42 protein-coding genes are annotated in these 52,097 nt (G+C 46.4%); 21 read left to right on the top strand and 21 right to left on the bottom strand.

All coding sequences use genetic code 11. From position 1 onward, the window contains the following. Positions 1 to 190 precede the first annotated feature (190 nt). On the bottom strand, positions 191 to 1,525 hold the full coding sequence (locus QUA88_RS19095; protein ID WP_333273183.1) for a hemolysin family protein: 1,335 nt from the start codon (positions 1,523 to 1,525) through the stop codon (positions 191 to 193). Positions 1,526 to 2,042: 517 nt separating this feature from the next. On the opposite strand from QUA88_RS19095, the gene mfd reads away from it, so the two are divergent. Together mfd and QUA88_RS19085 are read left to right on the top strand one after the other, a co-directional pair. Next, positions 2,043 to 5,600, top strand: coding sequence for a transcription-repair coupling factor (gene mfd / locus QUA88_RS19090; RefSeq protein WP_333273181.1), 3,558 nt, complete (start codon positions 2,043 to 2,045; stop codon positions 5,598 to 5,600). Positions 5,601 to 5,720: 120 nt separating this feature from the next. Next, the gene (locus tag QUA88_RS19085; protein WP_333273178.1) at positions 5,721 to 6,386 is read left to right on the top strand and encodes an S-layer homology domain-containing protein; all 666 of its coding nucleotides are present in this window, start codon (positions 5,721 to 5,723) and stop codon (positions 6,384 to 6,386) included. A 261-nt stretch (positions 6,387 to 6,647) separates the two neighbouring features. On the opposite strand, the gene QUA88_RS19080 is transcribed toward QUA88_RS19085, so the two are convergent. Both QUA88_RS19080 and gyrB read right to left on the bottom strand, forming a co-directional pair. Next, positions 6,648 to 7,364, bottom strand: coding sequence for a heme oxygenase (biliverdin-producing) (locus tag QUA88_RS19080; protein WP_333108776.1), 717 nt, complete (start codon positions 7,362 to 7,364; stop codon positions 6,648 to 6,650). 709 nt (positions 7,365 to 8,073) lie between these two features. Further along, a complete protein-coding gene (gene gyrB, locus QUA88_RS19075) occupies positions 8,074 to 11,319 on the bottom strand; it encodes a DNA topoisomerase (ATP-hydrolyzing) subunit B (protein WP_333273175.1) in 3,246 nt (1,081 codons plus the stop codon). Positions 11,320 to 11,576: 257 nt separating this feature from the next. Here gyrB and miaA point away from each other — a divergent pair, with 257 nt between their 5' ends. Beyond that, on the top strand, positions 11,577 to 12,482 hold the full coding sequence (gene miaA, locus QUA88_RS19070) for a tRNA (adenosine(37)-N6)-dimethylallyltransferase MiaA (RefSeq protein WP_333273172.1): 906 nt from the start codon (positions 11,577 to 11,579) through the stop codon (positions 12,480 to 12,482). 68 nt (positions 12,483 to 12,550) lie between these two features. Here the strand turns inward: miaA and QUA88_RS19065 are convergent, their stop codons facing one another. After that, positions 12,551 to 12,688 carry a hypothetical protein gene (locus QUA88_RS19065; protein WP_333053602.1) on the bottom strand — a complete coding sequence of 46 codons (138 nt, stop codon included), beginning with the start codon at positions 12,686 to 12,688 and terminating at the stop codon, positions 12,551 to 12,553. A 138-nt stretch (positions 12,689 to 12,826) separates the two neighbouring features. Further along, a complete protein-coding gene (msrP, locus tag QUA88_RS19060) occupies positions 12,827 to 13,810 on the bottom strand; it encodes a protein-methionine-sulfoxide reductase catalytic subunit MsrP (RefSeq protein ID WP_333053603.1) in 984 nt (327 codons plus the stop codon). A 497-nt stretch (positions 13,811 to 14,307) separates the two neighbouring features. Between msrP and QUA88_RS19055 the strand changes: the two genes are divergently transcribed. From QUA88_RS19055 to QUA88_RS19040, 4 genes are all read left to right on the top strand, one after another. Next, positions 14,308 to 16,362, top strand: coding sequence for a serine/threonine-protein kinase (locus QUA88_RS19055; RefSeq protein WP_333273169.1), 2,055 nt, complete (start codon positions 14,308 to 14,310; stop codon positions 16,360 to 16,362). Positions 16,363 to 16,750: 388 nt separating this feature from the next. Beyond that, positions 16,751 to 17,320 (top strand): tetratricopeptide repeat protein, encoded by a 570-nt coding sequence (locus QUA88_RS19050; RefSeq protein WP_333053605.1) that lies wholly within the window; start codon positions 16,751 to 16,753, stop codon positions 17,318 to 17,320. Positions 17,321 to 17,375: 55 nt separating this feature from the next. Beyond that, positions 17,376 to 18,338 carry a hypothetical protein gene (locus tag QUA88_RS19045; RefSeq protein WP_333053606.1) on the top strand — a complete coding sequence of 321 codons (963 nt, stop codon included), beginning with the start codon at positions 17,376 to 17,378 and terminating at the stop codon, positions 18,336 to 18,338. A 157-nt stretch (positions 18,339 to 18,495) separates the two neighbouring features. After that, the gene (locus QUA88_RS19040; RefSeq protein ID WP_333053608.1) at positions 18,496 to 18,789 is read left to right on the top strand and encodes a DUF3288 family protein; all 294 of its coding nucleotides are present in this window, start codon (positions 18,496 to 18,498) and stop codon (positions 18,787 to 18,789) included. A 184-nt stretch (positions 18,790 to 18,973) separates the two neighbouring features. On the opposite strand, the gene QUA88_RS19035 is transcribed toward QUA88_RS19040, so the two are convergent. The 4 genes from QUA88_RS19035 to QUA88_RS19020 form a co-directional block, all read right to left on the bottom strand. Continuing rightward, positions 18,974 to 19,096: a hypothetical protein gene (locus tag QUA88_RS19035; RefSeq protein WP_333273164.1), complete on the bottom strand. Its 123-nt coding sequence runs from the start codon at positions 19,094 to 19,096 to the stop codon at positions 18,974 to 18,976. A 48-nt stretch (positions 19,097 to 19,144) separates the two neighbouring features. Then, positions 19,145 to 20,086 carry a hypothetical protein gene (locus QUA88_RS19030; protein ID WP_333273161.1) on the bottom strand — a complete coding sequence of 314 codons (942 nt, stop codon included), beginning with the start codon at positions 20,084 to 20,086 and terminating at the stop codon, positions 19,145 to 19,147. Between the two features lie 862 nt (positions 20,087 to 20,948). Continuing rightward, the gene (secA, locus tag QUA88_RS19025; RefSeq protein WP_333273158.1) at positions 20,949 to 23,765 is read right to left on the bottom strand and encodes a preprotein translocase subunit SecA; all 2,817 of its coding nucleotides are present in this window, start codon (positions 23,763 to 23,765) and stop codon (positions 20,949 to 20,951) included. A gap of 404 nt (positions 23,766 to 24,169) precedes the next feature. Continuing rightward, entirely contained in the window at positions 24,170 to 25,108 is a 939-nt protein-coding gene (locus QUA88_RS19020) for a ribonuclease Z (protein WP_333053612.1), read from the bottom strand. Between the two features lie 264 nt (positions 25,109 to 25,372). On the opposite strand from QUA88_RS19020, the gene QUA88_RS19015 reads away from it, so the two are divergent. Further along, positions 25,373 to 26,548, top strand: a complete 1,176-nt coding sequence (locus tag QUA88_RS19015) for a SpoIID/LytB domain-containing protein (RefSeq protein ID WP_333053613.1) — start codon at positions 25,373 to 25,375, stop codon at positions 26,546 to 26,548. Positions 26,549 to 26,860: 312 nt separating this feature from the next. Next, a complete protein-coding gene (locus QUA88_RS19010; RefSeq protein ID WP_015174403.1) occupies positions 26,861 to 27,085 on the top strand; it encodes a hypothetical protein in 225 nt (74 codons plus the stop codon). Between the two features lie 191 nt (positions 27,086 to 27,276). Here the strand turns inward: QUA88_RS19010 and QUA88_RS19005 are convergent, their stop codons facing one another. Further along, positions 27,277 to 28,602, bottom strand: a complete 1,326-nt coding sequence (locus QUA88_RS19005) for a hypothetical protein (RefSeq protein WP_333053614.1) — start codon at positions 28,600 to 28,602, stop codon at positions 27,277 to 27,279. Positions 28,603 to 28,995: 393 nt separating this feature from the next. Here QUA88_RS19005 and QUA88_RS19000 point away from each other — a divergent pair, with 393 nt between their 5' ends. The 4 genes from QUA88_RS19000 (at position 28,996) to QUA88_RS18985 (ending at position 31,362) form a co-directional block, all read left to right on the top strand. Then, positions 28,996 to 29,127: a hypothetical protein gene (locus QUA88_RS19000; RefSeq protein ID WP_333273155.1), complete on the top strand. Its 132-nt coding sequence runs from the start codon at positions 28,996 to 28,998 to the stop codon at positions 29,125 to 29,127. Positions 29,128 to 29,376: 249 nt separating this feature from the next. After that, positions 29,377 to 29,898, top strand: a complete 522-nt coding sequence (locus tag QUA88_RS18995) for a photosystem I assembly protein Ycf3 (protein ID WP_333039118.1) — start codon at positions 29,377 to 29,379, stop codon at positions 29,896 to 29,898. Between the two features lie 260 nt (positions 29,899 to 30,158). Further along, entirely contained in the window at positions 30,159 to 30,440 is a 282-nt protein-coding gene (gene gatC, locus QUA88_RS18990; protein ID WP_006635952.1) for an Asp-tRNA(Asn)/Glu-tRNA(Gln) amidotransferase subunit GatC, read from the top strand. A gap of 205 nt (positions 30,441 to 30,645) precedes the next feature. Beyond that, complete coding sequence (locus QUA88_RS18985) at positions 30,646 to 31,362, top strand: TrkA family potassium uptake protein (protein WP_333273152.1); 717 nt, start codon at positions 30,646 to 30,648, stop codon at positions 31,360 to 31,362. On the opposite strand, the gene QUA88_RS18980 is transcribed toward QUA88_RS18985, so the two are convergent. The 4 genes from QUA88_RS18980 to QUA88_RS18965 form a co-directional block, all read right to left on the bottom strand. Next, positions 31,319 to 32,950, bottom strand: a complete 1,632-nt coding sequence (locus QUA88_RS18980; RefSeq protein ID WP_333273150.1) for a sodium:proton antiporter — start codon at positions 32,948 to 32,950, stop codon at positions 31,319 to 31,321. The genes QUA88_RS18985 and QUA88_RS18980 overlap by 44 nt on opposite strands. A 209-nt stretch (positions 32,951 to 33,159) precedes the next feature. Next, positions 33,160 to 33,411: a hypothetical protein gene (locus QUA88_RS18975; protein ID WP_333208880.1), complete on the bottom strand. Its 252-nt coding sequence runs from the start codon at positions 33,409 to 33,411 to the stop codon at positions 33,160 to 33,162. Continuing rightward, positions 33,401 to 33,928 carry a hypothetical protein gene (locus QUA88_RS18970; RefSeq protein ID WP_333053617.1) on the bottom strand — a complete coding sequence of 176 codons (528 nt, stop codon included), beginning with the start codon at positions 33,926 to 33,928 and terminating at the stop codon, positions 33,401 to 33,403. Before QUA88_RS18970 ends, QUA88_RS18975 begins: the two co-directional genes overlap by 11 nt. Positions 33,929 to 34,225: 297 nt before the next feature. Then, the gene (locus QUA88_RS18965) at positions 34,226 to 36,940 is read right to left on the bottom strand and encodes a cation-transporting P-type ATPase (protein ID WP_333053618.1); all 2,715 of its coding nucleotides are present in this window, start codon (positions 36,938 to 36,940) and stop codon (positions 34,226 to 34,228) included. Between the two features lie 435 nt (positions 36,941 to 37,375). Between QUA88_RS18965 and QUA88_RS18960 the strand changes: the two genes are divergently transcribed. Next, a complete protein-coding gene (locus QUA88_RS18960) occupies positions 37,376 to 37,780 on the top strand; it encodes a BON domain-containing protein (protein WP_333053619.1) in 405 nt (134 codons plus the stop codon). A 258-nt stretch (positions 37,781 to 38,038) separates the two neighbouring features. On the opposite strand, the gene QUA88_RS18955 is transcribed toward QUA88_RS18960, so the two are convergent. Continuing rightward, positions 38,039 to 38,425, bottom strand: a complete 387-nt coding sequence (locus QUA88_RS18955; RefSeq protein ID WP_333053620.1) for a hypothetical protein — start codon at positions 38,423 to 38,425, stop codon at positions 38,039 to 38,041. 172 nt (positions 38,426 to 38,597) lie between these two features. On the opposite strand from QUA88_RS18955, the gene rppA reads away from it, so the two are divergent. From rppA to QUA88_RS18925, 6 genes are all read left to right on the top strand, one after another. Further along, entirely contained in the window at positions 38,598 to 39,284 is a 687-nt protein-coding gene (gene rppA / locus QUA88_RS18950; RefSeq protein WP_333273145.1) for a two-component system response regulator RppA, read from the top strand. A gap of 9 nt (positions 39,285 to 39,293) precedes the next feature. Continuing rightward, positions 39,294 to 40,574, top strand: a complete 1,281-nt coding sequence (locus QUA88_RS18945) for a HAMP domain-containing sensor histidine kinase (protein WP_333273142.1) — start codon at positions 39,294 to 39,296, stop codon at positions 40,572 to 40,574. Positions 40,575 to 40,734: 160 nt separating this feature from the next. Continuing rightward, positions 40,735 to 42,003 (top strand): transposase, encoded by a 1,269-nt coding sequence (locus tag QUA88_RS18940; protein ID WP_333208877.1) that lies wholly within the window; start codon positions 40,735 to 40,737, stop codon positions 42,001 to 42,003. 36 nt (positions 42,004 to 42,039) lie between these two features. Further along, positions 42,040 to 42,597, top strand: a complete 558-nt coding sequence (locus QUA88_RS18935) for a DUF3124 domain-containing protein (RefSeq protein ID WP_333234244.1) — start codon at positions 42,040 to 42,042, stop codon at positions 42,595 to 42,597. 383 nt (positions 42,598 to 42,980) lie between these two features. Continuing rightward, positions 42,981 to 43,940, top strand: coding sequence for an aldo/keto reductase (locus QUA88_RS18930; RefSeq protein ID WP_333208873.1), 960 nt, complete (start codon positions 42,981 to 42,983; stop codon positions 43,938 to 43,940). Positions 43,941 to 44,165: 225 nt separating this feature from the next. Next, complete coding sequence (locus QUA88_RS18925; protein ID WP_333273139.1) at positions 44,166 to 46,037, top strand: serine/threonine-protein kinase; 1,872 nt, start codon at positions 44,166 to 44,168, stop codon at positions 46,035 to 46,037. A gap of 131 nt (positions 46,038 to 46,168) precedes the next feature. Here the strand turns inward: QUA88_RS18925 and QUA88_RS18920 are convergent, their stop codons facing one another. Together QUA88_RS18920 and QUA88_RS18915 are read right to left on the bottom strand one after the other, a co-directional pair. Further along, entirely contained in the window at positions 46,169 to 46,810 is a 642-nt protein-coding gene (locus QUA88_RS18920) for a Uma2 family endonuclease (RefSeq protein ID WP_333053626.1), read from the bottom strand. 54 nt (positions 46,811 to 46,864) lie between these two features. Next, entirely contained in the window at positions 46,865 to 47,374 is a 510-nt protein-coding gene (locus tag QUA88_RS18915; RefSeq protein WP_333053627.1) for a hypothetical protein, read from the bottom strand. 191 nt (positions 47,375 to 47,565) lie between these two features. On the opposite strand from QUA88_RS18915, the gene QUA88_RS18910 reads away from it, so the two are divergent. Beyond that, positions 47,566 to 47,916, top strand: a complete 351-nt coding sequence (locus tag QUA88_RS18910) for a hypothetical protein (protein ID WP_333053628.1) — start codon at positions 47,566 to 47,568, stop codon at positions 47,914 to 47,916. 1 nt (position 47,917) lies between these two features. Here the strand turns inward: QUA88_RS18910 and QUA88_RS18905 are convergent, their stop codons facing one another. The 4 genes from QUA88_RS18905 to QUA88_RS18890 form a co-directional block, all read right to left on the bottom strand. Next, the gene (locus QUA88_RS18905) at positions 47,918 to 48,046 is read right to left on the bottom strand and encodes a hypothetical protein (RefSeq protein ID WP_333053629.1); all 129 of its coding nucleotides are present in this window, start codon (positions 48,044 to 48,046) and stop codon (positions 47,918 to 47,920) included. A gap of 10 nt (positions 48,047 to 48,056) precedes the next feature. Next, entirely contained in the window at positions 48,057 to 48,992 is a 936-nt protein-coding gene (locus QUA88_RS18900; protein ID WP_333053630.1) for a branched-chain amino acid ABC transporter permease, read from the bottom strand. 223 nt (positions 48,993 to 49,215) lie between these two features. Further along, positions 49,216 to 50,166 (bottom strand): branched-chain amino acid ABC transporter permease, encoded by a 951-nt coding sequence (locus QUA88_RS18895; protein WP_333053637.1) that lies wholly within the window; start codon positions 50,164 to 50,166, stop codon positions 49,216 to 49,218. A 162-nt stretch (positions 50,167 to 50,328) separates the two neighbouring features. Next, a complete protein-coding gene (locus QUA88_RS18890; RefSeq protein ID WP_333273135.1) occupies positions 50,329 to 51,588 on the bottom strand; it encodes an ABC transporter substrate-binding protein in 1,260 nt (419 codons plus the stop codon). Positions 51,589 to 52,097 lie beyond the last annotated feature (509 nt).

Raw genomic sequence — 52,097 nt, 5'->3', positions numbered from 1 at the left:
TGTCGATGGATTAAAATTACATGGTTTTTAGTTTTGGGTTTTTGGCTGGCTGGGGGAGCGATCGCCCGTTGAGTCGAGATGATTTATCGTTGGGTGGGGGCGGGTTTTTGAGATTGTTTGTTTCCGGCGATGATGGTTGGTGAACCCGCCCCTACGGGTATGATGTCGATGGATTAAAATTACATGGTTTTTAGTTTTGGGTTTTTGGCTGGCTGGGGGAGCGATCGCCCGTTGAGTCGATCGGCATTACCAAGATTTTATCAACTCGGTTGCCGTCCATATCGACTACTTCCACGCGCAAACCGTTCCACTCAAAATGCTCGGCTGCTGTGGGAATTTTCCCCAAATTTGTAATCACAAAACCGCCCATTGTGTGGTAACTTCCTTTGTGTTCGGCTGACTCTTCGATTCCAAATAGCTCAAAAAAATCTTCGACTGCTAGCATTCCGTCTAACAGCCAAGAACCGTCTTCGCGCTGCACGGTTTGAGGTTCGTCAGCATCTTCAATCGAGGGAAAGTCGCCAACGAGTTCGACTAAAATGTCGTTGACTGTAACCAATCCTTGAATCACGCCGTATTCGTCTACTACCAAGGCAATTTGATTGCTCGATTGTTTGAAAAGTTCTAATACTTTTAAACCCCGCGTGCTTTCCGGTACAAATAACGGTCGTCGTAAAGAAGCGCTTAAATCTAGGGGTTGACCAGTTAAAGTCCGAGACAGCATATCAGTAACGTGTACTAAACCGACAACGTTGTCGAGTCCTCCTTGACACACAGGAAACCGAGAATGACCACTGCCGAGCATTTTTTGGCGGTTTTCTTCCACTGAATCATCCAGATCGAGCCAGGTAAGATCGGGACGCGGGGTCATTAAGGCGCTGACTCGCCGATCGCCCAAACGAAACACTCTTTCCACCATATCTTGTTCGGCTTCTTCAAAGGTTCCGGCTTCTGTTCCTTGCTCGATTAAAACTTTAATTTCTTCCTCTGTAACTTGCGGTTCTGTAGAAGGCACAATCCCCATGATCCGCATCACTAAGTCAGTGGAATAACTTAACAGATAAACCGCAGGAGCGCCGATTTTTGAGAGCATTCGCATGGGAATTGCTACGCTTGAGGCGATCGGCTCTGGGTTGTTGAGTGCCAGCCGCTTCGGCACGAGTTCCCCGATAATTAAGGTCAGATAAGTGATGGTTAAAACTGCTACTACTGAGGCGATCGTCTGAGAATAGGGTCCCAAGGCAGGAATCAACCGTAACAAAGGCTCTACCCTTTTAGCAACCGTCGTTTCCCCAAAAGCGCCCGACAGAATGGCTAGCATCGTAATCCCGATTTGAACTGTCGGCAAGAACTGATTGGGGGCATTCGCCAGATCCAAAGCTACGCGGGCATTGATCGAACCTTGGTTGGCCATCTGTTGCAGTCTCACCTTCCGTACAGAGATGATGGCCATCTCTGACATCACAAACAAGCCATTGAGGAAAATTAGCAGGAGAACAATCAGAATATCGGTACTTGGGGACATTTCTAAAATTTTCGGTAGTAACGGCGAAGCGCTGTGCCCGGTTAGTCGATTTTAGATTTTAGATTTTAGATTTTAGATTGACTCTGCAGCCAGTATCTGGGGGATTTCCCTAATGTCTAAAATTCTTCGATCTTCACAACTTGAGTACGTGGCAGGGTATCCGTCTTTGGGTGCAGTCACAGGAGAGGTCTGGAAGCTGCGAATCTCGATCGCAAAATCGAAATTTTTTCTAAACCTGTCACTAGATTAACGTCCCGCGCTCGATCGCGATCGCTGGATCGACATATTAAAGCAGAAATCTATCTCCAGTTAAGTTCCCAGGCGTCAATCGATTTTAGATTTTAGATTTTAGATTTTAGATTGAAGCCTTGACTTGCGCGAGATGAATCACGTGGCGGGTATCCTGGATGCTTTCGGTCCACAGCAGAGCGGCACAATCAGGGATGTTTGTCGTACAATCTCCTTAACAGGCAAAGGGAAAGAGCCTTCGCCGATCAGGGATTAAAATTAAAAGCGCATGACTTTCTCTTCAATAATTCGTACCCTGGGGCGATCGCCCCTAGCCACAGAAATCCTCAACAAGCTCAAGCGCCATCGCTGCTTGCAACTCAACGGCATCGCCCGGTTGCCCAAAGGTTTAGTAGCTTCCGCCCTCGCACAACAAGAAGGGCGGAGTTTACTGGTAGTGACGGCTACTTTAGAAGAAGCCGGCCGCTGGGTGGCAGGGCTGGAGGCTATGGGCTGGCAGACTGTGCATTTTTACCCAACTTCGGAGGCTTCGCCCTACGAGCTATCTTACTCCGACGAGAACGAAATGACTTGGGGACAAATGCAGGTGCTGGCGGATTTGGTCGAGAAACGAGAAACAAACGCTAATTCTAAGCCGATCGCGATTGTAGCTACCGAAAGAGCTCTCCAGTCTCACTTGCCGCCGCCTGCTGCTTTTGAACCCTACTGTCTGACGCTGAAGCGAGGTGCGGTTCAAGACTCGAAGATCCTTGACCGTCAACTTGCCTCGATGGGGTACGATCGAGTGACTCTGGTGGAAATGGAGGGCCAGTGGAGTCGCCGGGGGGATATTGTCGATGTATTTCCGGTGGCGGCTGAGTTGCCAGTGCGGCTGGAATGGTTCGGAGATGATTTGGAGCAAATTCGGGAGTTCGACCCGTCTTCGCAGCGATCGCTCGATAAGGTCGATCGATTAGTTTTAACTCCTACTAATTTTAACACAATTATTAAAGCAGTTTTAGCTGAAAAAAATATTGACGAAATTAACCAACTAGGCTCTGTAGACCCAGAAAATGAAGCCGAAAAATTTGTCCGCCGGCTGTTGGGTTTAGCGTTCGAGCAACCTGCATCTTTGTTGGATTATTTGAGTGAAAATACTTTAGTTGTTATTGACGAACCGCAAGGGTGCGAAGGTCACAGCGACCGCTGGTATGAGAATGCACAGGAACAGTGGAATAATTGCAATCGGGAATCGGCAGTTACTGGTGAGGAAACAGAAAAATTGCCAATTGCTAATTTGAAAGTTCCAAAAATTCACCGCACTTTTGCTGAATCTATGGCAGATGTCGCAGCTTTCGAGAGGCTAGAACTTTCAGAATTGGCAGAAGATTCTACGGCTAAAAAACTTCAAAGCTCTGCGGAGGGCGACCAGCTACCGTCTGCGATTAATTTGGCTTCTCGGCCTGTGCCGGTGATGCCTCACCAATTTGCGAAGCTGTCTCAAATGCTCAGGGAAGAGCGCGATCGGGGTTTTACCATTTTTCTGGTTTCGGCTCAACCCAGCCGATCGGTTTCTCTGCTGTCGGAACACGACTGTCCGGCTCAGTTTGTGGTGAATCCGCGCGATTATTTGGCGATCGACAAGTTGCAATTGCAGCACGTTCCGGTTGCTTTGAAGTACAGCGGGCTGGCAGAATTGGAAGGTTTTATTCTGCCGACTTTTCGGATTGTTTTAATTACCGATCGGGAATTTTACGGTCAGCATTCTCTCGCTACTTTTAGCTACGTCCGCAAGCGCCGTCGCGCTGCTTCTAAGCAAGTAGATCCGAATAAATTAAGCCCAGGTGATTATGTGGTTCACCGCCAGCACGGAGTGGGCAAATTTATCAAGTTGGAACGTTTGACGATCGATCGGGAAACTCGCGAATATTTATTGATTCAATACGCTGACGGTACTCTGAGGGTGGCGGCAGATCAATTAGGCGCTTTGTCCAGGTTTCGGACTGTAGGCGATAAAGTACCGGATCTAAACAAGCTGACAGGTCAAACTTGGGAAAAAACTAAAACTAAGGTTCGCAAAGCTGTTAAGAAATTGGCAGTGGATTTGCTGAATCTTTATGCTAAAAGAGCTAAACAAACAGGTTACGCTTTTCCTCCTGATATGCCTTGGCAACAAGAATTGGAGGATTCTTTTCCTTACCAGCCAACCCCGGATCAGTTGAAGGCAACTCAGGATGTCAAACGCGATATGGAGGGCGATCGACCGATGGATCGCTTGGTCTGCGGGGATGTCGGTTTTGGTAAGACAGAAGTGGCTCTGAGAGCGATTTTTAAGGCGGTTACGGCGGGCAAGCAGGTGGCTTTGCTCGCGCCGACGACGATTTTGACCCAACAGCACTATCACACGCTCTCGGAGCGTTTTTCCCCTTATCCGATCGAAGTTGGTTTGCTCAATCGCTTTCGCACTGAAACCGAGCGCCGAGAGATTCACAAGCGTTTGGCGACTGGGGAATTAGATGTGATTGTCGGTACTCAAGCTGTTTTGAGCAAAGCCATTAAATTTCGGGATTTGGGCCTGTTGGTGGTGGATGAAGAACAGCGGTTTGGAGTTAAGCAAAAGGAAGCAATTAAATCTCTCAAAACAGAGGTAGATGTTCTGACTCTGACAGCAACGCCGATTCCCCGGACTTTGTATATGTCGCTATCGGGGATTCGCGAGATGAGTTTGATTTCGACTCCGCCTCCTTCCAGACGCCCGATTCAGACGCATTTGGCTCCCTATAACCCGGAAGTGGTGCGATCGGCAATTCGTCAAGAATTGGATAGGGGCGGTCAGGTTTTTTACGTGGTGCCACGGATTGAGGGGATTGATGAGTTGGCCGTTCAGTTGCAGGAGATGGTTCCGTCTGCCAGAATTGCGATCGCCCACGGTCAAATGGAGGCTTCGGAACTAGAATCCATCATGCTGACTTTCAGCGCGGCGGAGTTTGATATTTTGGTGTGTACGACGATTATTGAGTCGGGTTTGGATATTCCTCGTGTCAATACCATTTTAATTGAAGACGCGCAGAAGTTTGGTTTGGGTCAGCTTTACCAGTTGCGGGGACGGGTGGGACGCGCGGGGATTCAAGCTCATGCTTGGCTGTTTTACCCCAAGCAGAACCAACTGTCTGATGCTGCAAGGCAGAGGCTGCGGGCCATTCAAGAGTTCGCCCAGTTGGGATCGGGCTATCAGTTGGCTGTCCGAGATATGGAAATTCGCGGTTCAGGTGATGTTTTGGGTACTGAACAATCTGGTCAAATGGAGGCGATCGGTTTTGATTTGTATGCTGAAATGTTAGAGGAGGCTATTCGCGAAATTAAGGGTCAGGAAATTCCGAAAGTGGAGGACGCGCAAATTGACCTAACTTTGACGGCGTTTATTCCTGCCGATTACATCGCAGATTTGGATCAAAAGATGAGCGCTTACCGGTCTGTGGCTTCTGCTAATACCCCTGAAGAATTACAGCAGATTCAGGTTGATTGGTGCGATCGTTATGGGCCAATTCCTCTGCCAGCCCAGCAACTTATCCGTGTGGTCGAACTCAAACAAATCGCTAAAAAAATCGGTTTTTCTCGGATTAAGCCGGAGAATAAGCAGAACATAGTTTTGGAAACTGCGATGGAAGAGCCTGCTTGGAATTTGCTCAAGGCTAATTTGCCGGAACATTTGCGCTCTCGTTTTGTCTACAGCAAGGGGAAGGTTACTATTCGAGGTATGGCGGTTTTGACGGCCCAAAAGCAATTAGATAATTTGATTGATTGGTTGGGTAAAATGCAGGGCGCTTTGCCAGAAGCAAATGTTTGATTTTTATATATAATCCCCAAATCTCGCGCACCTCCTAAACCACAGAATAATACCGATGGAACTAGAAAAAATATTACTGCTGTTTTCATGATTGTTTTAGCGACAGAAAGGATTAAAATCGTGAAAAGGTTAGTGAGTATTTTTTTGGCGATCGCCCTACTGCAAGGAGTGCCTATGGCGGTTCAATCTCAAGAAATAATTGACCCGATCGATCGGGTTGTGAGTGCAGGATTGATGCAGAAAGATGCCACTGGCAATTTTAATGCTGATGGCCTGGTCAGTCGCGCCGATTTGGCGGTGATTTTAGTGAAAACTTTTGGTTTGGAACGCCGGAAAACCGCTCAGAAACCGGATAGGGAATTGCCGGACGTACCGAAGAGTTACTGGGCTTACAGTGCGATTCAAACTGCTTTGAAAACGGGAACGATGAGTGGATATCGCGACGGAATGTTTTTCCCAAATCAAAGGGTGACTCGCGCTGAAGCTTTGGCGATTTTTGCTCAAGCTTACGGGGTTTTTCAGTTTCCCGAACCCAGCATTTCCGAAATTTTAGCTAAGTATCCAGATGCAGGCGAAATCCCTAATTGGGCTAGAAAGTCTCTGGCTACTGCACTTTATGAAGGGTTCGTTAATGTTGATGTCGCAACTAATAAAATTAATCCTTTGAAACCGATGACTCGTGGAGATATCGCTTACGCTTTGAGCAAGTATTTGGAGCGACAAGTAAGGCCCACTTCTTTGCCTGTCCCCGACGAGGAGCCTCCCGCTCGCGGCATGGGAAGGTGATAGTGTTTAGTTGTGATATCAAATCCGGTAGCATCGGAATTATTCCTCTCTGTATTCTCTCCCTCTGCGTTCTCTGCGCCCTCTGCGGTTAAATAATCCCGATACAACCGGAAACGATATGAGTTAAAAAGTCGATCGCCCGCCATTCAAACACCATGCAAAATCCCGGAGATTTGGTGACTGTAAAAGCAGCCATCAAACCCCCAGGATTTAAGTTTTCCCTCTTAAACGAGGCTCAAATTATCTGCTGTGAGCTTTAACTCAATCAGCAGTAGCCAATTCGGTACTAGCACCACCGCGCTTCCGTGTCAGGGTATTGAAAAGCATCTGACCGACAGCTTTAATCAAATTGCCTTCTAACTCCATAAACATCTTCATGTTCATGCCAAAAGCTGCATTAGCTTCGTCAACAATTCGCTCTGCTGTTGCTTCGTCAATCGGCAGTTCATTCATTGCCTGACGGTAGTTACCCTTGAATTCTTTTTCATCAGGAATATCCTGGAATTCATAGAAAGCAGTGCCTTCTCCGTCGGAAAGATTCATCCCGCGCTGGGCAATTCCCTTCAGGATTTGTCCGCCGGATAAATCGCCAAGGTAGCGAGTGTAAGAGTGAGCTACTAACAGTTCCGGTGCGGTCGCCGAAATCTCGCGAATTCGCTCCACATAAGCTTTAGCTGCGGCTGAGGGGGCTACTTGTTCGCGCCAATTCGCACCGTAGTAGTAAAATAAATCTTGCTCTAAGCTGTGTTTGCGATTCAACTCAGAAAAGTAAATTTTTGAAACAACCGGATGCTGCTTTTGGCGTTCCATTTCCTCTTCCATTGCCGAGTAGACAAAGTAGAGGTTTCCTACTAACTTCCGGTAAGAAGTTTTTTCTACAACGCCTTTTAAAAAACACTTGACAAAACCGACGTTTTCTGCCATTGTGTGGGACTTTTTGGTTCCCTCACGCAATTTGGTCGCTAAATTGATGCTCATAAAAAAATTCGGTAAGTGGGAAACTCAGCGTCTTTAGACCTGAGATGGAAACGGCTCGGCGGTCGAAACCGCCGTGAATCTTTGCATTACACGAGGATTGCTAGATGGGAGTGTAATGAATGTAATGTAATTTCGATGGGACACTTCAGCTAGGGGAGCGTGCATCGAAATTACCCTCTCAAATTTGGCAACCCGCGATCGCATAATGTTTGCTCTTTCGAGCCTCCCTTTCGGGGTGATGTTAGCTTCGACAAAGTTAACGGCCGGTACTATATCTAGGACACTGATTTAACCCAATAAGTCTGTTTAATCCTAAATTTCTAGAGCAAGGAACTAGCTTCGCATTCCCTGGTAGGTCTTTAACTCTTACCGTTAACGTAGTACCAAGGTACTGAGTCTGGTCAACTGCGGTTTAAGTCTTAGGCTAGAAGCCCAATCTCTTTAGACCTGGGTCGTTGACGCTATATTTGTCCAACCTTCTATTTTTGTGGTAGCTGATGGATGCGCCAAAAATCTAAAATTTACCTAAGTGTTTACCTTAGATCGATTTGATGAGAGATTGTATTAATTTTTATAACAAAACCTAGAAACATCAAAGGGCCCTGATGCCCGATCGCCCGAAAGGGCAGAAGGCATCAGGGCCGCAAAAGTTTAGTCATGAGTCCTGAGTCATTAGCTGCTAGCTAACGACTCAGGACTCATGATTAATTTAGATGTCCAAGTCGAGGAGGTTGAGTTTGGGGCCGTAGGTTTCGATGAATTCGCGGCGGGGGGCGACACGATCGCCCATTAAGATCGTAAAGATGCGATCGGCCTCAGCAGCGTCTTCAATCTCCACCCGTTTCAGCGTCCGAGTTTCTGGGTTCATCGTCGTATCCCACAACTGTGTCGGCATCATTTCACCCAAACCTTTGAACCGCTGAATGGTGTAGTTAGCATTCGCCGGAAATTCATTGCGGATGAGATTGTTCATTTCGCGATCGCTGTAACAGTAGTAATGATTGCGTCCCCGTTCCACTTTATAGAGAGGAGGACAAGCAATATAGATGTAACCTTGTTCTACAAGTGCCCGCTGATAGCGGTAGAAGAAAGTCAGCAACAGCGTGCGGATGTGGGCACCATCCACGTCAGCGTCAGTCATAATTACGATGTGGTGATACCGCAATTGACCCGGATCGAATTCTTCGCCTTTGATGCCCAAACCCAGGGCTGTAATTAACGATTGAATTTCGTTATTTTTGTAGATTTTGGCGTCGTCGGTTTTCTCAATGTTGAGAATTTTACCGCGCAAAGGCAGGATTGCTTGAAATTGGCGATCGCGCCCTTGTTTGGCACTGTTATGGACAAAAATTCCCGCAGCTAATGCAAAGTTGTGACTGTTGGGCACTTCGATGTCGTAAACATCGTAGCGTTCCTCCAAATGTTCGATCGACACAACGCGGTGGTTGTAATTCCGAACCGCTTGGCGAGCATATACTTCATCACCATTAAAGTAGCGATCGCAAAACGTCTCAAACTTCAACAAAGTCTTATCACCCTTCATGCGGCGATAAAGATTGTAAGCATCTACATTCATCCAACCTTCTTTCAGGTGGACTGTCTTCAAAGCTTCCAGCGTCTGGCGGTAATAAGTTTCCTTCAAAGTCGCTTTACGTTTCTGGCGAAACTCCGGCGTCCACTGTTCCTTAGTTTTTTCGCGCCGCCACTCCAACAAATTCTCATCTTGCCACTGTTCTTTAGCAAGTTGAGAATGAGTCTCCCGTGCTTCAGGATTGTTAGCAAAATGATTACTCACCCGTTCCGACTGAGCCAAACGGTTTTCTTCACTACTCCAATACTCTTGCTGCGCTTGGTTCAGCAGTTCATTATTTTGCTGGCGATAAGTTTCATCACTATCGTAAAACTCCCGCCACTTGCTCATCATGTAAGCTTTATACTCTTCATCTTCCCACTGAGCTTTCGCCTGTTCCGAAAGAATTTGTCGCGTTTCAGGCTGCCGCATCCGCTCTTTCATCATCGCCCGAAATTCATCAGTCATGTGAGCTTGACGGCTCTTTTCAATGACATCGGGCCTGTGCAAGGTTTTCTCAAGGTTCGCGCGGTGAAGAGCCAAGTGCTCCTCAGCAGGCAATCGCTGAATATTTGTCGGATTGTTGTTGAGTTTGTTAAAGTCAACGTGATGGCGGTGATTGCCGTCAGATGCGAGATAAACGCCATGTTTCAGGTTGTAGAAATCCGCTAAAAGATGGGTGTAAATCCACTTATCACTGTTGGGATTCCAAACCATTTCGTAACCGTTAAGTCCCTGACCCTGTTTGTTTTTTTCCGACAACTTGCTGTGGAACGGCATTAATGAATCTTCCGGTGTCAGCAGGGCTGCTGCTTTGTAAGTGCCATCCCGCAACATGAATGGATGGTCGGGAGTGCAAGTTATTGTCTCCCCATTGTCTAATGTCAGTTTGACAACTTCAGCATTTGCTTTAGTCATCCGAGCATTAGTTATTCGCTCAAACCCGATGTTTCCACTCTCGCGAATGGTGTAGCAAAAGTGTTCTTTACCTTCTGCTTGTTCGTCAACTATCTGTTTGATAGTTTTTGTCGTACCGTCAGCTAATTTTATTTCCTGAGATGAAAAAAAACAGCCCCCCGCGGAATCCCCCTCGACGAGGTATATCTCAGACAGGGCGGGGTCTCTGGAGCTACAGTCCGCTAATTTTCCAGGCAAAGGAGACGATTCTAAGACTGATTTTCGGCGCACTAAATCGCGGGCACGGCGGGCGGCTTCAGCGGCCTTAAATGCCTGAATTGCTTTTTCCAAAATAGCGTCGGCTACTTGGGGGCGAAACTCTAAATATTCTGTCAATACTTCGCCTACCAAGGAATCGACAATTCCCCGAACTTCTGTATTTCCTAGCTTAGTTTTAGTTTGACCTTCAAATTCAGGGTCTGGGACTTTGACAGAAATCACTGCTGTCAAACCTTCGCGCACGTTTTCGCCGGCGAGGTTGGGCTCGTTTTCTTTGATTTTGTTGCGCTTGCGGGCGATCGAATTCATCGTCCGCGTCAAAACAGCCTTCAAACCTTCTAAGTGCGTGCCACCGTCGATCGTCCGAATGTTGTTAGCAAAACCGAGAACGTTGTCGCTAAAAGCATCGACGCACCACTGCAAAGCCACTTCTATCTGCACGTTATTGCGTTCGCCTTGCACGTAGATCACTTCTTCGTGCAGAGGCTGCTTTTCGCGGTTCATGTAGGCGATATATTCCTTGATTCCGCCCTCATAACAGTATGTTTCGATGCGAGGTTCGCTACTTTTAAGCAGTTCCAAACGGTGGTCGCTAAACGTAATTCTCACGCCCGCATTCAAGTAACCCAATTCTCGCAAGCGCCCCGCGAGTGTAGTGTAATCAAATTCAATGCCAGTGCTAAATATTTGAGTATCTGGCAAGAAAGAAACTGAAGTGCCGGTGCGAGTGCCTTTGTTGGGCTTGGCAGTAAGTTCAGTAACTGGATTGCCTCTTTCGTAGCGCTGTAAATGTTCTTTTTGGTCGCGCCAAACTGTCACTTCTACCCACTCGGACAGCGCGTTAACAACAGAAATACCTACACCGTGCAATCCTCCAGAAACCTTGTAGCCACCACCGCCAAATTTACCGCCGGCGTGGAGTACAGTCATTACTGTTTCTATTCCCGATTTGCCAGTCTTGGCAACGATGCCGGTCGGAATACCCCGGCCGTCGTCTGTCACGGTAACGGAACCGTCGGCGTTGATGTCAATCTCGATGTGAGTGCAGTGGCCAGCCAGCGCCTCATCTATGGAATTGTCCACAACCTCGTAAACTAGATGGTGGAGTCCTCGCGGGCCGGTGGTACCGATGTACATCCCCGGTCGTTTACGGACTGCTTCGAGACCTTCGAGAACTTGAATCTGGTCGGCGCTGTAGCTGCTGGTCATACAAAAATAGCTCCAATAATGAGGCCTAAAGCCCCGAAAGCTTCTAAAATGGGAAAACTCCTAAAATTATAGCACAAAACCGTTAAAGGCGATGCTAGGGCTTTCTGAAGGGAAATTTATCGGGGGGAGGGATGGGAATAGTTTTGAGATTGGTGGAGGAATGCCCTGGCCGATCGCGGTGAATCAGTGTAGGAGAGAGGGGAAAGCATGGAGAGGAGAGGATTTGAGAGTTTTTATAGGGAAATGTGCGACAGGTTATGCCTAGATTAATTACGATTTGTGGGGCGACGGCGACGGGGAAGTCGGGAGTGGCATTGGCTTTGGCGGGGCGACTACAATCCTCGATCCTCAGTGCGGACTCCCGTCAAGTGTACCGCGAATTTGACATCGGAACGGCAAAACCGACGGCGGTCGATCGCACTTGTGTACCGCATCACTTAATTGACATCTGCGATCCGACAGAAACTCTGACACTAGCAGAGTACCAACAGCAAGCTCAAAAATTAATTGCTGATGTCGATTTTCCTGTTTCTCCCCCCCTGTTGTTGGTGGGAGGGACGGGCTTATATATTAAATCGATCGTGCGCGGTTTAAAAATTCCGAGGGTAGCGCCGATGCCCGAATTGCGATCGCAACTAGCAGAACTCGGACAATCTCAATGTTACGCGATGTTGCAGCAGGTCGATCGCTCTGCCGCCGAGAAAATTCACCTCAATGACCCAGTAAGAACTTTAAGAGCACTGGAAGTATTTTATGCGACCGGTCGCCCTATTTCCGAACAGCAGGGCGAAAATCCTCCCAATTATCCTATTTTACAAATTGGGTTGGATTGCGCGATCGATGTTTTGGTCGATCGGATCAAACAGCGCACCGAACAAATGCTAGAACGCGGTTGGATTGCTGAAGTAGAATATTTGTGTAAAAAATACGGCTGCGACTTGCCACTGTTGAACACGCTGGGATACCAGGAAATGAAACAATATTTGGCTGGCGAGATTAAGCTTGAAGAAGCGAAAGAATTAACAATTTTGCACACGCGGCAATTTGCGAAGCGTCAGCGGACATGGTTTCGAGCCTATCCTGAAATTGAATGGTTCGATGTTAGCATACCCGATTTGTGCGATCGAGTTTGGCGGAGGGTTGCAGAGTTTTGTGAACAATAAAGAGTTTTTTTACCGCAGAGGGCGCAGAGGGCACAGAGAAAGAGTAAGGAGAGATGTAAGTGTTATTTTTAATTTGGCAAAATTTCTCTAATTCTTTGCCGAAACAAACGCACAGCAGCACGCTGTCCGACTGTTCTGCTTTGTTCGATGAAACCGGGAATTTCAGCAACTGGTAAAAAGGGAAATGCTAAACTGCGATCGCACATTTCATATTTCCCTTTTCTCGTTCCCAGGATCTGCCTGGGAATGCCTGAATCCGAGGCTCTGCCTCGCACAAATAGGGAGGCAGAGCCTCCGGATCTGCGTTCCTAGGCTGAGCCTAGAAACGAGGGGAAATCCGTCAATTAACTGTACAAACTCGCCACATATTCGCCGTAACCGTTGTAGGGCAAAGTTGGGCGAGTTTCCCACGACCAACTGTTACCGGGGCCGACTATGCGTTCGCTGGCCTGCGACCATCTGGGGTGCGGTTTGTCGGGTTCGACATTTGCTTCAAAGGCGTATTCGTTGGGGCCGATTGTATTCCAAAAAGTGGCGGGCTGTTGTTCGACAAATTCAATTTTTACGATCGACTTTGCGCCCTTAAAACCGTATTTCCAAGGAATCACTTGCCGCAGCGGCGCACCATTTTGCTTTGGTAGCCTTCGGCCATACAAGCCTGTGGCAAAAAATGCTAAATCGTTTGCCATTTCTTCAATTCGCAGACCTTCGGTATAAGGCCAAGGATAAAATTGCGACATCAAACCGGGGCCGGGAGTTATTTTGGGATCGTAAAATGAGGTAAAGCGAACGAATTTAGCTTTCGATTGCGGTTCGACATCAGCCATCAGTAATTTCATGGGAAATCCTACCCAAGGAACTACCATCGCCCAGGCTTCTACACAGCGAAATCGATAAACTCGTTCTTCGATAGGAAATTTTTTGTTGAGGTCGTCAATATCATAAGTGCGGGGATTTTTTACTAAACCTCCTACTTCTACTTTCCAGTTTTCTGTTGGCAAAGCTTGAGCGGCTTGCCAAATAGATTTTGTGCCGCCGTATTCGTAAAAATTGTTGTATTTTGTAGCTAAGGCTTCGTCGGTAATCGCTCGATCGACTTTCGCAAAGTCGGGATTCCGGCTCAATCCCGCATATGCTTGGGTTGAGCTTTGATCCAGAGCAGTTTTTGAGCTAGCATTGCTTTGGCAGCCGATCAGCGGCAGCAGGGAAGCAGTCACGCCGGCGCCAATTAAATTGGTCATGAAGCGGCGGCGGTTGAGAAAGGCTGTTTCTGGGGTAATTTGGGGTTCGAGAATTTCCCAAGGTTTGGGTACGCGAATTAAGGGCATAAGTAATAGTTAAAAGTTAGTAGTTCGTTTGGCAAAAATTGCCTAAGTTTTAATCAGCTAGTCGATTTGACATTAGAAAGTTGAACTTTTAGATTCACTCCATAGAACAAAGAATCGCCGATGTTTGGCAAGACCTCGCCATTGCTTTGCTGCGATCGCAATGCAAGTATTGGCAATGACAGTATAGCGTAATTCGGTAATAACTGAGATATTGCACCATTCTAAACAACAGGCTTTCCGGCCTGTTCCACAAAGAATGATTTTCTTGTGGGGTAGGCATCCTGCCCGCCCATAGGATCGACCTATTAAACCTCGCTCGCAGGAAAGTCAGCAATTATTTACGTGCGATCGACCGCAGCAATTGTGGCGAAAATCTGGGAAACAATTATGATCAAGCAAAGATTCCAATTATTTAATTTGTCCACAGGAAGCGGCACGCACCGCCCCGCTTTCCTCCCCCACCGAATGTCGGACGGGGGTCTCCAGCGGAAAGACAAATGAGTTACTGCATCAATCCCCATTGCCAGAATCCCCAAAATCTCGATCGCGCGACAGTCTGCAAAAGTTGCGAGTCGAATTTGCTGCTAAAAGGTCGCTACCGAGTCTTTCACACCCTCGGTCAAAGTCTTACTTGCCGCACCTTCTTAGCAGTCGATGAAGACCAACCTTCGCAACCCCGCTGCGTCATTCAACAGTTCTGCGCGCCCGCAGGCACAGCGGACGGTCAAAACCCCCTAAACCGGACTTTTCGCGGCTCAGCCTCAGTTCTCGACGAGTTGGGCAAACATCCCCAAATACCGAAACTGCTGGCATCTTTTGAAGTCGAAGGCTGCCAGTATTTAGTGCAAGAATACATCGAAGGCCGTAATTTAGCCGATCGGCTTTCAGAAAAAGGTGTTGTTAAAGAAATTCAAATTTGGTATCTGCTGAGCGAATTGTTGCCAGTCCTGCAATTTGTTCATGAAAATCAACTGATTCACGGAGATATCAAACCGTCGAATATTATTCACCGCAAAAATCCCCAAGCATCCCCAGCTTGGGCAGGGAAAGAGGGTTTACATTCCGTGTCTCAGGAAAGTTCCTCTGGGCTAGTTTTAGTCGATTTCGGCGCGGCAATTCGGGCTAATAGTGGCCCGATCAAAACAGAAACGGTGACAGGTTCAGCAGAATACGCGGCCCCGGAACAAATTAAAGGCCAAGCGATTCAGAGCAGCGACATCTACAGTTTGGGCGTCACTTGCATTCACTTGTTAACGGGAATGTCGCCCTTTGATTTGTTTGACATCAAATCCGAAAGTTGGGCTTGGAGACATTATTTGAAAGTACCAGTTTCGGCGCGACTCGGCCGCATTCTGGATAAAATGGTGCAGCGAGAACCATCAAAACGCTATCGATCGACCGAGGCAATTCTCACAGACATGAATTACGGCCCGGCACCGGTAGACGTGATTCTCAGCAAACCCAAGTGGACTTTGGCAATGTGGGGAGGAACTGCGGTTGCCCTGCTGTCCGTAGTGCTGGGTTCTCGCTTGCCTTCTCCTGCACCGCAGGCTTTCACTTCTGGTGAGCCTGTTTCTAGCATTCCCGAAATTCGGTTCAATCCGCCCCCGATGCAGGATTTCAACGGTGATGCATCGCAGTCCCGGCCTGCTGTACGCACTCTGGCGGATCTAGACAAAAACCCGGTTTGGACGGTAGCAGTTGCTCCCCAGGGCCGCGCGATCGTCAGCGGGAATAACGACGGTACAATTCACTTGCGGCACAAGCGTCACGGCAAGCTGCTCAAGGTTTTAGCCGGACATTTGGGGCCTGTGTGGTCGGTGGCTGTCAGCCCCGACGGCAGGACGATCGCCAGCGGTGGCGTTGACGGTACGATTAAATTGTGGAATTTCTATTCTGGCAAGTTAATTCGGACTTTGGACGGACACCAAGACGGCGTGTTCTCGGTGGTTTTCAGTCCCGATAGCCGGACTGTGGCCAGTGTCGGTAAGGACAAAACTTTGAAGTTGTGGCAAGTCGAAGGCGGGGCCGAGTTGGAAACTCTCAACCGGGTTTTTGACGAGGTGCAGGCGGTGGCTTTCAGTCCCGATCGAGAAACTTTGGCGATCGGCAGCAGCGACGGTAAGATCAACCTGTGGAACTGGCAGACTGGGGAATTCAAAGAAACTCTTTGGGGTCATTCTGAGGCGGTTTGGTCTCTGGCCATCAGCCCGGATGGTCAAACTCTCGCCAGCGGCAGTTGGGACAAGACGGTGAAGCTGTGGGATATCAGCGCAAATAATCAGTTCGGGCAGCCCAACGGTTCTCTGCTACGGACTTTGAGCGGCCATTCCGACAAGGTTAAGTCCTTGGCTTTCACTCCCGACGGAGACAAACTCGCTAGCGCCGATTTGAGCGGCACTATCAAGCTGTGGCGCATGAGTTCCGGCGAAATGGCGGGCACGCTGAAGGGTCATTCTACCTGGGTGGATTTGGCTTTTAATCCTCAAGACAAAACTCTGATCAGTGGCAGTTTTGACGACACGATTAAGGTGTGGCGACTGTCTCCTTAATTTTTTCGATCGCCCGTTCGATCGATTTTTGAACAGCTAGGGCGATCGAACATTTAGCTAATTTATCTATCAACACTTCGGACAGTTTCAATGCCCACGCATGGGGTGGCGAGAAACCCGGTTTCTATGAGTTTTGCTAACAGGAACAAGAAATATAGTCAGCAACCGGGTTTCAGATCGTCAAAAGTGCGTCCAGAACTTTGCTGACTTTTATCTTGTTTTAATCGGGGTGCCCTAAAACCTCTATGCTACGGTTGGTAATCAAAAACTGTCCGAACTGTTGGTACAGAAACAAATTTAAAATTGACAATAGTCAGAATATCCCTAGAAATCGCGGTTGCTAACTAACAGTTGTGGTAAAGTAGTTTTGGCTGTTAAAGTAAAATCTATGACCGCAAATTCCGAGTTAGCAGAGCAGTATTTGTCAGCGGGCGATAGCCTTCAGAAATCAGGAAAGCTTGAGGAGGCGATCGCTCAATATCAAAAATTACTAGCCATTCAAGCCGATAGTCCGATCGCACTCAACAAGATAGCAGAAATTTATTATACGCAACAGAAATATGTAGAGGCGATCGCCTCCTGTTACCAAGCACTTCGTCAGCAACCCAATTTCGCCGCCGCCTACAAAACCCTAGGCAATATCCTGCAAGCCCAAGGCAAAATAGACGCGGCAATTCGTGCCTACTCCAAGGCGATCGAATTCGATCCTAATTTTGTCGAAGCCTATGTTAACTTGGGCAGTATGTTTTACAAACAAGGCCAGCTCGATGACGCCATAACTTACTATCAAAAATCTATCGTTATTCAACCAGATTTAGCCGTCGCTTATTGGAATTTAGGCAAAAGTTTGGAAGAGCAAGGTCGAATCAATGAAGGTTTATTTTATCAAAAAAAAGCTCTCAACTTACAGCCGGAGTTAGAAGCTAGAAGCAATTCAGTAAAAAATCACACTTACTGAAGAGGAATGTTATAGTCGGAATAATTCTATCATTAACGATGCAAGCTGGATCAACATGGAAATTAGCCAGAATCCGCTCGAATTCCTAACGGCTAAAGTACAAGAAACTGTTGCCGATACCCAAAACTTAGCCAACGAAATCGCTGCTAAAGTTGAGGAAAGTGCAACTGTATTAACAGGGTGGGTACAATCAGCGCCAAGTTCAATGGTTAGTGCTGGGGCGATCGCCACTCAAGAAGCTTTTAAAATAGCACATAACATCCGTTTTGAGAACCTGCCAAGAAATCTGCAATCGAAATTTGCTAGGGCTGGGATGCGTGACGGAATGCGAAATGTTCAAGAAGCAGCAAAAGTATTTGAATCCATACCCGCCCAAATTCGTGCCCAAGGCCCAGAAGCAATTCGCAACTTCTGTCAAGATAAAGATTGGAGTCACATCCAAGCGCACGTCAATGGAGGCGGAAGCGAAGCTGCTAACGGGATTTTTGAATATTTTTGGGTGAATCGTGCTCGCGGTGGTGTAGACATGACTGCTGCTGAATTAGCAGTCGCTAAGCAAGTTTTAGCGGATGCAGCGTTTAAAGCAGCAGTTGCGGAAATCGTTGGGGCTGCAATGAAAGGGGCGATCGCAGCAGCAGTAATTGAGTTAATATTTTCTATCTTAGAAAACTCGCTATTGTGCGTTGAAGGCAAAATTACCCAGTCAGAGTTAGTCGAACAAGTCGCCACTGCCACCGCCAAAGCTGGCATTGCTGGCGGTGTTATTACTGGCATTCTATTAACACTGTGCATGATATTTCCCCCCATTGCTGCGCTTTTAGGTGCCGCAGCGATGCCCTTGGCGGTTGCAGGTATTGGTTTTATGGGAATTCGCGCCTGGGAAATCTTTTGTCACGGCGATCGACTATTTGGTATTACTCAACAAACACAAAAATTTCTGGGGATGACTGAAGCGACAACACAAGCAAATAATCAGAATCTTGACTTTTTCAAGAAGTCGAAGTTTTTGGTATTCTGATGATTGGGAAATATAAATATGTAGTTAAACACCAAAAATAATCCTAGAACAACCTGAATTGTAGGGGCGGGTTTTACCAACCATAATAGCCTAAGACTAATAATCTTATAAACCCGCCCGCTCCCATGTAATGTTTATTTCTACCCACTTACTTAATATGGATTCATTAGAAAAAACTCAAGATCAGCAGCATCCGCAATACAAGCGCGATCGAGCCAGTGTCGATACTTTATTAGCAGGAGAAGCAACCGAATACAATTTATCGGAATTAGCAAGATTAATAATTCGCTACCGAGGCTTTCCCGGCGCTAGAGATATTCAATCCGACTTAAAAAAAGTCCTGCAAAAATGGAATTATACCGAAGAAACTCTTTACGAACAAACCCGTAAAATTCACGCTACAGGTGAGGTTTACAGGCGACAAAAAAGCGATCAAGAAGATTGGGTCTAACTTTAGAAACCGGGTTTTTGGCAGTTTCTGCGGGCTGTAACGCGTCTTCTCGTAAAAAAAGCCTGTTTGTGACCAGTCGTGCGTCTACGACTATTAAAGCAAAGTGCGATCGCCTCAAGTCAAACTCAAAGGCGATCGCACTTAATTCCACTCAACTAGGCCCGAAAAGCCCGCGCTACAGAAACTACCTTACAACAAAAACATTTGTTGTAATATCGCTTTGAGCAACCGCTTCAACCATACCCAAATAGTTAGTGCCGACGTTAATTGCCGCAGCACTGACAGCAACTCCTCCATTCAGATTCAAACTTACAGCTTCATTAGTTTCTAACCACTAAATCGCCCGTACTGCTATTTATTGACAAGCTACCCTCGTAAAATACATCCCACAACTCGCGCAGGGTGTCCAGCTTCCTGTGCTTGGATCGAATTGCAATGTACCCCTGTTGCTTCCACTTGCCAATTGGAAGTTCACAGCCTTTCCATATCCCCTCAACCGACAAAACGTATCTGCCCCCAATTGGCGTGCGTTAGGATCTAGCCCATTAGCACCTTTTAGCGCTACATCAATTGGGATACCATTTTCACCGACAGGATTTTCAAAAAGGCGGATGCCACTGTTACCGGCATTTGGCGTTGGAGTTGGTGGTTTAGGCTGTGGTGTACCTTGGCTAATCGGTTGTGGTAATTTGCACCAGCTAAACTCTAAATCATTCAAAGCAGTATCATCTCCCCTTCCTTGCTGACCTTCAACTTTCGCGCGAACACCACAAATTGCCGAATTCGGCGGACCTGTTACCCAATTTGGTGTCCAAGCTCCCCATTGAGCTCCACCAGATGCTTCAATTACAGTGCTATTACTATTACTACAGCCAAAAGTTACAGAATTTGCTCCTGTATCATCACCATTGCCTTGTGGTGGTTCTACTTTCAGTTTAAATGCTGTTGCATAACTTCCTTTCGGGCAATTAGCTCCTTCACCCCAATTCCCCCAAAATCCCGGATGTGGTACAATCCGCTCGACCATGTTTCCCGCACGATCGTAACAATATAAGGCAACAGCATTGAGTGCAGTATCGTCGCCCCCACCTTGATTCGGTTCAACCCTCATCGAATATCCACCCACGTAGCTACCACCAGGGCAATAAATTGCGGTAGACCATCCTCCCCAAGGTGTGGCATTAGGAGCATTTTTTACGCCAGTAATGTCATTGCGAAAAGAAGCAGCACTAGCAGTCAAAGTGCTAGTGATAAGAGAAAGCGCTAAACCGCTGGCAATCCACACATTATTTTTCATAACTAAACCTCTCAATTGTGATGATTCTGGTCAATCGTCAGGGGATATTTTTTACACTCCCCGATAGCAATAATCCGGACAGTTTTTAGGCGTTGCTGAATTTAGGTAGGAATTCACATTTCCCAATTGCTATAAGACCCGGGAGGGTGAGTTTTGTAACATCAAGCGAAAAGTTGATTCATACGCCAGAATCAGCAACACCAGTTTTTATATGGCCCAATGGCTTATTCTGTAGGACTTCGCAGCCCCTGTGGATAATTAAATCAATGTCAGCTCCACCCCGCTCGTTGCATTTAATGGGACTTTATTTATGATCCTTGCGCCGCGTAAGCTTGTAGTCTCGTTCCAAAAACTGTCCGGAGTATTGCGATAGCAAAGGCGGTTAAAAATTAGGCTAAAATGAAAGAGCGACAGTCAAAGTTCAAGAATTCACTAAATTGTAATACCCTTACTTTGCACCACTATTTGTGATGTATCCCCACCCAATAAAAATTATGGTTGGGGCTTCCGATATAGTGATGGGATGAGCCAGACGGAGCTATTTTCTGATGTATTCTAGCTTCTTTAATGGCTAATATCGTTTCCGGTTGGAACGGAATTATTTATATATTTGGATGGTCAGTGCGAGCGAGACGCTCGCACTACTCTATACTGCATGATTCCGATTTAACCGGATTTGATATAACTTCTTTCTGGCACGATCGCCCTTTTTCTTAACAGACTTCTTGGCAGAAACAGATGAGAGTTTTGACTCAGACGATTGTTGGTTCGCTTTTATTGGTTGCATATCGCTAACCCCACCCAAATCAAAGATTATGGGTGGAGACTGCGCGATCTCATTTTCCTTCAATTTTCAACTGCGTCAAACCATCTCTGGTGAAACTTGCATTGCCGGCTGCGGCTGGAACTGGAACAGCGAATAAACCACATTGCGGCGGATATCCGTCATCATGTCCAAAAACAGCTCGTAACCTTCAGTTTTGTACTCGATTAACGGGTCTTTCTGGCCGTAACCGCGCAGCCCTACCGACTCGCGCAAAGCATCCATTTGTTGCAAATGTTCCCGCCACAAAGTATCAATTTGCTGCAAAATAAAGAACCGTTCCGCATCGCGCATCAATTCAGCTCGGATTGCATTAACTTCCGCTTCTTTCATGTCGTAAGCGTTGCGGACTTGTTCGTGTAAGAAAGTTTTAATTTCCTCAACGGACAAATCTTCTAGCTGATCCGGTGTCATGTCAGCCAGCAAATAAACAAATTCCTTCACCTTGCTCACAAGTTTGTCGAGTTCCCATTCTTCCGAAGGTAAGTCGGGGTTGATGTATGCTCCCACGATGTCGTCCATCGTCTGTTCGGCATACCTAATTACCTGTTCCTTGGAGTCCAAACCTTCCAATACTCGGCGACGTTCCGCATAGATTGCTCGACGCTGATTGTTCATCACTTCGTCGTATTCAAAGACCTGCTTGCGGATATCGTAATAGTAGGTTTCGACTTTTTTCTGAGCGCCTTCGAGGGAACCAGTCAGCATTTTAGATTCGATCGGCATATCTTCCTCAACACCGAAAGCCTTCATCAAACCGGCAACCCGTTCGCCGCCGAAAATCCTGAGCAAATTGTCATCCAAACTCAAGAAAAACCGCGTAGAACCCGGGTCTCCTTGGCGTCCCGCCCGGCCGCGCAACTGATTGTCGATCCGGCGCGATTCGTGGCGTTCGGTACCGATGACGTGCAAGCCTCCCAACCGCACGACTTCATCGTGTTCGGTGCTGGTAAAAGCATCGTACTCCCTGCGAGTTAAATTGTAAGCTTCCCGCAATTTTTGAATTACGGGGTCTTTTGTCGGCGCTTTTTCCGAAGCTATAGCCACGATATCATCGGCTTGCAATTCCGTGAGCGATCGCTCCCCGTACTCCTTCACCGCCAATTCCACCGCCGCTTTGAGCATTTGCTCGGCATCTTTCGATAGCTGCGTCGGGAAAATCTGCGCCGAAGCTTTCCAAGACTTTACCTTTTTCGCAGTTTGACCAAAACCTTGAGGTGCGGGGCGGCCGCCAATACCGGGTACTTGCACCAGCGAAAACCCGTCCTCATCTTCGGGTTGCACAATCCGGGGCATAAAATACTCCCGCAACTTGAGGCGCGCCATGTACTCAGAATTACCGCCCAAAATAATATCAGTACCGCGTCCCGCCATGTTGGTCGCGATCGTCACAGCGCCTTTGCGTCCGGCTTGAGCAATAATTTCTGATTCCCGCTCCACATTTTCCGGTTTAGCATTAAGCAAATTGTGAGGAATTTTCCTCTCCTGCAGCAGCCGCGACAGCAACTCCGACTTTTCCACACTCGTAGTGCCCACCAGCACCGGCCGACCGATCTCGTGCATTTCCCCGCATTCTTGGGCGATCGCATTCCACTTCCCAGGCTCCCCTTTATAAACCATATCCGAAAGGTCAGTACGGCTGGTAATCCGGTTAGTGGGAATCAGCGTCACTTCCAGTTTGTAAATCTTCTCAAACTCGGTCTCTTCAGTCTTCGCCGTCCCAGTCATCCCCGACAGCTTCGGATAAAGCAAAAAGAAATTCTGATAAGTAATTGTCGCCAGCGTCTGAGTTTCCGGCTGAATTTCCGCCCGTTCCTTAGCTTCGATCGCCTGGTGCAAACCGTCACTCCAGCGCCGTCCCGGCATCACCCGCCCGGTAAACTCATCCACAATCACCACTTCGCGATCGGCATTGACGATGTAGTTAATATCCTTAATAAACAATTCCTTCGCCTTAATCGCATTAAAAATGTAATGCGCCCAAGGGTCAGCCGGGTCGTACAAATCCGTAACACCCAACAACCGCTCAGCTTCACCAAAGCCTTCATCGGTCAATAGCACATTCCGAGCTTTTTCGTCAACCTCGTAATGTTCTTCATTTTCCTTTCTCAGGGAAGCAGCTACCTCAGCCGCCCGGATGTACTTCTCACTGGGGCGTTCCACCTGGCCCGAAATAATCAGAGGCGTCCGCGCCTCATCAATCAGCACCGAGTCAACTTCGTCAATCACGCAAAAATTAAAAGGACGCTGCACTACATCTTCCATGACAGTAGCCATGTTGTCGCGCAAATAGTCAAAGCCGACTTCGCTGTTCGTGGCGTAGGTAATATCGCAGTTATAATTTTTCTTTCGTTCCACCTGATCCATGCCCTGCTGAATCAGTCCCACAGTCAATCCCAGGAAGCGGTGCACCTGTCCCATCCATTCCGCATCCCGCCTTGCGAGATAATCGTTCACGGTGATGATGTGTACGCCTTTACCGTTGAGGGCGTTGAGGTAAGCCGGTAGCGTCGCCACCAAAGTTTTGCCCTCACCGGTTTTCATTTCGGCAATTTGGCCTTTGTGCAGGATGATGCCGCCGAGGAGTTGGACATCAAAGTGGCGCAGTCCCAAAACCCGCTGTCCCGCTTCCCGCACCACTGCAAAAGCTTCCGGCAAGATTTCGTCTAGGATCTCTTTTTCTTCGTTGATAGATTTAGCTTTTGCCAGACGTTGTTGAAACTCGGCCGTTTTTCCTCTGAGGCCGTCGTCTGAGAGTGCGCGGAAGTCTTCTTCCAAAATATTGATATCAGCTACCCAAGGCTGAAATTTTCTCAGTTTGCGCGCGTTGGGATCGCCTAGCAGATTTTTAAACATGGCAGGAGAGGCAGATTTTTAATAATTTAGCTATTAGCTTTCAGGGTTACGGGCTGTAGTGTTAGCCACAACATATACCCTCCCCGATTGTAGCAACCATTGGGTCTCCTGGGCCGTCGCTGGGGGCGATCGACCGATTTTAGATTTTCGATTTTAGATTTTAGATTGAAGTTGGTGAAGGTGGGTCGCGATCGCAGCTCAGGTATATGTGCTTATTGACAATTGCAGGGCGTAACAGGTGCGAAAGCCTGTTCCACAATAGATTAATGTTTTTGTTGGATTAATTTCAGCAACAGGCTTTTCGGCCTGTTTTACAATAGATTAATGTTTTTGTTGGGTGGGCCCCAGAGCCCGCCCCGATCGCCCTTATGGAAAAAGCTGTAACATCTCAGGTCAGATTAACCCTAGTTTGAAACAGGCCTCGGCACTTCGTAAGTCAAAAAGTCATAGGCCATTTTCGTATTCGGAAAAATAGCCTGCGCTTCCTTTAGCAAATCATCCAGGACGATCGCATTCCCCGGAGCGTAACGCGGGCTAAAATGCGTCATAATTAGCTGTTTCGCCCCAGCGATCAAAGCCACTTGAGCCGCCATTGTGGAAGTCGAATGCAGGCGATCGAAGGCCATTTGAGCATCTTGATGAGCAAAAGTCGCTTCATGCACCAACAAATCAGCATCCTTTGCTAATTCCACGGCCCCGTCACAAAAAACCGTGTCGGTACAGTAAACAAACTTCCGCCCGACTTGATCCGGGCCACAAAAATCAGTACCTTTAAACTCTCGCCCGTCCTCTAACTTTACCGTCTTTCCTTGTTTTAACTCCCCGTAAATTGGCCCGGAAGGAATGCCCGCTGCCTTCGCTTTTTCTACATCAAAATGTCCCGGACGATCTTTCTCAGTTACGCGATAACCAAAAGCAGTAACTCGGTGCTTCAAAGGGCCACAACTAACAATATATTCGTCATCTTCATAGATAACTCCCTCATGGATTTTGTGTACCTTCACCGGGTAAGAAAAATGAGTTTGAGAATAGCGAACGCCAGCTTGCAAATATTCTTCAAGTCCCGGAGGCCCGTAAAGATCGATGCGCTTGACATTCCCCGCCAAACCGCAGCTAGCCAGCAAACCCATTAAGCCGAAAATATGGTCGCCGTGCAGGTGAGTGATGAAAATGCGGCTTAGTTGGCTGACTTTGAGCTCGCTGCGGAGAAACTGGTGCTGAGTTCCTTCGCCGCAGTCAAACAGCCAGAGTTCCGCTCGCTGGGGCAAGCGGAGGGCGATGCTGGAAACGTTGCGCGATCGCGTGGGTACGCCGGAGCTAGTTCCGAGAAATGTAATCTGCAAGAGTCAAATCACCTCAATTAAGTCTTAAAAAATATGTTACATATATCCAGAGTGCGGCTGATCCGACATACAGGAAATAGTCGCAGGCAGGAACCGGGATAAATCGCTGTTCCTGGGAACATCTACTTGCTAAAATCATTTTCGACAAGCGCACAGAGTGCCAAACCCAATTCTAACGTTTTCTTTCTTCCGTTCCCCTTCCTTTTTCCCTTCCCTTCCCTTAAAAATTCTTAAACTCACACAGCACAGGAGGAAAATTTTCAAATGCAGTCAGGAGTATTCTTTGTTTCCGTTCTTTCGACATTAAAAAAACGCTACTTTTGGATTTCCTTGTTGTTTTGGCTGGCAATGGTAGCCCCAGCACAGGCCGCACTGATCTTGCGAGTGGCGGTACAAGACGGGGCCAGTCAGGTAAAAGTCGGCAGTTCTACTAAGGCTGCAATCCGCGACGGTAGCGGGCGCAATTTGGGCGAACTGCCGGCAAACAGTTCTCAGTCGGCTCAATTTCGATCGGGAACAGTGGCAATTGGTCGCTGGGCCGCCAACCAAGTTTGGATCGAGCCGACGGGGAACGGTTATGTCTGGATTGGCGATCGTTGGTATCGGGGACGCACGCTTCTAGTTCCCCAAAAAGGAGGCTTGACTGCCATCAACTACGTCAATATCGAACAATATCTCTACAGCGTTCTCGGCGCCGAGATGAGTGGCAATTGGCCTCAAGAGGCTTTGAAAGCCCAAGCAGTCGCCGCCCGTTCCTACGCTATCCACCAGCGCCTGAAAAGCGAAACTGACCTTTACGACGTGGACAGCACTCAGTATTCCCAAGTTTACAAAGGATTGCAAACAGAATCTTCTGGCACTTATTCCGCAGTCGATGCAACCGCCGGTCAAGTTCTGGCCTACAACGGTCAAATTATTTTAGCCGCTTTCCACTCTGCGTCTGGGGGACATACTGAAAATGTCGAAGATGTTTGGACCGAACCCCTGCCTTACCTGCGTGCTGTTCCTGACTTCGACCAAGGGGCGCCGGTTTACCAATGGAAAGAAAATTTTTCTCGGGCTCAAATCAGCAGTAAGATTTCTGGCGTGGGCAATGTGATCTCGATGAAGCCAGAACGCACTACCGCTCACGGCAGCGTTTTGAGGATGAAAGTAGTTGGAGATGGCGGTTCTAGGGTCATGACTGGCGCAGATTTACGCCGGGTTTTAAATTTGAGGAGTACGCGGTTCACCGTGATTCCTCAATATGGGGGCGGTGGGAACCCAAGGAACAGCGGCCAAGCTCCTACCGGTTTTCAAGTTGCTGGCAAAGGTTTCGGCCATGCTGTAGGAATGAGTCAGTGGGGGGCCTACAATTTGGCCAGGCAAGGATACGGCTACCAGCAGATTTTGTTGCACTATTACCGAGGTGCTACTTTGGCTAGAATTGCAGTCCAGTAACTCCTGGGAATGGGCAAGAAAGAAGTTCGGCAACGGATGTAACGGATGTAACGGATGTAACGAATGTCAGGAAGAAGGAAGAAGGAAGAAGGAAGAAGGAAAAAACAGCTATTCCTGTATTCGTAACTTCCGTGTTCTGAATACAGGGAATTGGGAATTGGGAATTGGGAACTTGTACAGCCCTTCGACTACGCTCAGGAACCGCGTAGTTGCACACCAGGAACCGCGTGGCCGAAGTATTGGGAATTGGGAATTGGGAATGACTAATGACTAATGACTAATGACTAATGACTAACTACATTAAGGATTGCTATGCAAAAGTGGGAGTATTTATTTGTGGATGCGAATATGTATCCTTTTGGAAACAAGCTGATTAGTTTATATGTAAACGGTGAAGAACAGCGAGATTGGAAACAAGGCTCGCTGCATCTATTTGTCAATCATTTGGGGGAGGAAGGATGGGAACTTGTGGCTCTGGATCATGACTCGAAGTATGACCAAAATTGTTTAATTTTTAAACGCCCTAAGCTTATTTAATAAAACTCGGATTAGAAAAAATTATGACATCCATAAAGATTGATATTTTCCATAATTCTTAGCCACCAGCTAAAAGCCCGTTCCCCAACAAAGATATTTTATTGTGGAACAGGCATTCTGTCTATTCTTGAAAAGGGTGCAAGATTTTAGCAACCTAACTTAACAACAAACAACTGTTTTTTTCATTCGTATTACAAGTTTTCGGATCGATCGATCCGGCGCTGCCACTCGGCATTTATTTTGGGTGACTGTTCTAGTTCTTGTTGGGTTAATTCTGTTTCTGTTGTATAAGCTAAGTCTTCTCCAGTCAGAACGTTTTCTGCTGCAAATTCCTGGGCGTATGCCAGTTTTTTGAGTAAGTTGGCATCGGGTTCGTTTAATAACATTGCTCGCTGCTGACGCTCTTGATTGCGGGATTCTATCCGGCTATTTTTCCACTGAATCCAAAAGTAGCGAATTAAAGGAATTGCGAGAAATCCGACGCCATAAATCAGGATCATGGGATAAACAGCGCTGACGAAACCGATAAATCCACCTGCGATTAAATTATTAGTTAATAGATTCCCCAAAACTAACGCACCGACAAGATTGACGGCTCCTAACCCTGCTGCGAGCATGATTTTGCCGGAACTGGCGTTGCTGAAACGCCACAGCATTTCTCGCAAATAAGCTGCTACTGGTTCAGAATTTCTCTCGGTGGCTGTGGTTTGCAATTGCGGAAAATGGTAGACTATTTGCCCTTCGGGACTGACTTCGGGGCGGCCGTCAAAACGGGCGAGAGCCGGTAACATATATTCTTCGTATTCTCGGGCGTATCCTTGTCCGAGATTGTCTAGATATGGGGCAATTTGTTCGGCGACGACGGCGCCTCGGCTGTTGCGAATTGCCGTGGCAATATCGCTCCACTTACGCTCTTCTAGATTGTAATTGGGATTGCCGTCTCCAAATAGAAATGAGAAAACTGCTTCCAGAAAACTCATCTCGGGTTTTTGGTCAGTTAAGCGCGATCGCTGCTGGTAGTATGGTTGGTCATGGTTCCAGTAAAATATCCAGCTTAAGTCGTTCCAGAAGTAGGGAAAAAACGAAAAGCCGCCGCCTCTGCCGCCCCCGCTACCACCGTCTCCTCCGCCGCCGCTGTTATTGCTGTCGCTGCTGGAGAGTAAACTGGAGATTAAAATAGTGATAGCAACAAAAATTAAGAGGATGGAAGCTACCAGCACTATGCCAAAAGATATCCGAATCAGGTAAAATAAAACTCGCCAGATTTTTTGCCACCATTCCTGCAACTGCAAGCGCAAGAATTTGTTTCGCAAAATATCTCGAAAGTTCTTGGGAAATAGGTAGGCAATGTCGCCGGATTCTGCTACTTGCAGGTTGCCGCCTGCTTCGGAGGCGAGGGTTAACAGTTCTCGCTGGGCAAAATTGACATCTAATCCAGCTTTTGCCGCCACGTCTCCAACCGTAACGCGGTAGCCAAGTTGTTCGACGGCTTGCATAATGGTGGGATTCGGAGCCATAGGTTTCTCTCTGTGAAAATTACCCGGTTATTTTTATTATATATTGCGGGAATTCGAGCTGGTTTTGACGATCGGCTTTCTGATTTTTTTTGATGCTGCCCTTGACAATTCCCGCATCCAGGATACCCGCCACGTGATTCATCCGTCCAGAAATAAAAAACCTGTATCCGATAAAGGCGCCCCCGAATTTATCTCGCGCAAGTCAATGCTAAAATCTAAAATCTAAAATCTAAAATCTAAAATCGATTGACTTTGGGGCAAAATATTGCTAGTGTTTTGCCGAATAACTTTTAAGTATGGGCTGAACTCGGATAGCTTAATAAAACTTTGTGATGGAATTTCTCCTCGGCAGGTTATTTGCTTGTTTGCTCTGAGGGTCAAGGAGGGGGGATTATGGCTACATTTATTGGGTACGATGTGCGATCGCCCGTTGGCGTTAGCAAAGCAATCCGAACGAAAGCCATAGAAAAGGGTCGCCCCTGCACCCTCCAGCATAACTTTTCCCTTCGGCGCGGGTTTTTGTAAGTTTTGTGTAGAGTGCCAGAGATATGTTAAAGAAATCTAGTTTTTTTGCCAGTCTTGCAAGACTTATATAAAATAGATAGAGCTTGCGAGGGTGTTAAACCCAAGGGCGTGTTTTAAGGTTCGCAGGTGCGATCGACTAAACTTTTTAGCGCCCTCAACACAACGGCCCACTACAACAGTGGCGCAATTATTAATAGCAAAACTTTACAGGCTAATTTTTCTGATTAGCCACTAACCAAAGAATCGCATATGCCAAGAACTCAACGCAACGATAACTTTATTGACAAAAGTTTCACGGTAATGGCTGATATCATCCTCAAGATTATGCCAGCCAAAAAGCAGGCGAAGGAAGCTTTTGCTTATTACCGGGATGGTATGTCAGCTCAAGCAGATGGCGAATATGCTGAAGCGCTCGACAATTACCATGAAGCGCTGAAGCTGGAGGAAGATCCTTACGATCGCAGTTATGTCTTGTACAATATGGGGCTGATCCATACTAGCAACGGCGAACACGATAAAGCTTTGGAATATTACAGCGAGGCTTTGGATCTCAATCCGAGAATGCCACAAGCACTAAATAATATTGCTGTAATTTACCACTATCAAGGGGAAAAGGAAAAGGAAGCTGGCAATATTGAAGGCGCGGAAGGGCTGTTTGATAAAGCTGCGGATTATTGGAAGGAGGCGATTCGCTTGGCCCCAAACAATTACATTGAAGTGCAAAATTGGCTGAAGACAACAGGCCGATCGCAAATTGATGTGTATTTTTAACTAGGATGGGCATGGGGCATGGGGCATAGTTAGTAGTTAATAGTTGGTAGTTAAGCTGTTGTGCATCTAATTTGACAGTCAATTTTTCTACAATTATTGTGGAACGGGCATCTTGCCCGTCTCTGGATTCAATTTAAATGCGTAGCAGTTTAGTCGTTTCTCTAATAACAAATAACAATTCCCTATGCCCAATTCCCCATTCCCCATTCCTCATTCCCCATTCCCCATTCCCCATTCCCAATTTCCAATTACAGATTTTTATGATTGACAGAGAAGAAGTTCGGAAAGTAGCGAATTTAGCGAGATTGGAATTAACGCCGGAAGAAGAAGAGCAGTTTACTGGTCAACTTAACGGTATTTTGGATTATTTCGAGCAGTTGAGCGAACTAGATACGAGTAAGGTGCAGCCGACAACGCGGGCGATCGATGTTAGTAATGTAATGCGATCGGACGATTTGCAACCTTTTGCTAAGGGAGAAAGTATTTTGGAGGGAGCTCCCGATCGCGATGGGGAGTTTTTCAAAGTGCCTAAGATTATGTAGGGTTCCCGCTGCGTAGCTAACTGAGGAAAATCACTTGTGGGGCTGGCTCCCATGCCAACCACACAAGCAGATTAAACTAAGTGTGGAACAGGTAATAAGTAAGCCCGGTATAAGCCACCCCACCAGATTAAACTGATAAAAACCCAAAACAATCTCACTCATAGGGATAAATCTGTAACGTTCATTCTTGGGGTGACAAATAGTCATGTACGTATTAATTGGTGGAGCAGGAATGATGGGGCTGGGTTTAGCCCAGCAGCTATTAAAAGTCGGTCATACGGTTGCCATCATCGATGCCGACCCGCTGGCCTGTCGCTTTGCTCGTGAAAAAATCGGAGTAATGGCATTTGAAGGCAGTGCGGTGAGTACAACGGTTCTTCTGGAAGCGGGAATTAAACAAGCAAACGCAGTCGTTGCAGCACTCAGGGATGATGCACTGAATTTAGCGCTGATCACCCTATCCAGAAGCTATGGCATTTCCCATATTGTGGTGCGAATGCGCGATCGCGAATTTATGGAAGCCTATCGACTTGCCGGAGCAAGTCACATCATCAGCACTATTGATTTGGCAGTTGCATCAATGGCGAATGCGATTGAATATCCCCAAATCGAGTCGATGATGCACTTTGAACACGGGCAAGTCGAGGTACTAAAGCTGCCAGTTCCAGGCGATTGCAAGGTGGCAGGTAGCACCGTTGCTCAAATTGCTCAAGACCCCCGTTTTCCAACAGGTTCGCTGATTATTGGTTATCAATGCCATGCCTGCGCCAATCTGGAGATTCCAAACGGCAATACTGTTCTTGAAGCAGGTTCTACCATCTTGGTCGTCACCCGTCCAGAGCTAGTTCACCAAATGATTGATTACCTCGGCATTCGCGCTAGTCATCTGCCAACGTTAGAAGTTTCTCATCCAAATCTTTGATGTAAGGATGAACCAGATCCTCTGGGACAATTCGCTTGCGGAGGGCATCGCTAACTGCTCCTTTTTCTGCTAGAAGCAATCGCCGTCGAATCGTATCTAGCCCGCTGCGATCGCCCTGTACTTGCCCGGCCCGATGTTGATTGTAGAGATCGCGCAGCACTCGCTCAGAGTGCGCTACTCGTGCTTGATACGATGCCCATAATTCCTCGTAAACTGCCTTCGGCAACACGCCAGATTTCAGCAAACTATCTAGCTCATCTTGAGCCGCTTTGGAAGCAATCAACTGAATTTGTAACTGCCCTGCTTCCTGCATTACATCAGAAACACGGCTAATTTGTAACCGTTTTACTAGCCAGGGTAAACTTAATCCTTGTCCGACCAAGGAGAATAAAACTGCACCGAAAACCAGCGCAATGATGTTATCTCGTCCTGTCAATCCCAGAGGAATACTAAGCGCCAGTGCCATCGAGAGTGAGCCTTTGATGTTTCCCAGAAACAAAACGTGCTGCCAGCGCAGGGGAATCGGACGATCGAACCACCGCAGCGCCGCTAACAACAGATATACCGAGAGAATCCGTGCCAGTTGATACGCCAAAATAACGAACAGAATGGATGGCAAAATTCTCCACAGTGTCAGCGGGTTAATCTCAATGCCGATCAGCAGAAAAATAAATGTATTGACCCCAAAACCAGCGTACTCCCAGAAGCTCAGTAGCGTAATTCGATCCGAGGCTGATGTAGTGCGAGAAAGCCCCAGATTGCCAAAAATAAGTCCGGCGATCACCACCGCCACCGCACCGGATACCCCCAAAAATTGCCCGATTTGGAATGTTCCTAACGCCAGCGCCACGGTCAGCAAGAGACTACTCAACGGGTCATTTAATCGAACAAATATCGGCAGACTCAAGTAACCTAAGATGACACCCACGAGTCCCCCACCCAAGGCAACCACGAGCAGTTCCTTAAGTCCTCCTACGACGGTAAGAGAACCTGTAGCATAAACGACTAGAATCAAATTGAATGAAACCAGGGCAGCCGCATCATTGAACAGGGTTTCTCCTTCCACGATGGTGGATAGCCGGGAAGGCACACGAATCTCTTTAAAAACCGCGATCATTGAGACTGTATCAGTGTTTGCCAGAATGACTCCGATCAGCAACGCCGGAATCCAGTCTAGTCCTAGCCCAAATTTAACCAGAACAGCAATAATTGCTGAAGATAAGATCGAGCCTGGGCCCGCCAGCAGGGCGATCGGCTTAAAGGTGCTGCGGAGACGGCTGATATCAGTATTGATAGCTGCTTCAAAAATCAGAATTGGTAGGAAAAGATTTAATACTAAAGAGGGGTCTAAACCAATTCGACGCGACAATACCTCCGTAATGGGCAAGCCTGCTAACACTAAGCCCGTCACATAGGGAATTCGCAACCGTTGGGTTACGAGTGCCACAACAGTTGCAATCAGCAGCAGAATGATCAAGATGATGACCAATTCAGAAATAACTCCTGCTGTTTGGCTATTTGTAGCAGGATCGCTGCCCAAGGGAGTTGGTTGCGCTACAATCGACTCGATCGCCGATATTCCTGTCATAAATTCGTTTTCCTCACAGAAATTGACAGATTAACTACGGTTTTAGTCTACAGGAAACGGTTCACTATGCTGTAGGCGGAACTGCAATTTATGTGGTGTATTTGGATGAATGCCGATGAAGCTGAAACAGGATGTCTGGGTTGGTTGGGCGCTAGGGGCGTTTTTAGAGTGCAATTTTTTTGGTAGAGTTCTGGATAATTTCCCAACCCTTACAAAATGCTAATTCGTCTTAATTGTGCTGGCTTTTCTTTTTTGAACAGTCTCTTCTGAAGCATGGCAGACCCGATCGCGGTTGTCGAATCGGCGAGTAATGGAAGTTGTCGAGCCATCTGTGAGGAATAGGAGAGCGATCGCCCAAAGTCATCAATAGTCAAAATTAGGACTATTTTTGGACGTTCTGATTCGCGGGAATAAATTCCTCGAAGGTAATCGTCCTTTCTTACCTTGAATTTATGTGGCATCACAGACACGCCACGTCAGAATCTCCCAACGTTTAAGGACAGGTTCAGCAATCACGATCTCATTTTCTCTTGCCTCCATGACGATCAAATAATCTCCCTGGTTAAATCTGTCGTTGTAAATTCTTGCTTGTTCTTCTGGCACCAACCATCCTTGAAGTGCGCCATATAGACCGCCAGCAGTTGCAGCAATCCCACTTCCAGCGAAAGTTGCTAAAAGGCTTTCCACCGCTAATGCCTGACCAATACCGGGAATTAGCAGGCTGCTGAGTCCAACAATTAAGGCTAGTGCACCTAGTCGTATGCTGCCGTATATCGCGCCTAATTGTGCGCCTGCTGCTCTTGTGATTACAATTTGCTGCACCCCCAGAGAGTCCAAATCATTATTGTCAGAAGGTTTAGCAATCACTGAAATCTTGTGCATGGGGAAGCCCCTGCTTTTTAGCTCAACAAGCGCCTGCTTTACATTTCGATGATTAGTAAATAGGCCGCTAGCACGTTTGAGATTTTGGGAAGTCATGATAAATATTCAATATTCAACGCTACAAAATTGGTAAATAGTGTGTAAAGCCGCTTTGAATGACCGCATCACAAAAACTGCTTATACCGAATCCGGGTTTGGAGATTCTGTTATTCTTTAGTCGGCGCAGGCAGACTGTGTTTGTATAGAAGCGGTTTTAACCGCCGATCGATCTACTTATACCGAATCCGGGTTTGGAGATTCTGTTATTCTTTAGTCGGCGCAGGCAGACTGTGTTTGTATAGAAGCGGTTTTAACCGCCGATCGATCTACAGAATGACAAACCAGGATTTAGTATTAATTCAGAGGTGCAAAACGCTTTAGCAAAGCTGACAAAGGAATCATTGGCAGTCCGAATCCGATACAAATTAAGCCTTGGATTGGGTTCAAAGCTTCAGTGTTGAATAACTGATTCATAATGCCCCATTGGCTAAACAGGAATTGGAGAATGAAAATAGCCCCAATGCCGATCGCCACAGCATACCCAACTGATTCATCTTTACCGCGTAGTTTGGCGACGATCGCCGGAACGAAGCGACTGATGCTTAACAGGTAAAAAGCTTCGGCCGCCACCAATGCTTGAATTGCCATCGTCCGGGCTAGAGCTTCATTACCTGTGGTTTGGACGATCCATTCAAACATCCCAAAGATCGCAATCCAGTTAAATACTGAAACTGTCAGAATGCGAGCCGTCAGCCTGCGAGACAGCAGCGGTTCATTTGCCGGTCGAGGTGGATGTTGCATGACATCGGGAGAGGGCGGCTCAAATGCCAACGGTAAGCTCAACGCCACTGAACTGACCATATTCAGCCAGAGAATTTGTACTGGCAAAATGGGTAGCGGGGTTGCCAGAAGTACGGCAATCAAGATGGTCATGGATTCTCCACCATTCACGGGCAGGATGAAGGCGATCGCCCGCAGCAGATTCTTATAAACCGTGCGCCCTTCCTCAACTGCTTTCTCGATCGAAGCAAAGTTGTCGTTTGTCAACAGCATATCCGCTGCTTCTTTTGTAACTTCGGTGCCTGTAATACCCATCGCTATCCCAATGTCAGCTTGCTTCAGGGCGGGAGCATCGTTAACTCCATCTCCAGTCATCGCCACAATCTCGCCCTTAGACTGAAGTGCTTCGACAATGCGGAGCTTTTGCTCTGGTGCGACACGAGCAAACACGCAGCTTTGTTCAACAGCATTGGCGAATTGCTGCTGATTCATTTGAGCGAGTTCTTGACCGGTAAAAACGGGAGCCTCTTGGGTTTGATTTAGTCCCATTTGGTGCGCGATCGCTGCTGCTGTTTTGGCATGATCGCCCGTAATCATCTTGACCTGAATTCCTGCAGATCGACAGGCTTGAATCGCTTGAATGGCTTCGGGGCGAGGCGGGTCGATCATGCCTTGCAACCCCAGAAAAGTTAACCCTTGCTCAATATCAGAATGGTCAATTGAAGATTGAGAAGCGGGTACAACTTTCTTGGCAAGTGCCAGAACTCGTAACCCTTTTTTCGCCATTCTGTCCACAGTTTCCTCGATCGGCGCGGCGTTGAGGGATCTCGCCTCTCCCTCTTCATCGAGCATCTGGTGACACCGCTTGAGAATTGCCTCGATCGAACCCTTGACATAAATCAACCGTTCTGGACGATCGTCATGTAAGGTTGCCATGTATTGAAACTGAGATTCAAACGGCAGTGTATCGAGCCTGGATAGCGATTCCTCCAGTTTCTCAGTAATTAACCCCGCTTTTTGGGCTACCGCAACCAGCGCCCCTTCCGTTGGACTACCGACTACAGTCCAGTTTCCATCTTGCACTTCTAGATGCGAATCGTTGCACAAAAGTCCTGCTTGCAGGCATTCATATAAGGCAGGTGCATTGGTTAAGTCAACGGAATGTCCATTTACAGAAATTTCCCCGTCTGGTGCATATCCTCCACCGCTAACCCGATATCGCTTTCCACCGGCATCGATCTCTTGAACAGTCATTTGATTCTCAGTCAAGGTTCCGGTTTTGTCAGAACAAATCACGGTGGTGCTCCCCAGCGTCTCAATTGCCGGAAGTTTGCGAATAATGGCGTGCTGCTTTGCCATCCGGGAAACCCCGATCGCCAGTGTCACCGTTAAAATCGCGGGTAAGCCTTCAGGAATTGCGCTGACGGCAAGCGCCACAGATGCCTTGAACACCTCAACCCAAGAAAATCTCTGGGCAATGCCTGCTGCAAAGGTGAAGGCAGCCAAAGCTAAAATGACATAGAGCAAGGTTTTGCTAAATTTGTCAATTTTGCGACTCAGTGGGGTTTCCAGTGTGGTACTTTGCTGCATGAGTTGGGAAATGTGTCCCGTCTCGGTCATGTCACCAATGCTGACGACGAGTCCGCGTCCTTGTCCAAACGTTACCAGGCTTCCTGTATACGCCATGTTCGTGCGATCGGCCAGTGCAGTGTCTGCCTCTAGCGCCTGGGATTGCTTCTGAACCGGGACAGATTCTCCCGTTAATCCTGACTCATCCACCTGTAAGTCACGGACTTCGATCAGCCGCAGATCCGCAGACACTTTATCCCCAGAAGACAGCAAGACGAGATCGCCAGGAACCAGTTCACTGGATGAAACCACTTGCTTTTGACCGTTGCGGAGAATGGTTGCCTCAGTTGCAACAGATTTTGCTAAAGCGGCGATCGCATTCTCTGCCTTTGACTCTTGAACGAAACCAATGGTGGCGTTCGTCAGAGCAACCCCCAAAATTACCCCTGAATCAATCCACTCTTTCAGAAATGCTGTTACTATCCCAGCAGCTAACAAAATGTAGATTAGTGGCTGATTCAGTTGCTGAAAAAATCGCAACCAGGCACTTTGCGGCTTCTGAGCCGTTAGTTGATTGGGGCCGAGGATTTCGCGCCGTTCGGCTGACACGTCGGAAGATAGACCTATTTCCAGGTCAGTCTCTAAAATCCGAGCCACTTTCTCGACAGAAATGTGATGCCAAGAGTGTTCTACTAATTTTTCTACATTGGTTGCAGTCATAACGTTTCTTGTCAAGCCAACTGCTTATCTGTTATTTCGTCTTGTTTCTAGCGTCATTGATGAAAGTGAGGGAAAAGTGAGCGACTGATTTCTGTTACTCACATTTGGATCACATTTGCTCCCTATACTTAGGCAGAGAACCGATTAAGATAACTTATAAACTTGCCAACCTTAGTTCACTCGATTTGATTTATTGTTACCTTTTATTAAAAGGGTTGTAAAAAGCATTACTTTTGATGGATGAACTATGGTACATTTACTTATACGAGTTCTCAAAAAAGTGAGGTATGCCCTATGCCCACGGAGGCCTATGCCCATGAGTACCTCATAGGAGAGCTCGAAAGCCTATATTGAGTTCAAATCCTCAAAGACTTCATGCTGAGGTTTATCGGCAAAATTGCGTTTCACAACAAACAAAACAAACAAACAAAGAATATGCAATTATTAAAGCTATTGGTGCAAGGAATCAGCGTCAGCACTGTTGCTATTTTGGGTTTAGGTGCTTGCACCTCCCCCAATACTCCACAGACAACTGTTCCATCTACTTCTGCTCCCACAACTGCCACTGGAAATACGACTGTTCCAACCACTCCAGCGCCTGCAACCACGACCGCACAGACGCCTCAAAATCAAGACATTGACGATATTGCCGATCGCGTAGAAGATGCCTTGGACTCCGATACCACCCTCAAGCCGTTCGATTTGGACGCAGACGATCGGGATAATTCGATTGTGTTAACAGGGCGCGTTCAAACGGCCGAACAAAAAGCATTGGCAGAACAAATTGCTCGGCAAACTGCAGCGAATGTTTCCATCACTAACGAAATCGTTACTCAGTAGTTATTAACAGCGAAGTGGCAAGAGCATTTGGCGCTTCTTGCTACTTAAAAAATTGCGCGATCGCAGCGAGGAAACCTATGGATTTAATAACCTTATTTGACTAGACCTCTTGCAAAAATAAATAGGACGGGCAAGATGCCCATCCCACAAAAAAAAATAACTCTTGTGGGATGGGCCGGATAGCCCGTCCCATCAATTGATGAAAAGGATTTTTGCAAGAGGTCTACTGGATACGATCGCAATATTGAAACACTAAACTTATTCAACAATTTCGTAACGGACTAACTGGCGAACATTTTGACGTGATAACTGGAGTTCTTGCGCGATCGCTGCCTCTATCTGGGTTGCGTCAGTCATTGGCAATTCTAATTCCAATCGCTTCAAAATGGGTTCTGCTGTTTCTACCGCAACCTGGGTGGTTCCTTGTTTTCGGTTAATCACCGCGTTGATCAGCAATATATTGACAGACACCGTTGCTTTAAGCTGGGTATCTGCCTGAAGTTTATTCTTTACTATCTGGGGTTGTTGTAATTCTTGAGCCATTAGGAAACTAGAGCAAACCCAAAACGCGATCGCCACAAACGGCAATGGCAACCAAAACTCTGCGCCTGATGCTTTTAGCCAACGTTTAGTAACCTGCCACATAAATTTTTTACCCCACCCCAACCCTCCCCTTATCAAGGGGAGGGAGTAAGAAATTCACCAATGATTTAGGATTGCTATATTTGCACTTTAGTGGAGTTAGCGGTCTCCTGAAATCCTACTCAAGGACGATGCGTCAAATGTTTCAGTTCGATAGGCCCAATTAAAGAAAAATATGAGAATCTTACTTGTGGAGGATGACCCAAAGCAACTGATGCCACTTCAAACAGTGCTGTCTCAAGCAGGACATAGCGTGGATGGGGTAAAAGATGGACAGACGGCACAGTGGCTGTTATCAGAAAAAGAATATGATTTGTTGATTTTGGACTGGATGTTGCCACATATCAGTGGGGTAAATCTCTGTCGTCAATATCGATCGGCAGGGAAAACAGCGCCGATTTTGATGATCACCGCAAGAGACACCACGCCGGAAAAAGTGACCGGGTTAGACGCAGGTGCAGATGATTACCTGGTGAAACCGATCGACTTGGTTGAATTCATGGCACGAGTGCGGGCCTTAAGACGGCGATCGCCCCTTTGGCAAGGAGATACGCTCAGCCTTGAGGATCTGCACCTCCACCTCGATACTCTTACTGTTGAGCGACAAGGTGCAACCGTTTCCCTCTCCAGTCGCGAGTTTCAGTTGTTGGAGTATTTTATGCGTCATCCCCGGCAAGTTTTGACTCGGAATCAGATTGAACAAGGTGTGTGGGAATGGGGGACTGAACCAGAGAGCAATGCGATCACTGTTCTAATTCGCAAACTCCGCCAACGCTTGCAGGCTGTAGGATCGGCAGACTGGATTGAGAGCATTTACGGTATGGGTTATCGCCTCACTTCCCCTGAAAAGTCACGATCGTAAAGGCAAGCTGTGTTTAATCAAAGTCGTCGCAATCTGGCTCGTTGGTTCACCCTCTCAATGGGAAGCATTCTTGTGCTGTTTGCAGGGGTGATCTATCAGATTGAGGTGAAAGATAAACTAGAGGCGCTCGATCGACTGCTCTATGACAAGACTAGAGTCATGGCTGCCAGCGTACATTATGAAGTTCGCAAAAACCAGAGCCAGGTCGATCTGAGTCATGTCTCCTTGTTAGGCAGTGGTTCCCATCCCCTTGCTGAAGATCTGATTTACGTGCGCTGGTATAACGCACAAGGGCGGCTAGTTCGTTTTTTTGGGAATTCTCCTGCCGATCGGTTAAATACGCCCTTTGGTTATCTCACAGTTCGATCGACCGATCCACTTTTGGGAAAAGGAATCTGGCTGCGTCAGGTGACATTACCCGTTGAAGGTAGAACTGGGATACTCGGTTATCTTCAGGTTGCAACTCCCCTGACAGAAACTCAAAACAGGCTCACTGAGCTTCAGATTGTGCTAACTCTCGCTGTCCCGCTGACACTGGGCTTAATTGCCCTCACAGGTTGGTTTCTCAGTGGGCTGGCCATGCAACCGATTCGGCAAGCCTATCAGCAGCTTCAGCGCTTTACAGCCGATGCCTCTCACGAGTTGCGATCGCCCCTGTCTGCCATTCTCACTAATGCCCAGCTTGGGTTGCTGATCGCGGCTGATGATACACGTTACCATCCTCCCTTAGAAAACATTGTAGATAGCGCAAAATCCATGGGAGCCTTGGTGAATAATTTACTGCTGTTGGCTCGTCATCAGGGGCGACTTGCGCCGGAATCGCTCAAGTTAATCAATCTCAACGAGTTGCTGAGCAATTTAGCAACCCAGTTTCTCGCACTTGCAGAAGTCCAAAATATCAAACTAACCTGCGAATCACCGGCACAACGGATTGAATTATTGGCCGATCCTGATTTGCTGCGGCAAGTAGTCGAAAACTTGCTTTACAATGCCTGTAAATATACTCCTGTTGGCGGAACTGTAAAGATACGCTTAGTTCTTCATTCCCATTTGGCAGTCATTCAGATCATCGATACGGGAATCGGTATTCCAGAAGTGGACTTACCCTATATTTTCGATCGCTTCTATCGAGTAGACACCGATCGCTCGCAGGATAGTGGAGGCTTTGGGCTGGGGTTGGCGATCGTCGAACAAATTGTCAAGGCACACAGCGGACAAATACAGGTGACGAGTGAAGTGGGCAAAGGCTCAACTTTCCAGGTTGAACTGCCGCTCAAACCTTATCACTAAGCCGCCTCAAACGAGAGAGAAGGTGCACTCTGCTTTAGACGTAACTGCAATGTATTGTAAAACTTCATTGAGTTTATAAGCAATTATAAACAATAATGGTATTCTATTGTTGTGAGTGTTGAACAAGGAATACGCATCGCCCAAAAAACGCAAGTCTCAAATGCAACTAACAGAGAGGCACATCATTAAATCAACGTCACACCGTTTCGCCCAAATAGACGAACTAGCTTTCAAGTCCAAAAACCTCTACAATGCCGCCAATTACGTCATTCGTCAGAGCTTTATTTATGGATGGGGTTATGTCAGTTATAACGAAATGAACCGATTGATGAGGTCTCACGAAGCATATAAGGCTTTGCCTGCTAAAGTAAGTCAGCAAATCTTGATGGTGCTAGACAAGAATTGGAAATCGTTTTTTGAAGCCGTTAAAGCTTACAAAGCTGACTCTTCAAAATTAACGGGTAGCCCAAAATTGCCAAAGTACAAAGATAAGACTAAAGGGCGTAACCTTCTCGTTTACACGATTCAATCAATTAGCAGCAAACAGTTGAAGAAAGGAATCATTAAACTTTCCGGCACTGAACTTTCAATTAAAACCCAACTCAATCCCAACCAGATTTGTCAAGTTAGACTGGTTCCGAAATGTGATTCCTATGTAATTGAGGTGATTTATGATGAAGCGGAGTCCAGCCTTGGCAATGCCAACTCTGTAGCTAGTATTGATTTAGGATTGGACAATTTAGTGGCGTTAACTTCAAATCAACCGGGATTTATCCCTTTGTTGATCAACGGGCGACCATTAAAATCGATTAACCAGTTCTACAACAAACGCAAATCCCGATTACAATCCCAGTTAAAAGGGAATCGTCAAACCTCACCCAGAATTCAGCGATCAACTCGCTGTCGAAATCAGAAAGTTGATAATTACTTGCATCATGCTAGTCGTGTGATTGTTGACGATTTGGTAGTGAACCAAATTGGAACGCTGGTAATCGGCAAAAATGCACAGTGGAAAACCGATATCAATCTCGGTAAACAAACCAACCAAAATTTTGTCAGTATTCCTCACTCTCGATTAATTGAAATGTTGGAGTACAAAGCTCGCTTGGCGGGAATCACAGTAATTGTGCAGGAAGAATCCTACACATCCCGCTCCAGTTTTTTAGGTTTAGACCCAATTCCTGTTTATGGAAAAACCGAAAAAGAGCCTGTGTTTACTGGTAAGCGGGTTAAGCGGGGTTTGTACAAAACATCGACTGGTCAATTAATTAATTCTGATATCAACGCTTCGTACAACATCCTCAGAAAAGCAATCCCAAATGCCTTCAGCGATGGGATAGGGAGCTGCGTAGTTCAGCCGAGGCGGGTCAATCCGCTCAAAGTAAAAGCGAAGGGGGAGGGACTTGAAGCCTCCCATGTCTATAAATGACTATACTTTTGCCAGCTATGTGGTGTATTTGGATGAATGGCGATGAAGTTGAAACATGATTTCTGGATTGGTTGGGCGCTAGGGGCGATCGTCCTGAGCTCTTGCTGGGACCAAACTACCTCACCAAGACAACAACCCGATATAAAACGTGAAATTTCACTGAAAGCAGTCCCGTTAGATAAAACAAAAGTTGTGATGGGACAAACCGTATATGTCCCTATTTACTCACATATTTATCACTACAATAGCAAGGATCAAGTCATGAATTTGTCAGCCACCCTCAGTATCCGCAATACGGATCTGACAAATTCGATTATTATTACTTCGGTGCGTTACTACGATAGCGATGGGAAATTGATTAGGCACGACATTAAGAGTCCAGTAGAACTCAAGCCCCTTGCTTCCACAGACTTTTTTATTGCAGCAGATGATACAAGTGGAGGCTCAGGTGCAAACTTTATTGTGGAGTGGGTTGCAGAAAAAACGGTTTACGATCCTGTCATTGAAGCTGTCATGATTAGTACCTCATCTTCTCAGGGTATTTCATTTATCAGTCCCGCTAAAGTTCTCAAGCAACACAAGATGCAGAAGTGATTTTAGAGGATTAAATTATTGCTTTATAAGGTAGGTTTAGACTCTTATAATGGGAGCATCTCATATTTGTAAAAACACTTATTCTGGTTTCTTCCTTCTTCATTCTGACTTGTTTCCTACTGGATCCTGACTCCTAATTCCAATTTCTAGCTTAGGAATGAGAATTAAATAACTTCCACAATAATAATTAAAATTGTAAGTTATTTAATTCGCGATCCTTAGCTGCACAAGCGAGATGATCCCATTTTTAATTTTTAACTTTGTATATCACTATTTATTGCAAAATAAAACGATAGCATTAATGTGGAGACTACCGAACTGTTTTCTGTTAAGATTACAGAGCTTGAGGGTGAATACTAAAAATATAAATGAGGACTTAGGGTATGCAAAAGCGACAATTGGGGACATCACAAATTCAGATTACCCCGATAATTATGGGGACTTGGCAAGCTGGGAAGCGGATGTGGGTGGGAATTGAGGATGCTGAAACTGTCAAAGCAATGCGCGCGGCTTTTGAGGCAGGTATTACCACCTTTGATACGGCTGAGGTTTACGGAGAAGGGCATTCGGAACAAATTATCGGTCAAGCACTTTCAGATGTGCGATGGCAAGTAGTTTATGCTAGCAAAGTTTTCGCCAACCACCTGAAACCCGATTTGTTAATCGAAGCGTGCGATCGATCCCTAAAAAACCTCAACACCGATTATATCGACCTTTACCAAATCCACTGGCCCGCTGGCAGTTGGAATTCCGAGTTAGTGCCAATTGCAGAAACAATGGACGCCCTGAATAAGTTAAAAGAACAGGGAAAAATTCGGGCGATCGGCGTTTCCAACTTCTCCCGCGCCCAAATAGAAGAAGCCGCCCAATACGGACGCATCGACAGCCTGCAACCGCCCTATTCTCTGTTTTGGCGCTGGGTAGAAAAAGATGTTATGTCCTATTGTGTTGACAATCATATCTCAATTATTGCTTATTCATCTCTAGCTCAAGGAATATTGACAGGTAAATTCGGGCCAGAACACAAGTTTGAAGAAGGCGACCACCGCGCCAAAAATAAGCTGTTCATCAAAGAAAATTACGACCGAGTGCAAACAGCATTAAATCAACTCAGGCCAATTGCCGATCGCCACCAGACAAGCTTGGGCAACTTAGCTTTAGCTTGGTTGATTTCCCAGCCACAAACAAATGCAATTGTCGGCGCGCGCGACGGGGAACAAGCAGCCGAAAATGCTAAAGCTGCTGAGGTAAAATTGAGTGAAGAGGAATTAAAAGAAATTGACGCGATCGGGCGAACAGTCACCGATCGTTTAGACGACAACCCCGTCATGTGGAATTTCTAAAACAGAACTGACGCAACTGGCATATATAGTAAGGTACCCCGGAACTCACGCCCAGATCACCATTCTCGCTTAACGGGCTAGAAGCCCATTCCACAAAGAGTGAATTTCTTGTGGAATGGGCTTCTAGCCCGTTCCTAAAAAGCTAATGAGGTATAATATCTACTGCGCTGTGGAAATATTCAAAAAGTTAAAATCAACAATCAAAAATCCGCAATCTAAAATCGAATGAGTTACTGCTTAAATCCCAACTGTTCCCAGCCACAAAACCCTCCCGCAGCCAAAATTTGCCGAAATTGCCGTTCAAAACTGCTGCTGCGCGATCGCTACCGGGCTATAAAGGCGATCGGACAAGGCGGTTTTGGCAGAACCTTTCTCGCCGTTGACGAAGACAAACCCTCAAAACCCCGCTGCGTCATCAAACAATTTTTACCCGCAGAAACCCAACTCATCCCATCAGCAAGCAATCGCAACAGCAAAAAAGCAGCCGAACTTTTTGAACAAGAAGCAATGCGATTAGACGAATTGGGCAAACACCCTCAAATTCCCGAACTATTAGCCTATTCTATCCAAGACAGCAGACAATATGTAGTCCAAGAATTTATCGACGGGCAAAATTTAGCACAAATTGTAGAAACAGAAGGCAGATTTACAGAAAATCAAATTCAAGACTTACTCAATAGCCTATTACCCGTCCTTCACTTCATCCATTCCCACAACGTTATTCACCGAGACATCAAACCCGGAAACATCATTCGCCGCGCCGACAAACAATTAGTCTTAGTAGACTTTGGCGCTGCCAAAATTGCTACAGGTACAGCATTACTCAAAACAGGAACCAGCATCGGCAGCCCCGAATACATCGCCCCCGAACAAGCTAGAGGCAAAGCATTTTTTACCAGCGATTTGTACAGTTTAGGCGTAACTTGTTTGTACTTGCTAACTCAAGTTTCCCCTTTTGACCTGTTTGATCCTGGTGAAGATTCCTGGATATGGCGACAGTATTTGGCTAACAACCCCGTGAGTGAACAACTCGGAAAAATTTTAGACAAAATGATTGCCAATGCTACCAACCGCCGCTATCAAACGGCTGTTGAAGTATTAAAAGAAATTAATCCCCAAGTTGCGATCGATCTAGCAATTCCTAAAACAAGTTCCAAGTTAGTTAAACCAGGAAAAACTCCCGCCCAGCCCCAACAGCAAACCTATAGCTGGCAATGTATTCACACCCTAACAGGCCACAAAAACTTAATTTACTCTGTGGCTTTCAGCCCCAACGGAGAAGTTGTAGCCAGCGGCAGCGATGACAAAACAATCAAGCTGTGGGGAGTTGAAGACGGGCAAGAAATTGTCACCCTCACAGGACACGCTAACTCAGTTTATACAGTAGCTTTCAGCCCTGACGGAAAGATGCTAGCCAGCAGCAGCCACGACAAAACTGTCAAACTTTGGCGGATGAAAGATGGGCAAGAAATTCGCACGTTTGTGGGTCACACTAACTCAGTTTACAGCGCAGCTTTCAGTCCCGATGGCGAAATTATTGCTAGCAGCAGTTGGGACAAAACAATCAAGATTTGGCGCGTCAAAGACGGGCAAGAAATTCGCACCCTTGCGGGTCACACCAACTTAGTTTATTTGGTTGCTTTTAGCCCGGATGGCGAAACTATTGCTAGTTGCAGTTGGGACAGAACCGTCAAAATTTGGCGAGTTAAAGATGGGAAGCTAATTCGCACACTTACAGGTCATACAGACTCCGTTCGCTGCATAGCTTTTAGTCCAAATGGAGAGTTTTTGGCTAGCGGTAGCCATGACAATACTATTAAAATTTGGTGGGTCAAAGATTGGCAAGAAGTTTTAACTATCACAGGACATTCTTGGTATGTTGATTCTATTGCTTTTAGTCCCGATGGCGAGATTCTGGCTAGCAGCAGCAATCAAACTATTAAAATTTGGCGAGTGAAAGACGGTCAAGAAATTTGTAATATTGCGGGTCACAATAACTCTGTCTATTCGGTTAATTTTAGCCCAGAAGGAGAGTTTATGGCTAGCGGCAGTAGTGACAAAAGTATTAAGATTTGGCAGAATACCATGTTTGTTTAATTACCCGCAATCAAAATTGTTTGTAGTCGGTGGGCGGGGGCAGGTTTATGATAATTGTGGGTTTTAGGCGATTATTGTTGGTGAACCTGCCCCTACAGGAATTATGGTCAATTCACCGGACACGATATGATTCAACCGTTCTCCCTTTCAATTTTTTGCCGCAACTCCCGAATGACTGTACTTGTAGGGCGATCGCGCGACATTTGCCAGCATTCCTCGACAATTTCTGATACATTAAAATTGGGAAAATAACGGCTAACTGAATTTTCGACATATCGATCGTTTTGCAAGTCGTAAATTCTGAGCTTATTTTTCTTAAACAGCCACACTTCAGGCACTTGATAAGGCAAGTAATCATCTAAATCCGTGTAGCTAGTTACGTCTACTTCGATTACTAGATCCGGCGGCGGTTCAACACCCCAAGCAATCCGATCTTTACCAATAATTGTCGCACAACTATCGATATAAAAACAATAATCTGGTTCAATTCCTCTTACCTCCGGCAAATCCATCGTAATTGGTGTAAAAGCTTCATAATCTCGCCCCAAGTAATCTAGGAAAACCATTGCCACCATTGCAATAATATGAGATTGTTTTCCGTGTACTGGTAAAGGGGACATTAATAAAATCTCTCCTGGTCGATATTTGATGCGCGGAATTGAACGATCGCCCAATTGTGCTACAAGTGATTGGTAATCCTGCCAGTTTGCGGGAAATTTTATAAGTGTTCCTGGGGGCAAATGAATTTTTTCTGGCGTGACAACTGCAAACATAAAACTTATACCTCCTGACTGAGGATGTGTGTTTTAAACAACTAAAAGCTATTATCAATCTATCTGCTTCACCACCTCCCAGGCCAACCCTAGCACCTCTGCAATTTGCTCATCCTTCAATCCCAACTGTCGTAATTTACCAACCATTTCAATTTTAACTTGATTCGTGCCATCCTGGTAGTCGGGAGTCGGAGGCTGACTTTTATCTGGGGTAGGAGTGGGTAGTTCTGAGCAGCCATTGATATAATTAATTGTATTGCTATCACCAAAATTAGTAGTGTTGCGATCGCCAAAATTTATATTCAGATTTAATTTCCGTTCTAGAACAGATTCCAGATTCCCTTTATCAACTGGTTCATCAAAAGCATTAGATAGCATTTGCAAAAGCTCGTAACCTACATCCTTAGCATGACCCGCCGTACACCCGTAAGTATCTGCAATATCAGAATACTTTTGTCGATTGAGTATTCCCTTGATAATTTTACGCTGCAAGTCATTTAGATGTTTGCCTGTCTTCGCACTGAGCACTTTATCTACAAATTGCAAGATATGGGCAGTGTCCATCAGTAGGGGGGTCGGAGAACTATAGTTAGTATACCCGACTTTATCCGTCTTTATCCGTCTTTATCCGCCTTGCATAGCGATTTTAGAAAGACCCGTCTTTTTCCGTCTTTTTTCGCTTTGCAGTTTTGAGCGATCGGTTTAAGATACGGAAGAGCAAAAAAGCAGCTTCGTTAGAAGATTGGAGACATATCATGAGCTTCGTGTACAGAGACATAACTGGGACTGGTACGGAAAGTGGGCAGTACGAGGTCTTGGTTAATGGAAGTGAAGTAGGCATTATTATTCGACAAGGCAGTTCGTGGCTAGTAGCTAAACCTAATAGTAATAACTACGAGAGTCAAACATTCCTCAACAAACAAGAGGCTGCCCAACATCTAGCAGACTTGGCTGAACTTAGTCGGGTCGAAGATGAAACTATTATGATTTATAAGGCACAAGAAGAAAATGAAATTGATAGGATTTATGTGGAACGAGAAGGAGTAGCTCATATGGAATGGTTGCTCTCCGAATTTGGAGAAGATGTATTTCCCGATCGTGATTAATTCATTGGCTGATTTTCAGTTTTCTGGCGATCGCACTTGCTTTTTTTACTGATAGGCGATCGCCCCTTACTTTTCTTATGGATAGGCGATCGATAAGGAGTGGGGATGCGATCGCACCTTTCTTTACCAAAAATCTAATTTTAAACAGAAGTACGATCGCCCTTCCTCCACCTCTTCAACAACTCCGGCGTCACCAACCCTTGCGGAAAAAATATCGTCCCCAAAACAATCAGCAATCCAAAAATAATTAACCGCCCATCCCGCAGAAATTGCGCCAACCAAATCGGCAATCCCTGAATAGTCGCCATCCCCCTCAAAACCTCCGGTAAAGCAGTAAACACCATCCCACCCAAAACTGCTCCCAGAAACGTTCTGCTACCACCAATCAACACAGAAGTCAAGTAAATAATACTAGCATCAAAAGTCCCTTGACGCGCGTTCCAAGTATTCAAAAAATGGGCACTAACTGCACCCACAACCCCAGCTAAAACAGCACCTAACGTGAAAGCCAAAACCTTATAAAAAGTTGGGTTAATGCCGATCGCATCAGCCGCCAACTCATCAGCCCGAATCGCCGCAAAAGCCCGCCCCACCCGAATCCGTTCCAGCCGATAGACAATCGCCATACTTACCAACAGCAAAGGTAGTACAATCCACAAATACTCGATCGGCGTCCCAAACGGTTGCGGAATCCCAAAAATGCCCACAGCCCCGCCAGTGATATCCAGATTCAGCGATAAAACCCGCAAAATTTCCACAAAAGCAATAGTTGCGATCGCCAAATAAATCCCACTCAACCGCAGCGCCGGAATTCCCACCAAAATCCCCAGCAACCCCGAAACAACCCCTGCAATTATCATCTCCACCAACAGCAATGGTAGAGGAAACAAACCCCCTGTCGGCTTAAACACCGTCGTAGACAAAATCGCCGCAATATACCCACCCAACGCATAAAAACCAGGGCTAGCCAAAGACAACTGTCCAGTCATTAAAGGCAAATATAGCGACATTCCCAACATTGCACCCAACAACATCGAGACAATCAAAAACCCGTAAGTAGTAAAAAATGCAGCCATGATTTTATTTTAAATAATAAAAATACTTAAATACCAACTTCATCTCAAATCCAGTCCCCTCATAATAATTCATTTCTCTCTTCTCTTTCTCTGCGTTCTCTGCGTCCTCTGCGGTTAAATCATTCCGATATAATTAGTTTCTTTAGGGGGCAATCCCCCGTGGCCGTTGGTGCGTGCGAAGCGTCGAACCATCGCCCCAATTTTAATCACCTAATTATCTCTTTTACACCTTTTGAATCAAACGCCGACCAAACAAACCCTGCGGTCTAACCAATAGCATAATAAACAATATGGCAAAAGCAACAGCATCCTTATAAGCCGAAAAATCTCCCGGCACAAAAGCCTCCACCAAACCAATGATAAACCCACCCAAAACTGCCCCAGGAATACTCCCCAACCCACCCAGCACAATCACCGCCAAACCCTTCAAACCAAAAGCAATACCAAAATACGGCCCAGCAATACTCACACTCGAACCCACCAAACTTCCCGCCAAACCAGCCAGAAAACTGCTCACAAAAAACGTCAAAACAATGTATCTATCAGTATCAATACCCAACAGACTAGAAGTAGTAGCATCTTCAGCCACAGCCTGCATTGCTTTGCCAAATTTAGTAAAATTTATTAAGTAAGTTAAGACAGCCACAATCGCAACTGATACCGCAAAAATTACTATTTGAACAGTCCGAATCGGAATTGGTTTATCCGCCGTCCCAAAGTTAATGGCAGCGGGCAAATAGCCGTAAGTGTTAGCAGGAAAAGTGTAAATTTCCGCCCCTACAAGATATTGGATAAGATTGGCGATCGCAACTGCCACACCCAAACTAGAAACCACCGTCAGCAGAGGATCAGAGAGTCGGCGGCGCAAAGGTAAAAAAGCAATTCGTTCAACAATTACTCCTACCAAACCAGCCATGACACTTCCCAAAATTAACGCCACAGCAAAAGGCAACTGCAGGGGAATTCGAGCATTAGCCCACAACCCATTAAAACCGAAAGTACCTCCCATCAGCGCATAGGTGAAATAAGCACCCAAAGTAAATACTGCACCGTGAGCAAAATTAATAATTCCCAGAATAGAAAACACCAGCGTGTATCCCAAGGCAAAAATAGCATACACGCTGCCGATCGACAAACCATTCAAAAATTGTTGCAAAAACAGAGTTAAGTCCATCACCAGTTAGAGATTCGGCATCAACATTAAATCATTCAAAAACAAACAGCATACAATTTTTACTCTGATTTCTGACTTCCCCCCAAAGGGGCAGCGGGGTTGACCTCAGACTCACACTCAATAACTCATCCGTGTATCCGTGTCAGAATCCGTGTCATGCCTTCATTTCAAAAACTCAAACTTACCATTATTGCCATCCGCCTCCATCTTAATCTGTGCCACATAAAACTCTTTCTGATTAATCTCACCTTCAGGCGTAAAAGAAATTTCCCCCAAAGGCGTATCGTACTTGCCACCCAACAACTGCTGATTCAAATTTGTACGCAACTCTGCCAATGGCTTTTCGCTAACCTTAGACTTAGCATTAATTGCCTTTAATGACTCAACAAAAACTTGTACACCAGTAAAAGCTTGAGCGCTAAACTGAGGCGGTTCTTTCTTGAATTGAGCGCGATAAGCATCACGAAAAGCCTTATTAATCTCATTCTGATATTCCGGGCTGTAGGCTTGGGCAATCAAAACCCCATCGCAAAGAGCCTTGCAAACAGGAAATACATTAGAAGTATTCAGACCGTTGCCCCCAATGATAACGCCTTTGTAACCCAACTCCCGCAATTGCTTAATTAAATTGCCTCCATCCGCGGCCAACCCAGAAATAATGATTAAATCCGGCTTGACATTTATCCCATTAGTGGCTTGAGATTGGAAATCTGTATCAGTAGTCAAGAATTTTTGGACTGTTGCCAATTCCAGTCCCATATCTTTAACCGTTGTCTGAAAAGTTTCAGTCTCAGATTTGCTAAAAGCATCATTCTGAGCAAAAAACACGGCTACTTTCTTAATATTGGGATTTTGCTTGAGGGCGGCTTTAACTGCATTTGGTGCTACCACGGCCACAGGCGCAGAGACTCGGGCCACATAATCGCCAATCTGGGGAATGCCTTTAGCCGTGTTGGAGGGGCCGAGTACGGGAACTTTTGCTCGATCGGCGATCGGAGCGGCACTAAAAGCTTGCTGTGACAGAGTTGGGCCCACAATACCAACCACCTGATCCTGATTGATCAGAGTATTGAAAGCATTGATCGTCCCTTGTTCGTCTCCACCGGTATCTTGGAACACCAGTCTAATCGGCGTCCCATCCACACCGCCCTTATCGTTGAAATACTTCTCAGCAATTTTCGCGCCAGCCACCTGTTCCTGACCCAGTAAAGCCACATTGCTAGTTTGCGCCACCCCAATACCTATAGATATAGTGTTGGAACTCCCCCCAGGCGAACCCTCTGGGGAAGCACCGGGAGATGGCGAAGTCGCCGGAGATACTGTAGTAGAGGTTTGGGGAGTGTTCGTCTGACTGCAAGAAGCCAGCAGCAGTGAAGCGCAGGTAATGAATAAGCCACTAGGGCGGGCTGTAGGTTTTTTCATAAGCGGGCGATCGAACATCTATATATAAAACAGCTACACGTAGAGATATTCTACCCATGCGCGGTAGATACTCCCCTCAAAAGTCCAATCTTGCCCAAAAAAAAGACCCCTTCCCGGAAAAAGGAGTCAGCCAGCGGAGGCAGGATCGGAAATCAGTAGCTCAAACCCTTGGTGTGTATAGTTTCCAAAAAAAGTCAAAAATATTTTCACAAAACGCTTGACAACTCTGGGGAGAGTTGATACATTAATAAAGCGCCAGAAGGGAAGCGGTTCAAACAACCGCGAACTAAAGGTAAAAAACTGAACCTAGAAAAAAGAATAGTTTGAAAGCTTAAAGCAATATTAACCTCGTCAAAAAATTAAGATTGAGAGTAAAGGCATCGCTGATACTCAATATCGCAAACAACGAGAAAAAAGTCAAGGGAAAAAAAGCCAGCCTTTGTGCTGAGTAGAAAGAACTTGACCTAAGCCAAAAAAAACAATCCAACACGGAGAGTTTGATCCTGGCT

The sequence above is a fragment of the Microcoleus sp. D3_18_C2 genome (assembly GCF_036702395.1).
GTDB lineage: Bacteria > Cyanobacteriota > Cyanobacteriia > Cyanobacteriales > Microcoleaceae > Microcoleus.
This window is presented reverse-complemented; position numbering and strand designations above follow the sequence as displayed.

Coding starts and splice junctions, on each gene's coding strand:
- QUA88_RS19015 (WP_333053613.1), top strand. CDS start 25,373: ATGCAGTCAGGAGTATTCTTTGTTTCCGTTCTTTCGACATTAAAAAAA.
- QUA88_RS18975 (WP_333208880.1), bottom strand. CDS start 33,411: ATGCCACATAAATTCAAGGTAAGAAAGGACGATTACCTTCGAGGAATT.
- rppA (WP_333273145.1), top strand. CDS start 38,598: ATGAGAATCTTACTTGTGGAGGATGACCCAAAGCAACTGATGCCACTT.
- msrP (WP_333053603.1), bottom strand. CDS start 13,810: ATGCCCTTAATTCGCGTACCCAAACCTTGGGAAATTCTCGAACCCCAA.
- miaA (WP_333273172.1), top strand. CDS start 11,577: ATGCCTAGATTAATTACGATTTGTGGGGCGACGGCGACGGGGAAGTCG.
- QUA88_RS19005 (WP_333053614.1), bottom strand. CDS start 28,602: ATGGCTCCGAATCCCACCATTATGCAAGCCGTCGAACAACTTGGCTAC.
- QUA88_RS19040 (WP_333053608.1), top strand. CDS start 18,496: ATGGATTCATTAGAAAAAACTCAAGATCAGCAGCATCCGCAATACAAG.
- QUA88_RS18915 (WP_333053627.1), bottom strand. CDS start 47,374: ATGGACACTGCCCATATCTTGCAATTTGTAGATAAAGTGCTCAGTGCG.
- QUA88_RS19045 (WP_333053606.1), top strand. CDS start 17,376: ATGGAAATTAGCCAGAATCCGCTCGAATTCCTAACGGCTAAAGTACAA.
- QUA88_RS18935 (WP_333234244.1), top strand. CDS start 42,040: ATGGCGATGAAGTTGAAACATGATTTCTGGATTGGTTGGGCGCTAGGG.
- QUA88_RS18960 (WP_333053619.1), top strand. CDS start 37,376: ATGCAATTATTAAAGCTATTGGTGCAAGGAATCAGCGTCAGCACTGTT.
- QUA88_RS19030 (WP_333273161.1), bottom strand. CDS start 20,086: ATGAAAAATAATGTGTGGATTGCCAGCGGTTTAGCGCTTTCTCTTATC.
- gyrB (WP_333273175.1), bottom strand. CDS start 11,319: ATGACCAGCAGCTACAGCGCCGACCAGATTCAAGTTCTCGAAGGTCTC.
- secA (WP_333273158.1), bottom strand. CDS start 23,765: ATGTTTAAAAATCTGCTAGGCGATCCCAACGCGCGCAAACTGAGAAAA.
- QUA88_RS19080 (WP_333108776.1), bottom strand. CDS start 7,364: ATGAGCATCAATTTAGCGACCAAATTGCGTGAGGGAACCAAAAAGTCC.
- mfd (WP_333273181.1), top strand. CDS start 2,043: ATGACTTTCTCTTCAATAATTCGTACCCTGGGGCGATCGCCCCTAGCC.
- QUA88_RS18955 (WP_333053620.1), bottom strand. CDS start 38,425: ATGTGGCAGGTTACTAAACGTTGGCTAAAAGCATCAGGCGCAGAGTTT.
- QUA88_RS18965 (WP_333053618.1), bottom strand. CDS start 36,940: ATGACTGCAACCAATGTAGAAAAATTAGTAGAACACTCTTGGCATCAC.
- QUA88_RS18970 (WP_333053617.1), bottom strand. CDS start 33,928: ATGACTTCCCAAAATCTCAAACGTGCTAGCGGCCTATTTACTAATCAT.
- QUA88_RS18930 (WP_333208873.1), top strand. CDS start 42,981: ATGCAAAAGCGACAATTGGGGACATCACAAATTCAGATTACCCCGATA.
- QUA88_RS18900 (WP_333053630.1), bottom strand. CDS start 48,992: ATGGCTGCATTTTTTACTACTTACGGGTTTTTGATTGTCTCGATGTTG.
- QUA88_RS19000 (WP_333273155.1), top strand. CDS start 28,996: ATGGCTACATTTATTGGGTACGATGTGCGATCGCCCGTTGGCGTTAGC.
- QUA88_RS18995 (WP_333039118.1), top strand. CDS start 29,377: ATGCCAAGAACTCAACGCAACGATAACTTTATTGACAAAAGTTTCACG.
- gatC (WP_006635952.1), top strand. CDS start 30,159: ATGATTGACAGAGAAGAAGTTCGGAAAGTAGCGAATTTAGCGAGATTG.
- QUA88_RS18985 (WP_333273152.1), top strand. CDS start 30,646: ATGTACGTATTAATTGGTGGAGCAGGAATGATGGGGCTGGGTTTAGCC.
- QUA88_RS18895 (WP_333053637.1), bottom strand. CDS start 50,166: ATGGACTTAACTCTGTTTTTGCAACAATTTTTGAATGGTTTGTCGATC.
- QUA88_RS18980 (WP_333273150.1), bottom strand. CDS start 32,950: ATGACAGGAATATCGGCGATCGAGTCGATTGTAGCGCAACCAACTCCC.
- QUA88_RS18920 (WP_333053626.1), bottom strand. CDS start 46,810: ATGTTTGCAGTTGTCACGCCAGAAAAAATTCATTTGCCCCCAGGAACA.
- QUA88_RS19010 (WP_015174403.1), top strand. CDS start 26,861: ATGCAAAAGTGGGAGTATTTATTTGTGGATGCGAATATGTATCCTTTT.
- QUA88_RS18910 (WP_333053628.1), top strand. CDS start 47,566: ATGAGCTTCGTGTACAGAGACATAACTGGGACTGGTACGGAAAGTGGG.
- QUA88_RS18890 (WP_333273135.1), bottom strand. CDS start 51,588: ATGAAAAAACCTACAGCCCGCCCTAGTGGCTTATTCATTACCTGCGCT.
- QUA88_RS19095 (WP_333273183.1), bottom strand. CDS start 1,525: ATGTCCCCAAGTACCGATATTCTGATTGTTCTCCTGCTAATTTTCCTC.
- QUA88_RS19065 (WP_333053602.1), bottom strand. CDS start 12,688: ATGTGCGATCGCAGTTTAGCATTTCCCTTTTTACCAGTTGCTGAAATT.
- QUA88_RS18925 (WP_333273139.1), top strand. CDS start 44,166: ATGAGTTACTGCTTAAATCCCAACTGTTCCCAGCCACAAAACCCTCCC.
- QUA88_RS19055 (WP_333273169.1), top strand. CDS start 14,308: ATGAGTTACTGCATCAATCCCCATTGCCAGAATCCCCAAAATCTCGAT.
- QUA88_RS19050 (WP_333053605.1), top strand. CDS start 16,751: ATGACCGCAAATTCCGAGTTAGCAGAGCAGTATTTGTCAGCGGGCGAT.
- QUA88_RS18940 (WP_333208877.1), top strand. CDS start 40,735: ATGCAACTAACAGAGAGGCACATCATTAAATCAACGTCACACCGTTTC.